The sequence below is a fragment of the Micromonospora sp. MH33 genome, assembly GCF_003013775.1.
In the GTDB taxonomy this organism is placed as follows: domain Bacteria; phylum Actinomycetota; class Actinomycetes; order Mycobacteriales; family Micromonosporaceae; genus Micromonospora; species Micromonospora fulviviridis.
On the sequence record NZ_MUYZ01000030.1, the window covers coordinates 1 to 40,609 of the forward strand.

At 72.5% G+C, this 40,609-nt stretch carries 37 protein-coding genes, 1 tRNA gene and 2 pseudogenes; 16 read left to right on the forward strand and 24 right to left on the reverse strand.

Features of this window, described 5'->3' with window-relative positions; all coding sequences use genetic code 11:
- The 5 genes from B0E53_RS07765 to B0E53_RS07785 form a co-directional block, all read right to left on the reverse strand.
- On the reverse strand, positions 1-2,139 hold a 2,139-nt coding region (locus tag B0E53_RS07765; RefSeq protein ID WP_146167615.1), incomplete at its 3' end, for an adenylate/guanylate cyclase domain-containing protein.
- The gene (locus tag B0E53_RS07770; RefSeq protein ID WP_107075384.1) at positions 2,136-2,966 is read right to left on the reverse strand and encodes an MBL fold metallo-hydrolase; all 831 of its coding nucleotides are present in this window, start codon (positions 2,964-2,966) and stop codon (positions 2,136-2,138) included. The genes B0E53_RS07770 and B0E53_RS07765, both read right to left, overlap by 4 nt.
- A 118-nt stretch (positions 2,967-3,084) precedes the next feature.
- On the reverse strand, positions 3,085-3,546 hold the full coding sequence (locus tag B0E53_RS07775) for a RidA family protein (RefSeq protein WP_107075385.1): 462 nt from the start codon (positions 3,544-3,546) through the stop codon (positions 3,085-3,087).
- Entirely contained in the window at positions 3,543-3,707 is a 165-nt protein-coding gene (locus B0E53_RS07780) for a DUF4177 domain-containing protein (protein ID WP_091316921.1), read from the reverse strand. Before B0E53_RS07780 ends, B0E53_RS07775 begins: the two co-directional genes overlap by 4 nt.
- A gap of 62 nt (positions 3,708-3,769) precedes the next feature.
- Positions 3,770-4,219 (reverse strand): hypothetical protein, encoded by a 450-nt coding sequence (locus B0E53_RS07785; RefSeq protein ID WP_107075386.1) that lies wholly within the window; start codon positions 4,217-4,219, stop codon positions 3,770-3,772.
- Positions 4,220-4,549: 330 nt separating this feature from the next.
- Between B0E53_RS07785 and B0E53_RS07790 the strand changes: the two genes are divergently transcribed.
- The 3 genes from B0E53_RS07790 to B0E53_RS07800 are packed head-to-tail and all read left to right on the forward strand — an operon-like array spanning position 4,550 to position 7,344.
- Positions 4,550-5,137, forward strand: coding sequence for a hypothetical protein (locus tag B0E53_RS07790; RefSeq protein WP_107075387.1), 588 nt, complete (start codon positions 4,550-4,552; stop codon positions 5,135-5,137).
- Between the two features lie 26 nt (positions 5,138-5,163).
- On the forward strand, positions 5,164-6,138 hold the full coding sequence (locus B0E53_RS07795; RefSeq protein ID WP_107075388.1) for an ArsA-related P-loop ATPase: 975 nt from the start codon (positions 5,164-5,166) through the stop codon (positions 6,136-6,138).
- A 54-nt stretch (positions 6,139-6,192) separates the two neighbouring features.
- Complete coding sequence (locus B0E53_RS07800) at positions 6,193-7,344, forward strand: ArsA-related P-loop ATPase (protein WP_168215267.1); 1,152 nt, start codon at positions 6,193-6,195, stop codon at positions 7,342-7,344.
- Positions 7,345-7,366: 22 nt separating this feature from the next.
- Here B0E53_RS07800 and B0E53_RS07805 read toward each other — a convergent pair whose 3' ends face one another.
- Positions 7,367-7,687 (reverse strand): WhiB family transcriptional regulator, encoded by a 321-nt coding sequence (locus B0E53_RS07805; protein WP_107075389.1) that lies wholly within the window; start codon positions 7,685-7,687, stop codon positions 7,367-7,369.
- 402 nt (positions 7,688-8,089) lie between these two features.
- Between B0E53_RS07805 and B0E53_RS07810 the strand changes: the two genes are divergently transcribed.
- Positions 8,090-10,531 (forward strand): transglycosylase domain-containing protein, encoded by a 2,442-nt coding sequence (locus tag B0E53_RS07810; protein WP_107075390.1) that lies wholly within the window; start codon positions 8,090-8,092, stop codon positions 10,529-10,531.
- Positions 10,532-10,600: 69 nt separating this feature from the next.
- On the opposite strand, the gene B0E53_RS07815 is transcribed toward B0E53_RS07810, so the two are convergent.
- A complete protein-coding gene (locus B0E53_RS07815) occupies positions 10,601-11,056 on the reverse strand; it encodes a GatB/YqeY domain-containing protein (protein WP_107075391.1) in 456 nt (151 codons plus the stop codon).
- 25 nt (positions 11,057-11,081) lie between these two features.
- On the opposite strand from B0E53_RS07815, the gene B0E53_RS07820 reads away from it, so the two are divergent.
- Entirely contained in the window at positions 11,082-11,975 is an 894-nt protein-coding gene (locus B0E53_RS07820; RefSeq protein WP_107075392.1) for a metallophosphoesterase, read from the forward strand.
- A gap of 76 nt (positions 11,976-12,051) precedes the next feature.
- Positions 12,052-12,128 (forward strand) — tRNA-Pro (locus tag B0E53_RS07825).
- A gap of 87 nt (positions 12,129-12,215) precedes the next feature.
- On the opposite strand, the gene B0E53_RS07830 is transcribed toward B0E53_RS07825, so the two are convergent.
- Complete coding sequence (locus B0E53_RS07830; RefSeq protein ID WP_246835291.1) at positions 12,216-12,494, reverse strand: tyrosine-type recombinase/integrase; 279 nt, start codon at positions 12,492-12,494, stop codon at positions 12,216-12,218.
- A gap of 752 nt (positions 12,495-13,246) precedes the next feature.
- Positions 13,247-13,624 (reverse strand): hypothetical protein, encoded by a 378-nt coding sequence (locus B0E53_RS37425; protein WP_168215268.1) that lies wholly within the window; start codon positions 13,622-13,624, stop codon positions 13,247-13,249.
- Between the two features lie 493 nt (positions 13,625-14,117).
- On the opposite strand from B0E53_RS37425, the pseudogene B0E53_RS39150 reads away from it, so the two are divergent.
- Positions 14,118-15,191 (forward strand): annotated as a pseudogene (locus tag B0E53_RS39150) (transposase); the annotation flags it as partial.
- Positions 15,164-16,273, forward strand: a complete 1,110-nt coding sequence (locus B0E53_RS39155) for an ionic transporter y4hA (protein ID WP_107075415.1) — start codon at positions 15,164-15,166, stop codon at positions 16,271-16,273. The pseudogene B0E53_RS39150 and the gene B0E53_RS39155, both read left to right, overlap by 28 nt.
- Positions 16,274-16,289: 16 nt before the next feature.
- On the opposite strand, the gene B0E53_RS07855 is transcribed toward B0E53_RS39155, so the two are convergent.
- A complete protein-coding gene (locus B0E53_RS07855; protein WP_107075395.1) occupies positions 16,290-16,763 on the reverse strand; it encodes a hypothetical protein in 474 nt (157 codons plus the stop codon).
- A gap of 110 nt (positions 16,764-16,873) precedes the next feature.
- Here B0E53_RS07855 and B0E53_RS07860 point away from each other — a divergent pair, with 110 nt between their 5' ends.
- Entirely contained in the window at positions 16,874-18,154 is a 1,281-nt protein-coding gene (locus B0E53_RS07860) for an MFS transporter (RefSeq protein WP_107075396.1), read from the forward strand.
- Positions 18,155-18,225: 71 nt separating this feature from the next.
- Here B0E53_RS07860 and B0E53_RS07865 read toward each other — a convergent pair whose 3' ends face one another.
- Entirely contained in the window at positions 18,226-19,965 is a 1,740-nt protein-coding gene (locus B0E53_RS07865) for a bifunctional metallophosphatase/5'-nucleotidase (RefSeq protein WP_107075397.1), read from the reverse strand.
- A 285-nt stretch (positions 19,966-20,250) separates the two neighbouring features.
- On the opposite strand from B0E53_RS07865, the gene B0E53_RS07870 reads away from it, so the two are divergent.
- Positions 20,251-21,054 carry an alpha/beta hydrolase gene (locus B0E53_RS07870; protein WP_107075398.1) on the forward strand — a complete coding sequence of 268 codons (804 nt, stop codon included), beginning with the start codon at positions 20,251-20,253 and terminating at the stop codon, positions 21,052-21,054.
- 316 nt (positions 21,055-21,370) lie between these two features.
- Here B0E53_RS07870 and B0E53_RS07875 read toward each other — a convergent pair whose 3' ends face one another.
- Positions 21,371-22,150: a phosphodiesterase gene (locus B0E53_RS07875; RefSeq protein WP_107075399.1), complete on the reverse strand. Its 780-nt coding sequence runs from the start codon at positions 22,148-22,150 to the stop codon at positions 21,371-21,373.
- A 174-nt stretch (positions 22,151-22,324) separates the two neighbouring features.
- On the opposite strand from B0E53_RS07875, the gene B0E53_RS07880 reads away from it, so the two are divergent.
- Positions 22,325-23,788, forward strand: a complete 1,464-nt coding sequence (locus B0E53_RS07880; protein ID WP_107075400.1) for a diguanylate cyclase — start codon at positions 22,325-22,327, stop codon at positions 23,786-23,788.
- A gap of 38 nt (positions 23,789-23,826) precedes the next feature.
- Here the strand turns inward: B0E53_RS07880 and B0E53_RS07885 are convergent, their stop codons facing one another.
- Complete coding sequence (locus tag B0E53_RS07885; RefSeq protein WP_107075416.1) at positions 23,827-24,885, reverse strand: aspartate-semialdehyde dehydrogenase; 1,059 nt, start codon at positions 24,883-24,885, stop codon at positions 23,827-23,829.
- Positions 24,886-24,890: 5 nt separating this feature from the next.
- Positions 24,891-26,156: an aspartate kinase gene (locus B0E53_RS07890; protein WP_107075401.1), complete on the reverse strand. Its 1,266-nt coding sequence runs from the start codon at positions 26,154-26,156 to the stop codon at positions 24,891-24,893.
- Positions 26,157-26,397: 241 nt separating this feature from the next.
- Here B0E53_RS07890 and B0E53_RS07895 point away from each other — a divergent pair, with 241 nt between their 5' ends.
- The 3 genes from B0E53_RS07895 (at position 26,398) to leuA (ending at position 29,950) form a co-directional block, all read left to right on the forward strand.
- Entirely contained in the window at positions 26,398-27,180 is a 783-nt protein-coding gene (locus B0E53_RS07895; RefSeq protein ID WP_246835292.1) for a hypothetical protein, read from the forward strand.
- Between the two features lie 86 nt (positions 27,181-27,266).
- Positions 27,267-27,797 carry a nitroreductase family protein gene (locus tag B0E53_RS07900; RefSeq protein WP_107075402.1) on the forward strand — a complete coding sequence of 177 codons (531 nt, stop codon included), beginning with the start codon at positions 27,267-27,269 and terminating at the stop codon, positions 27,795-27,797.
- Between the two features lie 401 nt (positions 27,798-28,198).
- The gene (leuA, locus tag B0E53_RS07905) at positions 28,199-29,950 is read left to right on the forward strand and encodes a 2-isopropylmalate synthase (RefSeq protein WP_107075403.1); all 1,752 of its coding nucleotides are present in this window, start codon (positions 28,199-28,201) and stop codon (positions 29,948-29,950) included.
- Between the two features lie 44 nt (positions 29,951-29,994).
- On the opposite strand, the gene B0E53_RS07910 is transcribed toward leuA, so the two are convergent.
- Positions 29,995-30,207, reverse strand: a complete 213-nt coding sequence (locus tag B0E53_RS07910; protein WP_091316864.1) for a DUF1737 domain-containing protein — start codon at positions 30,205-30,207, stop codon at positions 29,995-29,997.
- Positions 30,208-30,232: 25 nt separating this feature from the next.
- Entirely contained in the window at positions 30,233-31,714 is a 1,482-nt protein-coding gene (locus B0E53_RS07915) for an MFS transporter (protein WP_107075404.1), read from the reverse strand.
- 140 nt (positions 31,715-31,854) lie between these two features.
- Between B0E53_RS07915 and B0E53_RS07920 the strand changes: the two genes are divergently transcribed.
- Complete coding sequence (locus tag B0E53_RS07920; protein WP_210405984.1) at positions 31,855-32,481, forward strand: HNH endonuclease family protein; 627 nt, start codon at positions 31,855-31,857, stop codon at positions 32,479-32,481.
- Positions 32,463-32,939 (forward strand): hypothetical protein, encoded by a 477-nt coding sequence (locus tag B0E53_RS07925; protein WP_107075406.1) that lies wholly within the window; start codon positions 32,463-32,465, stop codon positions 32,937-32,939. Before B0E53_RS07920 ends, B0E53_RS07925 begins: the two co-directional genes overlap by 19 nt.
- A 58-nt stretch (positions 32,940-32,997) precedes the next feature.
- Here the strand turns inward: B0E53_RS07925 and B0E53_RS07930 are convergent, their stop codons facing one another.
- The 8 genes and pseudogenes from B0E53_RS07930 to B0E53_RS07965 form a co-directional block, all read right to left on the reverse strand.
- A complete protein-coding gene (locus tag B0E53_RS07930; protein ID WP_107075407.1) occupies positions 32,998-34,104 on the reverse strand; it encodes an oligopeptide/dipeptide ABC transporter ATP-binding protein in 1,107 nt (368 codons plus the stop codon).
- Positions 34,101-35,087 carry an ABC transporter ATP-binding protein gene (locus tag B0E53_RS07935; protein ID WP_107075408.1) on the reverse strand — a complete coding sequence of 329 codons (987 nt, stop codon included), beginning with the start codon at positions 35,085-35,087 and terminating at the stop codon, positions 34,101-34,103. The genes B0E53_RS07930 and B0E53_RS07935 overlap by 4 nt, the downstream gene beginning before the upstream one ends.
- A 43-nt stretch (positions 35,088-35,130) precedes the next feature.
- A complete protein-coding gene (locus tag B0E53_RS07940) occupies positions 35,131-36,171 on the reverse strand; it encodes an ABC transporter permease (RefSeq protein ID WP_107075409.1) in 1,041 nt (346 codons plus the stop codon).
- Entirely contained in the window at positions 36,168-37,175 is a 1,008-nt protein-coding gene (locus B0E53_RS07945; protein WP_107075410.1) for an ABC transporter permease, read from the reverse strand. The genes B0E53_RS07940 and B0E53_RS07945 overlap by 4 nt, the downstream gene beginning before the upstream one ends.
- A gap of 102 nt (positions 37,176-37,277) precedes the next feature.
- On the reverse strand, positions 37,278-38,948 hold the full coding sequence (locus B0E53_RS07950) for an ABC transporter substrate-binding protein (RefSeq protein WP_107075411.1): 1,671 nt from the start codon (positions 38,946-38,948) through the stop codon (positions 37,278-37,280).
- Positions 38,949-39,271: 323 nt separating this feature from the next.
- The gene (gene recR / locus B0E53_RS07955) at positions 39,272-39,865 is read right to left on the reverse strand and encodes a recombination mediator RecR (RefSeq protein ID WP_107075412.1); all 594 of its coding nucleotides are present in this window, start codon (positions 39,863-39,865) and stop codon (positions 39,272-39,274) included.
- 8 nt (positions 39,866-39,873) lie between these two features.
- Positions 39,874-40,182, reverse strand: a complete 309-nt coding sequence (locus B0E53_RS07960; RefSeq protein WP_233512723.1) for a YbaB/EbfC family nucleoid-associated protein — start codon at positions 40,180-40,182, stop codon at positions 39,874-39,876.
- A 108-nt stretch (positions 40,183-40,290) separates the two neighbouring features.
- Positions 40,291-40,609: pseudogene (locus B0E53_RS07965) on the reverse strand (DNA polymerase III subunit gamma and tau); the annotation flags it as partial.

A 40,609-nucleotide genomic window follows, 5' to 3' on the forward strand; every position in this document is an offset into this window, starting at 1 on the left:
GGCCCGGCCCAGCGCGGCCACGCCCAGCGGGACCACCGTCCGGGCCGGCGCGTCCGGGCGCAGCTTGACGGCGTCGGCGAGTACGGCGGCCCGCTCGACGTGCTCGGCGACGAAGTCGTCCCGGGCGGACTCGGTGAACCCGCCCGGCGGGGTGGCGGCGCCGTCGGCGCTCTCCGGGGCGGCCCAGCGGGCCAGCGCGGCGTGCCGCTCGGCCAGCTCGGCCTTGCTCACCCCGGCGTACGCGGCCTCCCGCATCAGCGGGGTGGCGAAGGCGAACCCGGTGCGGGTGCGGTGCAGCATCCGGCGTTGCAGCAGCTCCTCCACGGCCCGGTCCAGCTCGACCGCCGCCACCGCGGCCGGTCGGCCGTCCCGCCCGACGCGCTGCTCGCGCAGCGCCTCCAGCGCGCCGTCGGGCACCGTGTCACCGACCACCGCGGCGTCCCGCAGCACCGAGCGGGCGTCCGGCGGCAGCGCGTCGATACGCGCGGCGAGCACGGCGGCCAGGTCCCGGGAGAGCAGCCGGCTGCCCAGCGAGCCGGGCGCCAGCCGCCAGCCGACGTTGGCGTCCCGCCCCGGGCCGGCGGTCAGGGCCCCCCGCTCCATCAGCAGGGTGACCAGCTCGGCCAGGTAGAACGGGTTGCCCTGGGCGGTGGCGAGCAGCCGGTCCGCGTCGCCCGGTGACAGCTTGCCGCCGCTCAGATAGCTGGTGAGCAGCCGGGAGGCGTCGGCGCCGCGCAGCGGGGGCAGCGCGTGGACCTCCGCGTCCGCGACCCGGGTCAGCGCGCCGGCGGTCCGCACCAGCTCGGGCCGGCCGAGCAGCAGCACCAGCACCGGGCCGCTGAGCCGGGACAGGGTGAGGCCGAGCGCGTTGATGGTCTCCGCGGTGGCGTCGTGCAGGTCGTCCACGACCACCACCAGCGGCGCCTCGACGGCGAGCGCGCTGAGCAGGTCGGCGACCGCGTTGGGCACCGCCTCGGCGTCCGGCGGCGGGGAGGCGGCGTTCCACTCGCCGTTCTCGGCGGCGGCGGGGAGTTCGGCGTACCCGAGCAGCGCCAGGAGCTGGTCCACGGCGAGCGGGGGCAGGTCGCCGGGGAGCCGGCCGAGGCGCTGCCCGAGCCGGCGCAGCCGCTCCTCGACGGCCGGCCGGGTGAGCGCCGTGGCGGCGTCGTTGGGCAGGCCGACCGCCGCCCGGACCAGGTCGGCGAGGGGGGCGAGCCGGCGCCGCTCGCCGAACGCGGCGCAGCGGACGGAGAGGACCCGGGCGCCGGTGTGCGCGGCGTACCGGCCGGCGCCGACGTCGTAGCCGGCGGCGAGGCGCTCCACCTCGGCGGCGAACCGGGACTTGCCGATCCCCGCCTCGGCGGTCATCAGCAGCACCCGCGGCTCGCCCCGGTCGATCACCTCGGCGAGCCGGCCGGCGACCCGGCCGATCTCGGTCTCCCGGCCCACGAAGGGCGCCTCGTCGCCGAGGCCGGACCGGGTGCCCGGCGCGTCCAGCAGGCCGAGCAGCTCGTACGCCTCGACCGGCTCGCGCTTGCCCTTGAGCCGCAGCGGGCGCAGCGCCCGCCAGGAGGCGACGTGCCGGGTGGCGGCTGAGGTGCGCGCCCCGGCGTAGACCGCGCCCACGGCGGCGGCGTCGGCGAGCCGGGCGGCGGTGTTCACCGTGTCGCCGATGACGGTGTACTCGATGGCGGCCTGGATGCCGGCGATCACGTCGCCGGTGTTCAGCCCGACCCGCAGGCCGAGCGGCGCGCCGCCGCCCCGCTCGTCGTCGAGCACCCGGCGGACCGCCCGCTGCATGGAGAGCGCGGCCCGGACGGCCCGCTCGGCGTCGTCCTCGTGCGCCACCGGCGCGCCGAAGACCGCCATGATCCCGTCGCCGGTGAGCTTGTCGACGTGCCCGCCGAAGGTCTTGACCGCGCCGGCCAGGGCGGCCAGCACCCGGTCGGTGACCGCGCCGACCCGTTCCGGATCGAGGTCCTCGGACCAGGAGGTGAAGTCGGAGAGGTCACCGAAGAGCACGGTGACCACCCGCCGCTCGGCGGCGGGCAGCGTGGCGGCGGCCGGCAGCGCGGCCCCGCAGTTGTGGCAGAACCGCGCGCCGGGTACGGCGACGGTGCCACACACCGGGCAGGTCACTGTTGCTCCAACCCCGGACCCCCGGCGTCGGATTCCCGGGCGGTCACGCCGAGGTACTCCAGCTGGGCCCGGACCGACCATTCGGCGGCCCACCACAGCGACCGGTCGACGTCCGCGTAGACCCGCTCGACCACCTCGGGCGCGGTGGTCGCGCCGGCGGCGACCGCCGCCCGGACCTGGTCGAGCCGGGCCCGCCGGTGGGCCAGGTAGAACTCGGCCGCCGCCCCGCAGTCGGCCAGCGCCGGGCCGTGCCCCGGCAGCGCCGGGATCCCCCGGTACGTGGCGAGCAGCTCCAGGCTCGTCAGGTAGTCGCCGAGGTGCCCGTCCGGGTGGGCGACCACGGTGGTGCCCCGCCCGAGGATGGTGTCGCCGGTGAGCACGACCCGCTCGTCGCCGTGGGCGACCAGGAAGCAGACCGAGTCGGCGGTGTGCCCGGGGGTGGTCAGCGGGCGGATCTCCAGGCCGGCGTCGAGCGCGGTGTCCGGGGTCAGCGGCACGCCGCCCACGGTGTGCGCCGGGTCGACGGCGAGGACCGGCGCGCCGCCGAGCAGCTCGCTCAGCCGCGGTGCGCCCTCGGTGTGGTCGGCGTGCCCGTGGGTGATCAGCACGAACCCGACCGGGCCGTGCGCGGTGAGCGCGGCCAGGTGCTCCTCGTCGGCCGGGCCGGGGTCGACCACCACGGCGTGCGCCGCGCCCGGGGCGCGCAGCACCCAGCTGTTCGTGCCGTCGAGCGTCATCGGCCCCGGGTTGGGGGCACGCACCAGCGTCACCCACTCCGGCAACTCGTCCGCGAGCGCCGCTGCGGCTCCGGTCACACGCCCACCCATGGCAGCGATCGTACGACCCCGCCCGCCACTCCCCGCGATCTTGCGGTTCCGCCAGGTGTTATGTCCCCCCGCGGGCTGTCTGCCCGCCTGGCAACCGCAAGATCGCGGGTACGGAGCGTCAGGCCACCTCGACGATGACCTCGACCTCGACGGGGGCGTCGAGCGGCAGCTCGGCCACGCCCACCGCGCTGCGGGCGTGCCGGCCGGCCTCGCCGAAGACGGCGCCGAACAGCTCGGAGGCGCCGTTGACCACACCGGGCTGGCCGGTGAAGCCGGGCGCGCTGGCCACGAAACCGGTCAGCTTCACGATCTTGACGACGTTCTCCAGGCCGACCAGCGAGTCGATCGCGGCGAGCGCGTTCAGCGCGCACCGCTGCGCCAGGTCCTTCGCCTGCTCGGCGGAGACGCCGTTGCCGACCTTGCCGGTGGCGAGCAGCTTGCCCTCGGCCAGCGGGAGCTGGCCGGAGACGTAGACGTGCTGCCCGGACTGGACGGCCGGCACGTAGCTGGCCAGCGGCGACGCCACCTCGGGCAGGGTCAGGCCGAGTTCCGCGAGCTTCGCGTGCGGTCCGTTGCTCATGCGCCGGCACCCTTCGGGCGCTTCAGGTAGGCGACGAGCTGCTCCGGGTTCGGGCCGGGAACCACGGAGACCAGCTCCCAGCCGTCCTCGCCCCAGTTGTCGAGGATCTGCTTGGTCGCGTGGACCAGCAACGGGACCGTGGCGTATTCCCACTTCTGCATCGGGTAGAGGCTCCCTTGCCTGGCATGGACTTCGGTCAGGCACAGCCTACGGTCCGGCGCTGTTACGAGGACGCGGGACGCTGCTCGGGCGTACCGGAAGGCTCTCCGCAGGGGCCCTCGTGGTCGTACCGCTGCGGGCACCGGGTGCGGTCGGGCAGCAGCAGGTCGCAGAAGACCCGGTGCCGGTTGTTCTGGTCGTCGGCCGTGGAGACGGTCGTCTCGCCGGCGTCGAGTTCGCTGAGGAAGCCCAGCGAGGTGGCCACGGTGCCGGCGAGCGCGGTGGCCGCCACCAGGTCGGGGACCCGGACCGGCAGGTGGATGACGTAGCCGGGCTCGTCCTCGTCCCGGCCCCGCCCGCCCGGCCGGACCAGGGTGCGGAGCACCTCGGCCGGCGGGCGGTAGGACCGCTCGTTGAACGGCGCTCCCGTACCGGGCCCCTCGGCGTCGCCGGGCCGTCCCGCCCGCTCACCGGGGGTGAACTGGGCTCGGGGAATGTTCTCCGCGTCGCGCATCCGCTGCCTCCGGGCCTCGTACCTGTCCACAGTCACCACCATCCGGCTCGGAACCCCTGCCCGGTCCGGCCCCCGCATCGCGACGAACGTAGGACCTGCGCGGAGTCCCGGCAACGGGACGCGCACGGCTGATCACCTTCAGTCACATATGCGACACATCGCTGGTCCGGAATGCGACGGCGGCCTCACGTCCGGTGTGGCGCGGCGCGGCGGACGCGGGGCTGGCAAGCCGCCCGCCGACCGCTACCCTTCCGGTCTGGACGCCCGCCACGCTCGATCACGTGTCCGTCGCCTGGGGCGGCGGCGGCGCGCCGCACTCCGGGGGAGCACATGACCCAACCGCCCATCGGTGGCGCCGCCGGCTCGCCCGGAGGTCCCGCCCACCAGGAGCCGCCCGCCGGCGCCACGCCGGCCCCCGGGGCCCTGCCCCCGCCGGCGCCCGGCTACCCGCCGTACCCGCAACCGGCGGCCCCGAAGAAGCGGCGCGGCCTGTTGATCGCCTCGATCGTGCTGGGCGCGGCGATCCTGCTCTGCGGGGGCGGCGGCACGGCCGCGTTCCTCACCCTGCGCCAGGCCGAGGACGGCCGGGGCGCCAAGGAGCCGACGGTCGCGGTGGACGGCTTCCTCACCGCGGTCTACCAGGACCGGGACGCCCGCAAGGCGGCCACCTTCGTCTGCTCCGCGTCCCGCGACGACGACAAGATCGCCGCCAAGGTCGACGAGGTGCGGAAGTACGCCGGGCAGTACCAGAACCCGCGGTTCCGCTGGACCACCCCGAAGGTGGACAACCAGACCGGGGACCGGGCCACGGTCAGCACGAAGGTCACCATGACCACCGCCGACGAGAAGGTGGCCGACCAGGAGCTGCGCTTCACCGTGGTGCGGAAGACGGGTTGGTGGGTCTGCGAGGTCGGCTGACCCCGGCCGCTGGATAGGCTCGACGGGTGGCAGCGACTGAGCAGCCGGCCGAGTCCGCCGGCAGATGGCCGGCCCGCCTGCACGTGGTGACCGGCAAGGGCGGCACGGGCAAGACCAGCGTGGCGGCGGCGCTGGCCCTCGGGCTGGCCGCCGGCGGCCGGCGCACCCTGCTGGTCGAGGTGGAGGGGCGGCAGGGCATCGCCCAGCTCTTCGGCACCGACCCGCTGCCCTACGAGGAACGGCACCTGGCCGACGCCCCGGGCGGCGGCGAGGTGCGCGCCCTGGCGGTGGACGCCGAGGAGGCGCTCCTCGAGTACCTGGACATGTTCTACAAGCTCGGCGCCGCCGGGCGGGCGCTGCGCAAGCTGGGCGCCATCGACTTCGCCACCACCATCGCCCCGGGCCTGCGGGACGTGCTGCTCACCGGCAAGGTCAAGGAGGCGACCACCCGGACCAGCGGGCAGCGCCGGGTGTACGACGCGGTGGTGCTGGACGCGCCGCCGACCGGGCGGATCGGCCGCTTCCTCAACGTCACCGCGGAGACCGCGCGGCTGGCCAAGGTCGGCCCGATCAAGACCCAGAGCGAGGGCGTCTCCGCGCTGCTCCGTTCGCCGATGACCGCCGTGCACGTGGTCACGCTGCTGGAGGAGATGCCGGTCCAGGAGACCGTCGACGCGATCGCCGAGCTGACCAAGCTCGGCTTCCCGGTCGGCCGGGTGATCGTCAACGGGGCCCGTCCCCCGGTGCCGGCCGGTCGTCCGGTGACCGCCGCCGAACTGAAGCGCGGGCTGGCCGCCGCCGGCCTGCCGACCGACGCCCGGACCGTGGCCGGCCTCGCCGCCGAGGCCCGCGACCAGCACGTACGCCGGGAGCTGGAGGATTCGCTCCGCGCCGACCTGGTGGAGCTGAACCTGCCCCTGACCGAGGTGCCGCTGCTGCCCGCCGGGGTCGACCGGGCCGGGCTCGAGACGCTGGCCGAGACGCTCGTCCGGGCGGATTGACTCACACCTGCGGCCGGCACGGAGCAGAGAGACCCTCGAGACCGATACGCTCGATTGGTGCCTTCCGAAGACGCGGCGCCACCGCTGGACGTCGACCACATCCTCGCCGATCCGGGCGTGCGGATCGTGGTCTGTTGCGGGGCGGGCGGAGTGGGCAAGACGACCACCGCGGCGGCGCTGGCACTGCGGGCGGCCGAGCGGCACGGCCGGCGGACGGTGGTGCTCACCATCGACCCGGCCCGCCGGCTGGCCCAGTCGCTCGGCCTGACCGAGCTGGACAACACCCCGCGCCAGGTCAAGGGGATCGACGTCGACGACAGCGGCGGCCAGTTGCACGCCATGATGCTCGACATGAAGCGCACCTTCGACGACGTGGTGCTCCAGCACACCGATCCGGCGAAGGCAGCGGAGATCTTCTCGAACCCCTTCTACCAGGCCATGAGCTCGACCTTCGCCGGCACCCAGGAATACATGGCGATGGAGAAGCTGGGCCAGCTGCACGCCCGGGGCGAGTGGGACCTCATCGTGGTGGACACCCCGCCGTCCCGCTCGGCGCTGGACTTCCTGGACGCGCCGGCCCGGCTCTCCCGCTTCCTCGACGGCCGGATGCTGCGGCTGCTGCTCGCCCCGGCCCGCAGCGGCGGGCGGAGCATGTTCAGCTTCGTGACGGCCAGCTTCGGGATGTTCTCGAAGGTGGTGCAGAAGGTGCTCGGCGCGCAGCTGCTCACCGACCTGTCCGGCTTCGTCGCCGCGCTGGACTCGATGTTCGGCGGTTTCCGGCAGCGGGCCGAGCAGACGTACCGCATCCTCCAGGCCCGGGAGACGGCGTTTCTGCTGGTCGCGGCGCCGGAGCCGGACGCGGTCCGGGAGGCCGCCTACTTCGCCGGCCGGCTGCGCTCCGAGCGGATGCCGCTGGCCGGCCTGGTGCTCAACCGGGTGCACCGGCCGGCGGTGCCGGAGCTGTCCGCGGCGGACAGCCTGGCCGCCGCGGAGCGGCTTGCCGGCGCGGGCGGGCACGAGAGCACCGCCGAGGTGCTGCGGGCGCACGCCGCGCTGGCCGAGCAGGCGGTACGTGAGCAGCGGGTGGCGGCCCGGTTCACCGAGGCGTTCCCGGAGGTGCCGGCGGTGTCGGTGACGGCGCAGCCCGCCGACGTGCACGACGTCGACGGGCTGCGGACGATCGGCGAGGCGATCAGCCGGCGGTGAGCACCGCCGGCCGGTGCGCCGGTCAGTTGGCCGTGGTCACGAGGACCTTGTCCCGACCGGCCTTCTCCCTGGCGTTCTTCTTCATGGCCGCCTCGAACATCTTGCGCCAGCTGGTGACCTGCGGGTGACGGCGCAGCAACGCCCGGCGCTCGCGTTCGGTCATGCCACCCCACACACCGAACTCGATCCGGTTGTCGAGCGCGTCGGCCAGGCACTCGTACCGAACTGGGCAGCTCCGGCAGATCCTTTTCGCCACGTTCTGTTCGGCGCCTTGTACGAACAACGCGTCCGGGTCCCCGTTCTGACACGCCGCCAGTGACGGCCAGTCAGTGATCATGCCCATCTGTACACGTCCCCCCTTGCAGTACCTACCGACTTCGCGCGACCAGCCGTCGAATTCCCCCCGGTCGTCCGGGCCGGCCTCCCCAGGGCGGCGCGGACGACGTGTGGCTGCTGTCGCCGCCACCATCATGCTGTGTAGTCGCCTGATTACGCAACGTTGTCGGCGAAATCCATCATTCCGGACACTCCCGGCTTCCCGGGCTTTCGCCCGCCGTCTACCCGGCGCGAGTACGTGAAAACGCTGCGCCGCTCCCCCGTTCGGGGGAGACTTCTGCCAGGTTTCACGCAACCACGCACCGGGGTTCGTGCGTTTAGCACAACGAGGTCGGCGCGCGCAGGAAATGGGGAAACTTCCCCGCGCGCCCCTCGTTCCCTACTCGCGTACCCTGTCGAGGTGACCTGGATGCGGAAACGTGACCACAACGTGCTGACCAACGCCGCATCGCTACTCATCTGTGGCCTCTTGGCCGGCGTGGTGGTCGCAGCGGCGGCCTTCCCCGCGGTGGCGATGTCCGGACTTGCCGCAAAGGCGGGAGCCGAGACCTTCGGCGCGCTGCCCAAGGAACTGACGGTGGCCCGGGCCCCGCAGATCACCTACCTGCTGGCCGCCGACGGCAAGACCCCGCTGGCCACAATGTACGACGAGAACCGGCGCGACGTGGAACTCAAGGACATCGCGCCGATCATGCAGAAGGCCATCATCGCGGCCGAGGACCACGACTTCTACAAGCACAACGGCGTGGACCTCAACGGCGTGGCCCGGGCGTTCGTCAACAACCAGGCCGGGGCCCAGCGGCAGGGCGCGTCGACGCTCACCATGCAGTACGTCCGGCTGGCCATCTCCTACTCGGCCACCCACCCGGCCGACGTGGTCGCCGCGACCGAGGACACCAGCGCCCGCAAGCTGCGCGAGATGCGCTACGCGCTCCAGATCGACAAGGAACTCTCCAAGGACGAGATCCTGCGGCGCTACCTGAACATCGCCGCCTTCGGCAACGGCGCGTACGGCATCTACGCCGCCAGCCAGGTCTACTTCAACAAGCCGCCGAGCAAGCTCGACATCCAGGAGTCGGCCATGCTCGCCGGCATGGTGAAGGCGCCGACCGCGTTCGACCCCACCACCCCGGCCGGCTACCCGGAGGCGGTCGGCCGGCGCGACTACGTCATCGACAACATGGTGCAGATCGGCGCCATCACCCAGGAGCAGGCCGACCAGGCCAAGCAGATCAAGCTCAAGGTGGCGAAGAAGCGCACCCCGAACGGCTGCGTCGCCACCAACACCCGCTCCTGGGGCTTCTTCTGCGACTACTTCTACCGCTGGTGGCTCCAGCAGGAGACCTTCGGCTCCACCTCCTATGACCGGGAGCGGCGGCTGAAGAGCGGTGGCTACACCATCACCACCTCCCTTGACGTGCAGGCGCAGAACGGCGCCGACAAGGCGGTCCGAAACCATCTGAGCGAGGACAGCACGGCCGCCCGCATGGTGGCCGTCGTCGAGCCGGGCAGCGGACGGGTCCGCGCCATCGCGGTCAACCGGAACTTCAAGCTCGACGATCCGGAGCACCCGCAGAACAAGATCTCCAGCGACCCGAAGAAGGCCAAGAAGAACATCCGGGGCAACCGCCCGAACACGGTGAACCCCCTGGTCACCGGCGGCGCCGGCATCACCGGCTACCAGGCCGGCTCGACGTTCAAGATCTTCACGCTGGTGGCGGCCCTGGAGAAGGGCTACCCGCTCAGCTACACCATCAACGCCCAGCACCAGTTCAAGTCGGAATACATCATCGACTCGGGCAACCCGGCAGCCTGCAAGGGCACACACTTCTACTGCCCGGTGAACGCCGGGAAGTCGATGGCGGGCGTGCACAACATGTGGAGCGGCTTCGGCGCCTCGGTCAACACCTTCTTCGTCGAACTCCAGCAGCGGGTCGGCGCGGAGAACGTGGTGAAGGCCGCCGAGAAGCTGGGCATCACCTTCCGCGCCTCCAACGACGCCAGCTTCGCCGCGAACAAGGACGCCGCGCACCAGTGGGGCGCGTTCACCCTGGGCGTCTCGCAGACCACTCCGCTGGAACTGGCCAACGCGTACGCCACCCTGGCTGCGGACGGGAAATACTGCGAGCCCATCCCGGTGCAGGAGATCCGTGGCCCGGACGGCGAGAAGCTGGACATCGCCAACCCGCACTGCGAGCAGCGGATCAGCACCGAGGTGGCCCGGGCCGCCGTGGACGCGGCCCGCTGCCCGGTCGGTGACCGCTCCTCGACCTCCAAGTGCAAGAACGCCACCGCGGGCAACGTCCGCGGCATCGTCAACGCCCCGGTGGCCGGCAAGTCCGGCACCACCGACGGGGACAAGACCTCCGCTCTGGTCGCCATGACCAAGCAGTACGCGGTGGCCGGCATCGAGGCCGACCCGGACTGGCCGCAGACCAACCAGCGGATGAAGCACAACGAGGTGCCGTGGGGCATCAACCCGGCGGTCTACCAGACGTTGCGGGACGCCATGAAGGGCAAGGAGCGGGTCAACTTCACCCCGCCGAGCGGGAAGATCATCGAGGGCGACCAGCGCTCCATCCCGGGGGTGAAGTGCGAGTCCATCGACACCGCCCGGTCGCGGCTGCGCGGCGCCGGCTTCGAGCCGGTGGTCTCCGACAGCAAGGTCCCCTCCGAGTGCCCGGTGGGCACCGCGGCCGGCACCAGTCCGGACGGGCGCACCATCAAGGGCGGCGTGGTGATGATCGAGGTGAGCGCCGGCGGCGGCCAGCCCAAGCCCGGCACCGGCACCGGCGGGCCGGTGGTCCCACCGCCGCCCAACCAGGGCCGCCCGGGCCGACCGCGCGGCTGACCCGAGTAACGCCAGCGGGCGGGCACCCCACCGGGGGTGCCCGCCCGCTTCGTCGTCTGATGAGTGCGGTCAGAGACCGAGCTGGCGGCGTACCTCCGCGGCGACCCGGCCGCCCTCGGCCCGGCCCGCCACGGCGGCCTGGGCCGCCTTCATGGCCGGGCCCATCTGCGCCTTGCCGGTGAAGCCGCCCGCGGCGAGCGCCCCCGAGACCAGCTCGGCCAGCTCGTCGTCGGAGAGCTGCTTCGGCAGGTAGCGCTCCAGCACCTCGCCTTCGGCGGTCTCCTTGCCGGCCTGCTCGGCGCGACCCGCGTCGGCGAAGGCGGTGGCGGCCTCGCGCCGCTTCTTCGCCTCCTTGGTCAGCACCGCGAGCACCTCGTCGTCGCTGAGCTCGCGCTTTTCCCTGCCGGCGACCTCGGCGGTGCCGACGGCCGCGAGGGCCATCCGCAGCGTGGAGGTGGTCAGCTCGTCGCGCGCCTTGAGAGCGGCGCGCATGTCGGCGGTGAGACGGTCCTTCAGCGTGCTCATGGACGGTCAAACTACCCTGAACGCCATGCGAAAGCGCACACTATTCCGGCTCGCGGCCGGGACCGTCGCCGCCGGGGCGGCCACCCTGGCCTACGCGTCGCTCATCGAGCGCAACATGTTCACCCTGCGCCGGTACGACGTACCGGTGCTCCCGACCGACGCCGAGCCGCTGCGCGTACTGCACCTGTCGGACCTGCACATGATGCCCGACCAGCGGCGCAAGCAGGACTGGGTGGCCTCGCTGGCCGCCCTCGACCCCGACCTGGTGGTGGTCACCGGGGACAACATGGCCCACCCGGACGCCGTGCCGGGCGTGCTGCGCGCCCTGCAACCGCTGCTCGACCTGCCCGGCGCCTTCGTCTTCGGCTCCAACGACTACACCGGGCCGGTCCTGAAGAATCCGTTCACCTACTTCCTGCCCGACCGGGAGTACACCGAGGGCGTGCCGCTGCCGTACGAGGAGCTGCGCGACGTCCTCACCGGCGCCGGCTGGGTGGACCTCAACAACGCGCGGACCACCCTCAAGGCCGGCGGCCGGGAGATCGAGCTGGTCGGTGTGGACGACCCGCACATCGAGCGGGACGACTACGCGGCCGTGGCCGGGCCGGTCAGCCCGGACGCGGCGCTCTCCATCGCACTGGCCCACTCCCCGGAGCCGGCCGTGCTGGACCGGATGGCCGCGGACGGCTTCGGGCTGCTGCTCGCCGGCCACACCCACGGTGGGCAGGTCTGCGTGCCCGGGTACGGCGCGCTGGTCACCAACTGCGGGCTGCCCCGGTCGATGGCGCGCGGACTGCACCGCTGGCCCGGCTCCGACTCCTGGCTGCACGTCTCGGCCGGCCTGGGCACCCACCCCACCGCGCCGGTGCGCTTCGCCTGCCCCCCGGAGGCGAGCGTGCTCACCCTGATCCCGCGCTGACCGACCCGCGTCCCGGGGCCGGGGGGTACGGAGTTTGACCATCGGGGCGGGTGGGCTACTATTTGTCGGCACGCCTCGGGGTGTGGCGCAGCTTGGTAGCGCGCTTCGTTCGGGACGAAGAGGTCGTCGGTTCGAATCCGGCCACCCCGACCAGAGGCAGCAGGGCCAGGTGAGAGGGCATCTCACCTGGCCCTTTGTCATTGCGGGCGTGATCTAGCTCATCGAAACGTGGCGGTACGATCAGCCTTTCTGATCTTCCTTCCCGTCGGAAGTCAGCGGAAAGTCAGCGAGTGATCTCCGCGCCTCGTCCGCGCCGACCTCGAACGCGTGGGTGTACCGGTCGAGCGTGGTCGAGATCTGCTCGTGGCCCATGACGCGGGCAACGTCGTTGAGCGGTACGCCGTCGCTGACGAGCCAGGTCGCGTACGAGTGACGCAGGTCATGGAAGCGCAGTCCACCTTGCGCCTGACGGGACACCCGGGCGCGGGCCACCCGCCGGTTCGGAAACTCCCCGGTCACCTCGTTGCCCGCTCGGTCCCGCCAGGTCGCAAGCCAGGTACGCGGGCCGGTCTGGACGACCTTTGCCGAGCAGACCGGCCCGAACGAGCGCGGGCCGCCAGATCCATGCCCGAAACACCGTGCGGCGCATGGACCCGCCCGCCTCGTTCGTGAACACCTCGCCGGACGGCCCTACCGGCACGATCTCCTTGTGCCGCCGGAGCGCTTGGACGACGAACGGCGGCAGCGGCACGGTCCGGCGGCCCGCGCGGGACTTCGGGTAGGGCTGAAGGTCACCGTGCCGGCCACCTCAACGCCGACCCGGCTCACCCTGACGGTCGCCTTATCGAGGTCGATCGCGTCCCACGTCAGCCCGACGCACTCACCGCCTCCCGGACATGTCAGTGCAGCGGAGTTCGCGGCCACCAGGCCCGCTTGCGCCCGCGCGTCGAGGCGCTGGCGCTCCTCGTCGCGTTTGCGTTCGTCCAACACGACTCGCCAGGCCGCACGTCCTGCCCAAACACGACAGCGCGGGGCCCGCGCAGGGTGGCGGGCCGGCATCCGGCGCGGAGCAGGGCGCCGGTATCGAAGGAGGCCGGCGGCGGGCTGCCGGAGGAACTGTCCGAAGGGCTGACCGCCCCCGGGGCAGGTCGGGGGCAGCCCCCAGTTCATGGTGATGTGGGAGAACACTCCTGCTCAGAGCCGCACCGCCCGGCTACGCGATTCGCCCTGGCCCCGCACGCCAGAAGGAGCGCGCGGGGCTTTCACGGCCGTCAGCTGGTGCTATACCAGTAGTAGGCCCCCCAAGCGCCCGAGCCCGAGGTCCGGAACACGTTGTGGTTGGCCGAGTGGATCCACGTCTCGCCCAGCAGGCGCCAGGAGCCGGAAGAGACGGCCCACACCTTGACAGGCTCAGAGCTGCCGGCGGCGAGCGTTTTGCTCCAACATGTGCCCGGCCGTACCCCGAAGCTGGTTATGCCTCGGAAGGGGAACTCCAGGTACGCGTTGTAGCCGGCTCCCTTGTTGCAGATTCCGGTCCGGTTGGTGGTCGCCGCACTTGCCGGCGTAGCGGCTGTGGCCACCCCTGCCAGGACCATGGCGCCGATCAAGACCGGTCGCCACATCTTGCGCATGCGAGTCAAAGCTGTCATCTGGGCCTCCTAGTGCCTTGTAGGGGACAGTGCCGTGGATCAATTGCGCCTGACGCGCGCGTGACGCGTTCGTCTATGACAGAACGGATGCGTCCCGGTGGTTGGTTCACCGAACCTCTACGACGTCGGTCTCCGCGCCTGTCGGAGCGGGCTGGTGAGCCACAGCGATCTGGTGTGACTCCGGAGCAGGTCGAGAAGGCGCGTCCGCGGCTGGTCGAGTTCACCGCGGCGATGTCGGATGGCGCAGTTCGGCGTTCGGATCAGCGGGTCAAGGGCGAGTTGTACATGCGTGGCCTGCTCACCGATGGGGCGCGGAAGTCGATGCAGCCGATGGCGGAACGCCTCGGCGTCGATCATCAGCAGTTGCAGCAGTTCATCACGTCCTCGACCTGGGACTACACGACGGTGCGGGCGAACGTGGCACGGTGGGCGGCCGACGCGATCGACCCGGCCGCGTACGTGATCGGCGACTCGGGCTTCCCGAAGGACCGGCACCGAATCGCCGTGTGTGGCCCGGCAGTACTCGGGCACCTGGGCAAAGACCGGCAACTGTCAGATCGGGGTAAGCGTCCAGGCGGTCACCGACACCGCGTCGGTGGCCGCGAACTGGCGGTTGTTCTGCCCGCGATCGTGGGACGACACCATGGTCACCGATCCCGACCGGGCCGCGGCGGTGCGGGCCCGGCGGGACCGGGCCCGCATGCCCGACGACGTGCGGCACCGGGAGAAATGGCGCCTCGCGTTGGACATGCTCGACGAGATGATCGACCGGTGGGGGCTGCCGAAACTGCCGGTGGCCGCGGACTCCGGCTACGGCGACTGCACCCTGTTCCGGCTCGGCCTGGCCGAACGTGGCCTGCGCTACGTGGTCCAGGTCGACCCGACCGCCACCGCCCACCCCGCCGACGCGGTCCCGGTCACCCCGGCCTACTCCGGCCGAGGCCGCCCACCCCGCCCGGCCTACCCCGACCCGCCGGCCACCCTCAAGGACCTGGTCCTGGCCACAGGCCGCGAGACCGCACGGCAGACCACCTCGCGGCGCGGCAGCCGGCGCAGCAAAACGAACCCGACCGGGGCGATGCGCTCGCACTTCCTACGGCTACGGATCCGCCCCGCGAACCGGGACATCCCCCGCGACGACGACGGCAGCTTGCCCGAATGCTGGCTGATCGCCGAATGGCCGCCCAACACCGACGAACCAGTCAAAGTACTGGCTGTCCAACATGCCGCCACGCACATCACTCAAGACACTGGTCCGAAGATCCGCTGGCCGCGGGCATCTGGTCGCGCTTCCGGTACGTCACCAACGGACGACAACGCCCGCCACGTCGTACGGCCGTTCGGGACGAAGAGGTCGTCGGTTCGAGTCCGGCCACCCCGACCAGAGGTGAGAGGTCGCATCCGGTTCATCGGGTGCGGCCTCTCGGCGTTCCACCGTTCGCCACCGGAGTGTGGCGCGGCTCACGGGGCACCCCGGGGCCGCAATCGCAAGCCTCCGGCCACGGGCGATTGGTCCGCTCGCCTGGCAAGGTTGATGGCATGCCGGCCAAGATCCGATCCCGCCTGACCGACTGGACCACCCTCCTACCCCTGATCGCGGTCCTCGTGCTCGCGGCCACCTGGGGCCGGCACCTGCCCGGCCCGCTGATCGTGGTGGTGGCCACGCTGCTCGCGGGGGCCGTGCTGGCGGCCGTGCACCACGCCGAGGTGGTGGCGCACAAGGTGGGCGAACCGCTCGGCTCGCTGGTGCTCGCGGTGGCGGTCACCGTGATCGAGGTCGGGCTGATCGTCACGCTGATGATCAGCGGCGGCGACAAGACGCAGGCGCTGGCCCGGGACACGGTCTTCGCCGCCGTGATGATCACCTGCAACGGGATACTCGGCCTGTCCCTGCTGCTCGGCGCGCTGCGCCGCCGGGTCGCGGTGTTCAACCCGGAGGGTACGGGTGGGGCGCTGGCCACGGTGGCCACGCTCGCCACCCTCAGCATGGTGGTGCCGACCTTCACCAGCCGGCCCGGCCCACAGTTCTCCTCCGCACAGCTCGCCTTCGCGGCGGTCGCCTCGCTCGCCCTGTACGGCCTGTTCGTGCTGGTGCAGACCGGCCGGCACCGCGATTACTTCCTGCCGGTGACGCAGGAGGGCAGCATCATTCCCGAGGACGCCGACGGCGACGGGCACGCCGACCCGCCGTCCACCCGTACCGCCCTGGCCAGCCTGGCGCTGCTGGTCGTGGCGCTGGTCGCGGTGGTCGGCGACGCGAAGACCATCTCCCCGGCGATCGAGGCCGGCGTCGAGGCGGCGAACCTGCCGCAGGCGTTCGTCGGCGTGGTCATCGCCCTGCTGGTGCTGCTGCCGGAGACCCTCGCCGCCGCCCGGGCGGCCCGCCGGGACCGGGTGCAGATCAGCCTCAACCTGGCGCTCGGTTCGGCCATGGCCAGCATCGGCCTGACCATCCCGGCCATAGCGCTGGCCTCGATCTGGCTGGAGGGCCCGTTGCTGCTGGGCCTCGGCGGCACCCAGATGACGCTGCTCGCGCTGACCGCGGTGACCGGCGTGCTCACCGTGGTGCCGGGTCGCGCCACCGTGCTCCAGGGCGGGGTGCACCTGGTGCTGCTCGCCGCGTTCGTCTTCCTCGCCGCCAGCCCGTGACCCCCTCCGGCGGCGGTCAGTCGTGCAGTTCGGTGCGGGCGACCTCGGCGAACGCCGCCGACAGGTAGTCGGCCAGGGGGCGTCCGGTGGCCGCCAGCAGGTCGGCGACGAGCAGCGGGGCGTGCCGGGCGATCACGGCCGGATCGGGCGGCGCGTCGTCGTCGCCCGGGTCGTAGACGCCGAGCGCGCCCGCCAGCAGCACCAGCAGCACGTGCGGGTCGACGTCGGGTCGCCATGCCGCGGTGGACCGGACGCAGCGCTCCAGCACCTGGCGGATGTCGTCGCCGTCCAGCCCGTCCGGGTGGCCCTCCTCCAGCAGCAACCGGACCACGCCGCCGAGCACCAGCCCGGCCCGGTCCGCGGCGGCGAGCCGCTCGGCGGCGGGCTGGTACGCCCCGGCGTCCCGCGCCTGCGCGGCGCCCACCGCCTCGGTGGCCGCCTGCGCGATCTCGCGGGCCGGGGCGGGCAGGTGGCGCCAGGTGGTGGTCACCGCGCCAGCATGGCAGACGGGGTTAGCTTGCTCACCCGCCGGCTCCGCCGAGCGCGTGGCGGGCGCAAATCCGGTCGCGGGTCGTCGTACCCGGCACCAAGAATGCAGCCATGCTGCGCCGCGCCCTACCCGCCCGTCCCGAAGCCCGTCGGATCCTGATCGGCACCCTGCTGTCGGCCATCGGGCGCGGTCTCACCCTGCCCTTCCTCTTCATCTACCTCACCGACGTGCGCGGGCTGGGCGACGCCCGGGCCGGCCTGGTGATCGGCTGGTTCGGCGCCGTGACGCTGGCGCTGTCGCCGCTGGGCGGCACGCTGATCGACCGGTTCGGCGCGCGTCGGGTGGTGCTGCCCTGCCTGGTCGTCGAGGCGATCGGCACCGGCTCGCTGGCGCTGGTCGACTCGACCGCGACGGCGTTCGGCGTGATGACGCTGGTCGCCATCGGCAGCTCGGCGATCTGGGCCGGTCAGAACACCATCCTCGCCTCGCTCACCGGCGACGGTGAGCGGCAGCGGGTGTTCGGGTTGAACTTCGCCCTGCTCAATCTGGGCATCGGCGTGGGCGGCCTGATCTCCGGCGCGGTGGTCGACGTGGCCCGGCCGGTCACCTTCCAGGCCGTCTACGTGCTGGACGCGGTGAGCTACCTGATGCCGTGCCTGATCCTGCTCACCCTGCCGCACGTCGGACACCGGCTGGCAAAGGACCGGGCGGCGGGCACCGGAGCGGCGCCCGGCGGCTACCTCACCGTGCTGCGGGACCGGCCGTTCCGCAGGCTGGTCCTGTTCGGCCTGGTCCTCACCACCTGCGGCTACGCGCAGATCGAGGTGGGCTTCGCTGCGTACTCGGTGCGGGTGGTGGAGGTATCGCCCCGGGTGGTGGCCTGGGCGCTCGCCGCCAACACCGTGATGATCGTGCTCTCCCAACTGCTGGTGATCCGCCGGATGGAGGGGCGGAGCCGGACCGGCGCGCTCGCCGCGGTGGGCGCGGTCTTCGCGACCGCCTGGCTGGTCCTCGGCGCCGCCGGCGTGGTCGGCACGGGCAACGCGCTGCTCGCGGCGCTCGGCGTGGTGGCCTGCTCGGCGATCTTCGGGTTCGGCGAGACGATGCTGTCGCCGGTGATGCCGGCGCTGACCAACGCGCTCGCCACCGACGAGCTGCGCGGCCGGTACAACGCGATGAGTTCGATGATCTTCGGGATCAGCGGGGTCATCGGCCCGGTCACCGCGGGCCCGCTGATCGGCGCGGCGCACGGCCGGCTCTGGGTGGCGGTCGTGGTGGGCGGCTGCCTGACCGCGTCGGTGCTGGCCCTGTCGCTGCGCCCGCTGCTCACCGCCGCCCAGGACGGCCGCGCCGCCGGCCCCGTCCGGGAGCCGGAGCCCGCGCACGCATAGCGAACGCCGCCGGCGCACGAACGGGCCCCCGGAGCGTCAGCTCCGGGGGCCCGTCGTCGTACGGTCGGCCGTCAGGCGGCGGGGACCTCCGCGGTGGTCTGGATCCGGTCCAGGGCCGGCGCGGAGACCGGCGACTTCTCGGTCAGGTACGCGGTGAAGGCGTCCAGGTCGATCATGCCGGTGACGGCGTTCGTGCCGCCGGTGAGGACGCTGAAGCCGTCACCACCGCCGGAGAGGAAGTTGTTCACCGTGACCCGGTAGGTCGCGGTGTCGGTGACCGGGGTGCCGTTGATGGTGAGGCTGCCCCGGACCACGCGGGTGCCGCTGCACGGCGTGCCGGCCGGCGCCGTGGTGCCGTTCACGTTGACGACGTAGTGCACGGTCGAGGACGCGTACAGCACCTTGGCGGTGGTGAACTGCTGCTCCAGCAGGCAGTAGAGCTGCGCGCCGGTCAGGTCCAGGGTCACCAGGTTGTTGGCGAACGGCTGGACGGTGAACGCCTCGGCGTAGGTGACCGGGCCGGCGTCGAGGTCGGCGCGGACACCACCGGGGTTCATGAACGCGGCGACCGCGTTCTGCTCGTTGTCGGTGGCGGCGAGCTGGGCGTCGGCGATCAGGTTGCCGAGCGGCGACTCACCGGTCTGGTACGTCGGCTTGCCGTTGGCGTCGACCCCGGTCTGGTACAGGTTCTCCTGGGTCTTGTTGATCACGCTGGTGGTCTCGCCGACCACCTTGTCGGCCACCGGGCCGAGGGCGGTCTTGTAGCGGTTGATCAGCTGGGTGCTGGCCGGGTCCTTCGGGACGTCCCGGGTCACCACGACGTTGTTCGCCGAGGCGCTGACGATGTCCTTGGTCCGCCGGTCGATCTTCAGGTCGATGTCGGTGACCAGGCGGCCGAAGGAGCTGGCGCTGGTGACCAGCTTGCCGTTGATGTTGCAGTTGTACGCGGCGTGGGTGTGCCCGCTGACGATCACGTCGATGGACGGGTCCATCCGGTTGGCGATGTCGACGATCGGGCCGCTGAACCCGGTGCAGTCGTTGATCCCGCCGCCGTTCTGCACGCCGCCCTCGTGCAGCAGCACGACGATGGACTGCACGCCCTGGGCCTGCAGGATGCGGGCGTACTTGTTGGCGGTGTCCGCCTCGTCGGCGAAGGAGAGACCGGCGACGCCCTGCTGGCTGACGATCTGCGGGGTGCCCTCCAGGGTCATCCCGATGAAGCCGATCTTGACGCCGTCGATCTTCTTGATGCCGTACGGCGGCAGCAGCGGCTTGCCGGTGGCGGTCTTGAAGGCGTTCGCCGAGAGGTACTGGAACTGGGCGCCCGCGAACGGGGTGCCGTCGGCGCAGCCGTCGACCGGGTGGCAGCCGCCGTTCTGCATCCGGAGCAGCTCGGTGGCGCCCTCGTCGAACTCGTGGTTGCCGACGCTGGTGAACTCGAGCCCGGCGAGGTTCATCTCCTCGACGGTGGGCTCGTCGTGGAACGCGGCGGAGAGCAGCGGCGAGGCGCCGATCAGGTCACCGGCGGCGACCGTGACGGTGCGCTCCCGCTCCTCCTCGGTGCTGCCACGCAGCATGTTCAGCTGGGTGGCCAGGTATTCCGCACCACCCGCGGCCTGCCCGGCGATCGTGCCGCTCGACCCGGTCGGGGGCTCGAGGTTGCCGTGGAAGTCGTTGATGGCGAGCAGCTTGACGTCGACCGGCTTCGGGTCGGCCGCGGCCTGGTTGGGGTTGACGGCGACCGCGGTGAACGCGGTCGCGGCGAGTGCGGCCAGGCCGACGGCGGCCCGGCGCATCCCGGGGACGGACATGGAACTCCTCGTGAGACTCGGCGCGTGGCTGTCCGGGCGATGGTTCGCACCGGTGACCCTGGACGTGCCGTGACAGGGGTCGATCGCGGATGACGGCGGTCGGGGGGACGCCGCCTGCCGAAGCAAGCTTGCCACCCGTCAAGCGATCGGTCGACCGGGGCAGTGCATCTCAACTGTGGATATCGACAGCAACCTGCACCGGTACGCCCGACTAGTCGGACATGACCGGGGGGTGAATTCCTTCACGCCGCGCCGCTGTCGGAGGTATGGGCTAGGAATGTAGCCATGGAGTCGAGCGGCACCAACTGGACGGTGGACTCGGTGCGGTCCGCCGACGGCACCACGATCGCGTACGAGACGGCCGGCGAGGGACCGCCGATCGTCCTGGTCGGCGGGGCCTTCAACGACCGGAGCACCACGCGCCCGCTGGCCGCCGCGTTGACCGCCGACTTCACCGTCTACGGCTACGACCGCCGGGGTCGCGGCGAGAGCGGCGACACCGGCCCGTACGCGGTGCAGCGCGAGATCGAGGACATGGCCGCCCTGATCGACCGTGCGGGCCCCGGCGCCCACCTCTACGGCCTCTCGTCCGGTGCGATCCTCGCGGCGTACGCGGTGGCCGAGGGGGTGCCGGTCAGCGGGCTGGCGCTCTTCGAGCCGCCGTTCCAGGCCGGCCCGCACGGCGGCGCGAAGCCGGGGCTGGCCGAGCGGTTGAGCGAGCTGGTCGCGGCCGGCCGGCGCGACGACGCGGTCGCCCTCTTCCTGACCGACGCGGTCGGCGTGCCCGCCGAGGCGGTCGGCGGGATGCGCGACGCTCCGGAGTGGGCCTGGATGGCGGGGCTGGCACACACCCTGGCCTACGACACCACGGTCACCGGCTACGCCGGACTGCCCGCCGACCGGCTCACAGCGATCGCCGTGCCCACCGTGGTGCTGGACAGCACGGGCAGCCCACCGTGGCTGCGCGACGCGGCTGTGGCGACAGCCGGGGTGATCCCCGGGGCCACCCACCTCAGCCTGGCGGGCGGCTTCCACGAGGTGCCGCCGGAGGTGCTGGCCCCCGCGCTGCGCGACGCCCTGCTCGGCTGATCCGGTCCGGCGCCCACGGCACCGGCCCCCAGGGACCAGGGAGCCGGCGCCGCGCGCCGGGTGGACCAGCAGGAGGGTGCGGCGCCCACTGGTCCACGAACGGGTGCCGAGCGGCACGCCGTCGACGCTGCCAATGTCACCGAGAGACGTTTGCGTGGACAACCTCTGCGCAGGCAAATACAGCCACCGGGTGAGAGATCCCGACCGAACGGCGGCCCGTTCTGCCGGTCCGCCCGGTAGCGCTCCCGCCACAGGGCCGCCAGCCGCGCCGCGTGCAGGTTGGTGCCGTACGCGGCGTACCAGAGGAGCCGCTCGGTCAGAACCAGCAGGTCCGCCCGGCGGCGTGGCTGACCTGGACGGTGTGCGTCACGCAGCCGCCGCCGGAGACCAGGTGCAGCAGGAACGCGGTCGGCTCGGCGACCCACCCGATCTCCGAGTCGTCCGACATGGCCAGGCTGACCTGCATCCAGGTGCTCGGGGCGGTGGTCAGCACCGTACCGGCGAAGGCGCTGGTCACCGGCCGGTGCAGGTGGCCGGCGGCGACACGGGCCACATGGGGGTGGCGCCCGATCACCTCGGCGAGGGCGTCCGCGTCGGTGAGCCCCATGGCGTCCATGGCCGGGACGCCGACCGCGACCGGCGGATGGTGCAGGCACACGACGGCGGGCACGTCTGGGCGGCCGGCGAGCACGCCGTCCAGCCAGCCGAGCTGATCGTCGCCGAGCCGCCCGGCGTCGTCGCCGGGGGCGTGCGAGTCGAGCACCACGAGCGTCCCGTCCGGCTGGTCCACGTGGTAGTGGGCCGAGAAGCCGCCACCCAGGTACGGGGTGCCGCCGAAGGTGTCGAGCAGGGACTCCCGGTCGTCGTGGTTGCCGGCGGCGAGGTGGACGGGCAGCGGGAAGCGCGCGATGACCTCGCGCAGCGCGAGGTACTCGTCCGGGCGGCCGTTGCTCACCAGGTCGCCGGTGATCACCACGCAGTCGGGCCGGGGACGCAGGGCGAGGACCCGGCCGAGCGCCCGGTGCAGCCCCGACGCCTGCTCCGCGGCGAGCGGGCCGGTGGTCACGTGCGGGTCGCTGAGCTGGGCGATGAGCATCGGCGCCTCCTGACGAGCCCGGACCCCCACGCTATCGCCGCCGACCCCCGCCGCGGGCCCCGCCGCACCCACAGGCCCCGTCCACAGCCTGTGGATAGCACATGTGTACGAAGGTCGCCGGCTCCTCCGATGAGTACCCTTGATCGCGCCCCGCCCCCTCCGAGCAGGAACGACGTGGATCACGAGCGAGTCGTCCGAGACGTCACGGTCCGCCTCCCCATGGCGTCGACCGCGCTGGAGGCGTGCCAGTGGACCGTCGCGGCGCTGGCCCGGCACACCCCGGCGACGATCTCGATCCTGCTCCAGGTCCACGACCGGCTCCGCTGCGTCGCGGCCACCGGCGCCTGGCAGGTCTTCTCCACCGTGCCGTTGAAGACCGGGAGCGACAACGCCGACGCGCCGCGCCGCGACCCGGAGCCGTCGATCGTCGCCCGGGTGTACGACTCCGGCGAGCCCGCCACCGTCCCCGACGTGACCGCCGACCCCGACTACCTTCCCGTACGCCCCGACGTCACCGCCGAGATCTGCGTGCCGGTGCGGGACCGGGCGGGCCGGCCGCTCGGCGTGCTGGACCTGCAGTGGAGCGGCCCGGTCGAGACCGACCGGTGGCGGGCGACCACGCAGCGGCTGGCCGACCGGCTCGGCGCCCGGATCGGGGCGCTCGGCGGCCCGCCGGCCGAGAGCCGCAGCGAGAAGCTGCTCCGGCACGCCGCCGCGATGACCACCGCCCCCACCGACTGGGACCTGATGACCGCCGCGATCACCGCGGCCCGGGACGTCTCGGCCCTCTCCGCCGCCGTGCTGATCCTCGCCGACCGGCGCGAGCCCCGGCTGGGCGCGCCGACGGGCACCCCCGGCCCGCTGGAGGCCCGGATCCGGGCCGAGCTGGCCGAGGCCGGGCCGGCGGCGCTCGGCCGGATGATCGCCCGGGCGCACCGGCACGGCTCGGCGTACACGCTGGGCGAGGCGGGGCACCCGCCGACCGAGGACTACCTGCCGCTGACCCGGGCCGGGGCGCGCACCCTGGTGGCGGTGCCGGTCGGCCCGCCGGACGGCGGCGGGGTGCTGCTGGTCGCCGACGAGCGGCTGCTGCGCCCCGACCCGACCACGGTCAACCTGATCGAGCTGCTGGCCGGGCAGGCGTGGACCTGCCTCGACCGGCTGCGTACGCTCGCGCGGCTGCGCGAGCAGGCCAGCTCGGACCCGCTCACCGGGCTGCGCCACACCGGGCCGTTCGGACAGCGGATCGCCAGCGCCACGCCGGGGCGTACCGCCCTGCTGGCGATCGACGTGGACGGCTTCAAGGACGTCAACGACACGTACGGCCACCAGGCCGGCGACCGGCTGCTGGTGGGGCTGGCCCGGGCGCTGGAGGGGGCGCTGCGCCAGGGCGACGAGCTGTACCGGACCGGCGGCGACGAGTTCGTCGCGGTGATCGAGGTGAGCCGCCCCGAGGAGGCCGTCCGGATCGCCGAGCGGCTCACCGAGGCCGCCCGCCGCGCCGGAAGGACGATCAGCGTCGGCGTCGCCCTACCCCGCCCCGGCGAAACCCCGGAGCGAACCCTACGTCGCGCCGACCAGGCCCTCTACGCCGTGAAACAACACGGCCGAGACGGCGTACACCTCTCCGCCGCCTGACCGGCGCGGCGGAGCGGGCGCCGGGCGGCGCGGCCGGATCAGCGGGTCAGCTCCTTCGCCAGGAGTTCGGCGATCTGGGCGGTGTTGAGGGCGGCGCCCTTGCGAAGGTTGTCGCCCGTCACGAAGAGGTCCAGGGCGCGCGGGTCGTCGACCGCGCGGCGGATCCGCCCGACCCAGGACGGGTCGGTGCCCACCGCGTCGATCGGCATCGGGAACTCGCCGGCGGCCGGGTCGTCGACCAGGATCACGCCGGGCGCGTTGCGCAGCACCTCGCGGGCCCCCTCGGCGTCCACCTCGGTGGCGAAGACCGCGTGCACCGCGACCGAGTGGCCGGTCACCACCGGCACCCGGACGCAGGTCGCGGAGACCTTGAGGTCGGGCAGCCCGAGGATCTTGCGCGACTCGTTGCGCATCTTCAGCTCCTCGGACGACCAGCCGCCGTCCGCCAGCGAGCCGGCCCAGGGCACCACGTTGAGCGCCAGCGGCGCCGGGAACGGGCCCAGCTCGTCACCGACCGCCTGCCGCACGTCGCCCGGCCGGGAGCCGAGCACGCGGTCTCCGGCGATCTTGCCGAGCTGGGCGTGCAGCGCGTCCACGCCGGCCTGCCCCGCCCCGGAGACCGCCTGGTACGAGGCGAGCACCAGCTCACGCAGGCCGTACTCGCGGTGCAGCGGGGCGATCGCCACGATCATCGCCAGGGTGGTGCAGTTGGCGTTGGCGATGATCCCCTTCGGCCGGTTCCGGACCTGCTCGGGGTTGATCTCGGGAACGACCAGCGGGACGTCGCGGTCCATCCGGAACGCGCCGGAGTTGTCCACGGCGACCGCGCCACGGCCGACCGCGACCGGCGCCCACTCGGCCGAGACCTCGTCCGGGACGTCGAACATGGCCACGTCCACGCCGTCGAACGCCTCGGGGGTGAGCGCCTGGACGGTCAGCAACTCGCCCCGGCACTGCACCTGGCGGCCGGCCGAGCGCTCGGAGGCGAGCAGCCGGATCTCGCCCCACACGTTGCGGCGGGAGGAGAGGATCTGGCACATCACCGTGCCGACGGCGCCGGTCGCTCCGACCACGGCGAGGGTGGGCAGCGACGACATCCGCACTACCGCCCGGTGCCGGCGTAGACGACGGCTTCGGTGTCACCGCCCAGGTCGAAGGCGTCGTGGATGGCCCGGACCGCCTTGTCGAGGTCGGTGTCCCGGCACACCACGGAGACCCGGATCTCCGAGGTGGAGATCATCTCGATGTTCACGCCGGCCGCGCCGAGGGCGGCGAAGAAGCCGGCCGCGACGCCCGGGTGCGAGCGCATGCCGGCGCCGATCAGGGAGACTTTGCCGACGTGGTCGTCGTAGAGCAGGCCCTTGAACTTGACCGGCTCCTGGATCTTGCTGAGCGCGGCCATCGCGGTCGGGCCGTCGGTCTTGGGCAGCGTGAACGAGATGTCGGTGCGGCCGGTGCCCTCGGTGGACACGTTCTGCACGATCATGTCGATGTTGATCTCGGCGCCGGCCACGGTGTCGAAGATCCGCGCGGCGGCGCCCGGCTCGTCGGGCACCCCGACGATGGTGATCTTCGCCTCGCTGCGGTCGTGGGCGACCCCGGTGATCAGTGCCTGTTCCACAGGAAGGTCCTCCATCGATCCGGTGACCATCGTGCCGGTGTTGGTCGAGTATGACGAACGGACGTGGATCGGCAACCCCGCGCGCCGGGCGTACTCGACGCTGCGCAGGTGCAGCACCTTGGCGCCGCAGGCGGCCAGCTCCAGCATCTCCTCGTAGGTGATGTGCCTGATGTGCCGGGCGTTCGGCACGATCCGCGGGTCGGCGGTGAAGACCCCGTCCACGTCGGTGTAGATCTCGCAGACATCCGCGTCGAGCGCGGCCGCGAGGGCCACCGCGGTGGTGTCCGACCCGCCCCGGCCCAGCGTGGTGACGTCCTTGGTGTCCTGGGAGACGCCCTGGAAGCCGGCCACGATGACCACCGCGCCCTCGTCGAGCGCGCCCTTGAGGCGACCCGGGGTGACGTCGATGATCCGGGCCCTGCCGTGCACCGAGGTGGTGAGCACGCCGGCCTGCGAGCCGGTGAACGAGCGGGCCTCGTACCCCAGGTTGTGGATGGCCATGGCGAGCAGCGCCATGGAGATCCGCTCCCCGGCGGTGAGCAGCATGTCCAGCTCGCGGCCGGGCGGCAGCGGGCTGACCTGGTTGGCCAGGTCGAGCAGCTCATCGGTGGTGTCCCCCATGGCGGAGACCACCACGACCACGTCGTCGCCGGCCTTGCGCGCGGCCACGATGCGCTCGGCCACCCGCTTGATCCGCTCGGCGTTGGCGACGGAGGACCCGCCGTACTTCTGCACCACGAGTGCCACGACGGTGCACTCCCTCCCAGCGACGACCCTGAGCGTGCCGGCGCCGCCGGTTTCTTCGGTCCGGCGGCGCGTGTCAGACCTCCTCAGGGTATCGGGCGGCGCACGGCGCCGGGTCAGGTGATCCCACCATCCGGCCCGGCGTGGGGCGGCTCACCGGGGCCGACCCGGCCGCGCGACACGCCGACCGGAACACCCGTACGGCGGGCTCCCCGCACCCGGGCCGGCACCGCAGAATGACCCGGTGCACGCACACCGACGCGCGGCCCGGCGACTGACCGGCGCCCTGGCGCTCACCCTGCCGGCGCTCCTGGCCGCCTGCACCGCCGACCCGCCGAGCCCGGCCCCGACCAGCACCGCCGATCCGGTCCCGGCCGAGGCGGACGCGGCCCGCGACGAGCTGGCCGCGCTGGCCGCCGCCGCGCAGGACCGGCACCTCACCGCCACGTACACCTTCGAGCCGGCCGGAGGCGCGGCCCGGACGGTCGCGGTGACCAGCGCGAACGACGGCACCTGGCGGGTGGACGTGCCCGGTTGGGGGCGGGGCGGCACCGTCGACGTCTCGCTCGCCGCGAACGCGGACGGGCTCTTCCAGTGCGCCCTGCCCTCGGCCGGATGGGCGCAGCCGGCGGGCTGCGTACGCCTCGGTGACGCCGACGACGCCGTGCCCCGGAAGCTGGACCCGCGGGTGCAGCACCCGTTCACGGACTGGCTGGAGGTGCTCACCGACCGGCGCGCCCCGCTCGCGGTCTCGCCGGCCGCCCCGCTGCCCGGGGTGAGCGGCGAGTGCTACTCGGTCGAGTCGACGTCGGCCTCGCTGAACGCCCCGCTGGACGTGGGCATCTACTGCTACCGGCCCGACGGCACCCCGGCGGCGGTCCGGGCGGCCTTCGGCACCCTGAGGCTGGCCGGCGAGCCGGGCGCGGCGCCGGCCACCGTGCAGTTGGCCGGCCCGGTCACCGAGGGCGACCCGGTGAGCCGGGAGGCGCCGTCGCCGACCGACAGCCCGAGCACGGGAACGCCCTGACCCCGATGTCCGTTACGGGTGCTCTTGGACACATCTGACCGGGGGCGGTCGAGGGTGCAAAACACCCATGAGGGATGCTTCTCCGCATGCTCGACCTCACCCCGCTGCTCGCCTTCCGCTGGAGCCCACGCGCCTTCGACCCGACCGCCGAGCTCAGCGGCGACGAGGCCACCTCGCTGCTGGAGGCCGCCCGCTGGGCCCCCTCGGCCGGCAACGCCCAGCCGTGGCGGTTCGCGTTCGGGCACCGGGAGGACGACACCTGGAAACGGCTGCTGGTCAGCCTCCCCGACGGCGACCAACGCTGGGCCCGGCACGCCGCGGCGCTGCTGCTCGGCGCGCACACCGGCGGCGACCCCGAGCGGGCCGCGTACGACCTGGGTCAGGCCGTCGCCCACCTGACCGTGCAGGCCACCGCGCTCGGCCTGCACGCGCACCAGCTCACCCGCTTCGACCGGGCCGGCCTCGTCACCGAACTGGACCTGCCGGTCGGCATCCGGCCCACCGTGGTGGTCGCGATCGGCCGGCTCGGCGACCCGTTCGCGCTCCCCGATGACCTGCGGGACCGGGAGACCGAGCTGCGCCGCCGCCGCCCGCTCGCCGACCTGCTCCTGGCCTGATCCGCCCGGCCGGGGTCAGGCGCCGCCGCTGGCCCGGAGCAACACCGTCGCCGCGTCGGTGGCGCTGGTCGGGCTGGCGATCGCACCCGTGGTGGCCTGGGCCGGGCAGGCGCCGCGGTTGGGCGCCGCGACGCCGGACGAGGCCGTGACACCGGTCCCATAGTCCGGACCTGGCTTCCCACCGCCGGTCTCACCACGTAGGGTGACCTTGTCATGTGGCGCGCGTACCTTCTCCTTGGCTGCCGCGACGAGGCCTGACCGGCCGGCACCTCGTCGCGGAGTTGAACCGCGCCGTCCAGCACATCCGAACTTCCTCTCGGCACCGCCGCGCACCGTCGCCCGGCAACTCGCCGACACCTTCCGATCTGCTGACGCCACATGTTCCCAGGGAGCACTCCGAGATGGCTCAACCTGTCACCGACGCTGAGACCGATCCGATCGCCCGGCAGCGCCCCAGCCGGATGCCGTTCCAGCGTTACCTGCCCTACCACCAGCAGTTCCGGTTCGACCTGCCGGACCGCGCCTGGCCCACCCGCCGCGTCGAGACCGCGCCCCGCTGGTGCGCGGTGGACCTCCGCGACGGCAACCAGGCCCTGATCGACCCGATGTCCCCGGAGCGCAAGCGCCGGATGTTCCAGCTGCTGGTGCAGATGGGCTACAAGGAGATCGAGGTCGGCTTCCCCTCGGCCAGCCAGACCGACTACGAGTTCGTCCGCCAGCTGATCGAGCAGGACCTCATCCCGGAGGACGTCACCATCCAGGTGCTGACCCAGTGCCGGGAGCACCTGATCGACCGGACCTTCGAGTCGCTGCGCGGCGCCCGCCGGGCCATCGTGCACTTCTACAACTCCACCTCGACGCTCCAGCGCCGGGTGGTCTTCGGCCTGGACCGGGACGGCATCACCGACATCGCCACCACCGGCGCCCGGCTCTGCCAGAAGTACGCGGAGATCCACACCCCGGACACCGACATCCACTACGAGTACTCGCCCGAGTCGTACACGGGCACCGAGCTGGAGTACGCGCTGGAGGTCTGCGCCAAGGTCATCGAGGTGGTCGACCCCACCCCGGACCGGAAGCTGATCGTCAACCTGCCGGCCACCGTCGAGATGGCCATGCCGAACGTCTACGCCGACTCGATCGAGTGGATGCACCGGCACCTGCCCCGCCGGGACAGCCTGGTGCTGAGCCTGCACCCGCACAACGACCGGGGCACCGGGGTGGCCGCCGCCGAGCTGGGCCTGCTGGCCGGCGCCGACCGCATCGAGGGGTGCCTGTTCGGCAACGGCGAGCGCACCGGCAACGTCGACCTGGTGACCCTGGGACTGAACCTGTTCTCCCAGGGCATCGACCCGATGATCGACTTCTCGAACATCGACGAGATCAAGCGCGCCGTCGAATACTGCAACCAGCTGCCGGTGCACGAGCGCCACCCGTACGCGGGCGACCTGGTCTACACCGCCTTCTCCGGCTCGCACCAGGACGCGATCAAGAAGGGCTTCGACGCGCTGCACGCCGACGCGGCGGCGGCCGGGGTGCCGGTCGACGAGTTCACCTGGGCCGTGCCCTACCTGCCGATCGACCCGAAGGACCTGGGCCGCACCTACGAGGCGGTCATCCGGGTCAACTCGCAGTCCGGCAAGGGCGGCGTCGCGTACATCATGAAGTCCGAGCACCAGCTCGACCTGCCGCGCCGCCTCCAGATCGAGTTCTCCGGCGTGGTCCAGCAGGTCACCGACCACGACGGCGGCGAGGTCGAGCCGGGCACCATGTGGGAGATCTTCGCCCGCAACTACCTGGCCGACCACCAGGTCGACCCGGCGGTCACGCTGGCCGGCTACGCCATCGGCACCGCCGAGGGCAAGGTCGAGATCGAGGCCCGGGTCGGCCACGACGGCGAGGTCCGCCCGCTCACCGCGGTCGGCAACGGCCCGATCGACGCGTACGTCAACGCGCTCCAGTCGGTGGGCGTGGCCGTACGGGTGCTCGACTACCACGAGCACGCCCTCTCCTCCGGCGGGGACGCGCAGGCCGCCGCGTACGTGGAGTGCGAGGTCGACGGCCGGACCGTCTGGGGCGTCGGGGTGGACGCCAACATCGTGACCGCCTCGATCAAGGCGGTCACCAGCGCGGTCAACCGCGCCCGGAGCTGAGCAACGGGTGGCCGGGCCCCGCACGCCGGGGCCCGGCCACCCGGTCAGACCGGTACGACGACGGGGTTGCCGTCGTCGAGGACGACCGCCTGCGCCACGATGACCCGCTGCCCGTCGAAGGTGGCCGCCGGCGAGCCGTGCAGCCGGTAGCCGTCGGCCAGCAGGTCGCTGACCCGCCGGCAGAAGTCGGCGTCGTCCGGCCCGGTCAGCAGCCGGTACCGCAGCCGGGCCGGCGTCCCACTCTCCTGATCACCCATGGCCCGACGCTAACAGCACCACCGGTCACCGCCGGTCCGGCGGCGTCGAGGCGGGCAGGGAGGGGCAGGGCTGGGCGCCGGGTGCGGTCCGCGCCGGCCGGTGGATCAGCAGGCCGGCCAGCACCGCCCCGGCCAGCAGCAGGCCGGCGCACCAGAGCATCGCCCCGCGGAACGCGTCGGCCAGCGCGCTCTTCTGCTCGTACCCGGTGCCGGAGAGGCCGACCAGCAGCGGCAGCGCCGCCACCGCGAGCAGGCCGCCGGCCCGGGACGCGGCGTTGTTGAAGCCGCTCGCCACCCCGGCGAACCGGTCCGCCACGGCGGCCAGCACGGACGCGGTCAGCGGGGCGACCACCAGGGTGAGCCCCGCGCCGAACAGCGCCACCCCGGGCAACACGTCCACCCAGTACGAGGCCCCGGGGCCGACCCGGCGCAGCAGCAGCAGGCCGGCTGCGGCGACCACCGGGCCGACGGTGAGCGGCAGCCGGGGGCCGATCCGGGCGGCGAGCGCCCCGGCGCGGGCCGAGCCGACCAGCAGCAGCAGCGTCATCGGCACGGTGGCCAGGCCGGTGAGCAGCGCCGACCAGCCGACCACGTTCTGCAGGTAGACGGCGAGGAAGAAGGTGAAGCCGCCGAGGGCCGCGTACACCACCACGGTGAAGACGTTCAGCACGGAGAAGAGCCGGCTGCCGAACAGCCCGGTGGGCAGCATGGCGGCGTCGCCGCGGCGCCGCTCGACCAGCACGAAGACGACCGCGCCGAGCACCCCGAGCACCGCCGCGACCAGCACCGTCGGGGAGCCGGCGCCGCGCGCCGGGGCGTCGATCAGGGCGTACGTGACGCCGCCGAGGCCCAGCGCGCCGAGCAACGCGCCGGCCACGTCGAAACGCCGGCCGGCCCCGGTACGCGAGGCGGCCTCGTCCCGGCTCTCCGGCACCCAGCGCAGCGCGGCGAGCACCACCCCGACGGCCAGCGGCAGGTTCACGAAGAAGATCCACCGCCAGGAGAACGCGTCGATCAGCCAGCCGCCGAGGAGCGGGCCGAGCGCGGTGGACACCCCGGAGAGCCCCGACCAGGTGCCGATCGCCCTGGCCCGGTCGTCCGGGTCGAAGCTGGCCTGGAGCACGGAGAGCGAGCCGGGGGTGAGCAGCGCCCCGCCGGCACCCTGGAGGAACCGGGCCGCGATCAGCCAGCCGGTCCCCTGAGCCAGCCCGCAGAGCACCGACGCCGCGGCGAACCACACCACCCCGACCAGGAAGACCCGCCGCCGCCCGAACCGGTCGCCGAGCGCGCCGCCGAGCAGCACGAAGGCGGCCAGCATCAGCAGGTAGCCGTTGACGGTCCACTGGAGACCGGCGACGGTGGCCCCCAGCTCGGCGCCGAGCCGGGGCAGCGCCACGTTGACCACGGTGCTGTCCAGGAAGACCATGCCGGAGGCGAGGATCGCGGCGAGCAGGGTGCCGCGTCCGGCGGCGGAGCCGATGCGCAGCGCGGGGGCGGGTGCGGTCATGGGTAACCACTCTGCCGGGCCCTCCACTTCCGACGCCACGATTCACGGAAACCGTCGCCCGGGTACTGTGCGGGATCGCCCGGAGCACGCAAGCTGGAGGGGTGTCGTCTGTGCGTACGAGATCAGGAGCCGGTGCCGGGATGGCCGCCGCGCTCACCGCGGTGCTCGCCCTCGGCGTGGCCGGTTGCGTGCCGGTCGACGAGCCGGACACGCCGCCCAGCAGCGCCGGCAACGTCAACCAGCAGCTCGGTGAGCTGACCGTCGCCGCCGCCGGGTCGATGAAGGGCTACAGCCGGACCCGCTTCCCGCACTGGCGGGACACCGGCAAGAACTGCGACGTGCGGGACAGTGTGCTGCAACGGGACGGAGAGGGCATCAAGCTCTCCGGCTGCAACGTGGTCGACGGCCGCTGGGAGAGCCCGTACGACGGGCTGACGCTGACCGATCCGGCCGACGTGGACATCGACCACATGGTGCCGCTGGCCAACGCCTGGCGCTCCGGCGCCGACGAGTGGGACGACGCGAAGCGCGGCGACTTCGCCAACGACCTGACCCGGCCGCAGCTGATCGCGGTTTCCCTCCGCTCCAACCGGGCAAAGGGTGACCAGGACCCGTCCCAGTGGAAGCCGGCGAACCGCTCGTTCTGGTGCCAGTACGCCGCGGACTGGGTGACGGTCAAGCACTACTGGCGGCTGACGGTGACCAGTGCCGAGAAGGCCGCCCTCACCGACATGTTGGAGGGCTGCACATGGGCGAACAAGCCGTGACCGGGGCCGGTGGCACACCGGCGCCGGAGAGGACGCCGGACGCCACCGGGGTGGACGCCGCGGCGGCCGGCGGTGCGACCGTGCCGGGCCCGACCTCGGCCGGGATGACGGCCGACGGCATACCGGCCGCTCCCGCCGACGTCTCCGGGGCCGGGATGTCCGCCGACGCCACCCCGCCCGCGCCCGCCGGCGCCCCGCCTGCGCCCGGACCGCAGGAGCGGACCAGCGACATCACCGCCGGCCCGGGCGGGGTGATGACCGACGAGGCCGGTGTGGTGACCGGCGACCTGACGCTGCGCACCGAGTACGCCGACGGCCAGGTCACCCTGCGGGTGCAGTACAAGGACGCCGACGAGTGGTACGCGGTGACCGGCGGCCGGGTGCCGCTTGCCGATCCGGCCGCGCTGGACGCTGTGCACACCGTCGCGGTGGCCCTGCTCAACCGCCCCGAGGGCTGACCCGCTCCGAACGCGACGAGGCCCCTTCCCCGATGGGGAAGGGGCCTCGCGTCGTGCGTCACGGCGTCGGGATCAGCTCGCCGGTGTCGCCCGGCGCCGCGCCGTCGTCCGGCCGGACCAGCTCCGGCTCCACCTCGTGCGGCCGGATCCGACCGGCCGCGATGTCCTCCGCGTAGTGGCAGGCCACCCGGTGCCCGCCGAGCACCTCGCGCAGCGCCGGCCGCTCCTGGGCGCAGCGGGTCGGCTGGGCCCACGGGCAGCGGGTGTGGAACCGGCAGCCGGCCGGCGGGTTCGTCGGCGAGGGCAGGTCGCCGGCGAGCAGGATCCGCTCCCGGCGGTCCTCTACCTGCGGGTCCGGCACCGGGACCGCCGACATGAGCGCCCTGGTGTACGGGTGCATCGGCTCCCGGTAGAGGTCGTCGCTGGACGCCTCCTCCACCAGTCCGCCGAGGTACATCACCCCGACCGTGTCGGCGATGTGCCGGACCACCGCCAAGTCGTGGGCGATGATCAGGTACGTCAGCCCGTGCTCGTTCTGCAGTTCCTCCAGCAGGTTGATCACCTGCGCCTGGATCGACACGTCCAGCGCGGAGACCGGCTCGTCGGCGACGATCAGGTCCGGGTCGAGCACCAGCGCGCGGGCGATGCCGATGCGCTGGCGCTGGCCGCCGGAGAACTCGTGCGGGTACTTGCTCAGCGCCGAGGCGGGCAGGCCGACCGCGGCGAGCGTCTCCCGGAGCCGCCTGTCGGTGGCCGCCTTGTCCTTGGCCAGGCCGTGTGCCTTGAGCCCCTCGACCAGCAGTGACTCCACCGACTGCCGGGGGTCCAGGCTGGACAGCGGGTCCTGGAAGATCATCTGGATCCGGCGACGCATCCGGCGCATCGACTCGCCCTTGAGCGCGCGGATGTCGGTGCCGTCGAAGACGATCTCCCCGTCGGTCGGCTCGACCAGCCGCAGCAGGCCCCGGCCGAGGGTGGACTTGCCACACCCCGACTCGCCTACCAGCCCGTACGTCTCGCCCTTGTTGATGGAGAGCGAGACGCCGTCGACGGCGTACACGTAACCGACGGTGCGGTCGAAGAGCACACCGCTCTTGATCGGGAAGTGGACCTTGACGTCGCGCAGTTCGACAAGTGGTCCGGTCCGCTCGGTCGACTCGGTCACGGCACCGCCACCTCCTCGGAAACGGGGTTGTTGCAGCGCAGGTCGCCGCCGGTCGCGGTGGGTTCGAGCGGGGGCGCGCCCTCCAGGCAGGCGTCCACCACGTTGTCGCAGCGGGGGGCGAACGCGCACCCCTCGGCCCACGGGATGTTGTCGGCCACCGAGCCGCGGATGGCGTGCAGCCGCTCGCCCCGTGGCGAGTCCAGCCGCGGCACCGAGCTGAGCAGCCCGTGCGTGTACGGGTGCCGGGGCCGGGCGAACAGCTCGTGCCGGGCGGCCCGCTCGACCACCTTGCCGCCGTAGAGCACGTTGACCGTGTCGCAGAGGCCGGCCACCACGCCCAGGTCGTGCGTGATCATGATCAGCGCGGTGCCGGTCTCGTCGACGAGCTGCTTGAGCAGGGTGAGGATCTGCGCCTGGATGGTCACGTCCAGCGCGGTGGTCGGCTCGTCCGCGATGAGCAGCCGCGGCTTGCAGGCCAGGGCGATGGCGATCAGCGCGCGCTGCCGCATGCCGCCGGAGATCTGGTGCGGGTATTCCTTGAGGCGCCGCATCGGGTCCGGGATGCCGACCGCGTCCAGCAGTTCGCGGGCCTCCTTCGTGGCCGCCTTGCGGTCCATCCCGCGGTGCCGCTCCAGCACCTCGGCCACCTGGACGCCGATCGGCACGACCGGGTTCAGCGAGGACAGCGGGTCCTGGAAGATCATGCCGATGTCCCGGCCGCGCCGGTCCCGCATGTCGTCCGGGCGCAGCTTGAGCAGGTCGGCGCCGTCGAAGTTGACCTCACCGGTGACCTTGTTGCCCCGCCGGGGCAGCAGGCCCATGATCGCCAGGCTGGTCACGCTCTTGCCGCAGCCGGACTCGCCGACCAGGCCCACGGTCTGCCCCGGCTCCACGCTGAAGCTGACCTTGTCGACCGCGGTGAACGGCCGCTCACCGCGACGCTGGAACACCACGCTCAGATCGCGTACGTCGAGCAGGCTCATCGGGTCACTTCCTCACGGTGCTGGTCCTTGGTCCGCATCGCCGTCACCGCCGGCTCTTCGGGTCGATCGCCTCGCGCATGCCCTCACCCAGCAGGGTGAAGCCGAGCGCGACCACGATGATCGCGACCGCCGGGTAGTAGGCCAGCTCCGGCCGCACCTCGAAGTAGCGCTGGCCGTCCACACCGAGCATCAGGCCCCACTCGGCGCGGTTGATGTCGGGGTCACCGAGACCGAGGAAGGAGAGCGACGCCGCCTCCAGGATCGCGGTGGAGAGGGTCAGCGTCGCCTGCACGATCACCGCGGTCATCGCGTTGGGCAGCATGTGCCGGAGCACGATCGACCCCTGCTTGACGCCGAGCGCCCGGGCGGCCAGCACGTGGTCGCTCTCCCGCTGGGCGAGCATCGAACCGCGCAACAGCCGGGCGAAGATCGGCACGTTGACGATGGCCACCGCGATGATGACCGTCCACTGGCTGGACCGGCTGGCCATGGCCACCAGGCTGATCGCCAGCAGCAGGGCCGGCAGCGCCAGCATCACGTCGGTGAAGCGCATCAGGATGTTGTCGACCCAGCCGCCGAACGCGCCGGCGATCGCGCCGATCAGCACGCCCAGGGCCAACCCGATGAGCGTGGCCAGCACGCCGACGAAAAGGGTCTGCCGGCTGCCGTGGATCATGCGGGACAGGAAGTCCCGGCCGAGCGGGTCGGAGCCGAGCGGGAACTCGCTGCTGGCGCCGGGGATGTTGTCGACGGTGAGGTTCTTCGTCAGCTCGTCGAAGCGCTGCGCGGGGTCGTGCGGCGCGAGCAGCGGCGCGAAGATCGCGACCAGGACGAAGAGCGCCACGATGGACGCGCCGACGATCGCCGTCGGGTTGCGCCGCAGCCGGCGGAACGCGTCCCGGACCAGGCTCACGCCGCCCTTGTCGGCGGTGGCCTGGGCCAGCTGCTCCAGCCGGGCGCGCTTGCGCTCGCCGAGCCGCTCGATGCCACGCGGCAGGGTGCCCTCGGGCTTCTCCTCGACGGCGGCGGGGTCCACGCTCTCCCGCGGGGCGCCCACGGTGGGCCGGGTGATCGGGTCACTCATCGCACACGCACCCTCGGGTCGATGAAGGCGTAGGAGAGGTCGACCAGGAGGTTAACCAGCACGAAGACCAGCGCGGCCAGCAGGATCAGCGCCTGGAGCACCGGGTAGTCGCGGCCGCCGCTGATCGAGTTGTAGATCAGCGTGCCGAGCCCGCCCCAGTTGTACACCCGCTCGGTGAGCACCGCGCCGGAGAGCAGCGCGCCGGTCTGCAGGCCGATGGTGGTGACCACCGGCAGCAGGGCGTTGCGCAGGATGTGCCGGCCCCGGATGGTCTTGTGGCGCAGGCCCTTCGCCTCGGCGGTGCGGACGTAGTCCTCGTTGAGCACGTCGAGCACGCTGGCCCGGGTGATCCGGACGATCACCGCCAGCGGGATGGTGGCCAGGGTGAGCGCCGGCAGGATCAGGTGCCACAGCGCGTCGGCGGTGGCGTCGAACTCCCGTGTGAGCAGGCCGTCGAGGACGAAGAAGCCGGTGATTTCCGTGTTGTCCACGCCGGTGCTCATCCGGCCCGAGGGCGGGAACCAGTGCATGTTCTGGGTGAAGACGTCCTTGAGCAGGTAGCCCAGGAAGAAGATCGGGATCGAGATGCCGAGCAGGGTGCCGGCGATGCTCAGGTTGTCGAGCAGCCGGGCGCGGTGCCGGGCGGCGATGTAGCCGAGCGGCACGCCGAGCCCGATAGCGATGATCATGGCGGCCGCGGCCAGCTCGATGGTGGCCGGGAAGGCGCGGCCGATCACCTCGGTGACCGGATCGCCGCTCCGGATCGAGTTGCCGAAGTCGCCGGTCAGCAGCCGCTGCATGAACTTGCCGTACTGCACCAGGATCGGCTGGTCGTAGCCGAGGGCCTTCACCAGCAGGGCGCGCCGCTCCGGCGTGGCCCGCTCACCGAGCAGCGCCTCGATCGGGCCGCCGGGGAGGTTCCGCAGCCAGACGAAGACCAGCGCGGACAGCCCTATCAGGGTCACCACCAGCTGCAGCAGGCGGCGGACTATGACTCGCAACATCTCTCACACACCAGATTCTCGGTAACAGCGGGTCGGCCCGGGCCGGGAGAGAGAGCCCGGCCCGGGCCGATTCCGCGTACGGCGTCAGCGGTCAGTAGCGCTTCAGCCGACGCTGACGGTGTTGAACCGCTCGTCGGTCAGGGGGCTGGCGACCAGACCCTTGACGTCCTTGGTGACCACGATGGCCGGCGGGGCGTGCCAGACCGGCACGGCCGGCAGCCACTTGGCGGCGATGTCGCGGTTGACCTGCTCCCACGCGGCCTTCTTGCCGGCCTCGTCGACCGTGGCGTCGGCCTTGGTGATGGCGTCGAACATCTCGGTCATCGACTGGTCGCCGAACTCGACCTTGGCGCGGCCGAAGAAGGTGCCGACGAAGTTGCCCGGGTCGTTGTAGTCACCGGTCCAGCCGAGAATGTGCAGGTCCTGCTTGCCGAACTGCTGCACGTCGTCCTTGTAGCCACCGTTCCACGGACGGGCCACACCGTTGACCTTGATGCCGACGGCCTGCAGGTCGTTGGCCAGGACGGTGAAGATCTCCTGCGGGTTCGGCATGTACGGCCGGGAGACGTCGGTCGGGTAGTAGAAGTTGAGCGTCAGGTTCTCGGCGCCCGCCTCCTTGAGCAGCTGCTTGGCCTTGTCCGGGTTGTACTCGTACTTCTGCACGTCCTGTGCGTAGCCGAGCACGGTGTCCGGCATGAACTCGTCGGCGACCTTGGTGCCACCCGGGCCCTTGGTCTGGACGAGCTGCTGGCGGTTGAGGGCGTAGGCGATGGCCTGGCGCACCCGCAGGTCCTTCAGCTTCGGGTTCTTCTGGTTGAAGCCGAGGTAGAGGATGTTGAACGCCGGGCGGTCGAGGACCTGGAAGCCCTCGCCCGAGAGCGCCTTCCGGTCGGCCGGGGCCGGGAAGTCGATGCCCTGGACGGTGCCCGCCCGCAGCTCCTGCTTGCGGGTGTTCTCGTCCTCGATGATCTTGATGACGAGCTTGTCGACCTTGGCCTTCTCGCCCCAGTAGTCGGGGTTCCGGTTCAGGGTGATCTCACCCTTGGCCTTGTCCCAGCCACCGAAGGTGAAGGGGCCGGTGCCGACCGGGTGCTCGTTGGCGAACGCGCTGTACTCGAACGAGTCGCCGTTCTGCTTCACCGTGTCGGCGTCGTACTTCTTCAGCGCCTCGGGGCTGGCGATCGAGAGCGCGGTCAGCGCGAAGGCGCCGGGGAAGGCACCCTTGTACCGGTTCATCGTGACGACGGCGGTGCCGTCGTCCTTGGCCTCGCACTTGTTGTAGACCGGCTCGCCGACACCCTCGGCCTCGTTCTTGGCGAAGCCGCCGAAGACGTCCGAGTAGTAGATCATCTGGGACTGCGCGGCGGCGCCCTTCATGTTGAACCAGCGGTCGAAGTTGAAGCAGACCGCGGCGGCGTTGAACGGGGTGCCGTCGTGGAACTTCACGTTCTTGCGCAGGTGGAAGGTCCAGACCTTGCCCTCGGGGTCGTGCTCCCAGCTCTCCGCCAGGGCGCCCTGCAGATCGGCCGTACCCGGCTTGTTCTGCACGAGGGTGTCGTACATCTGCCGGATCGGCCGGAACGACTCGCCGTCGTCGTTGAAGATCGGGTCGAAGTTCTTCGGATTACCGGCGCCCGCGAAGACGAAGGTGCCGCCGGTCTTGGCCCCACCGCTGTCCTCGTCGCGCTCGCTCTTCGCGCAGCCGGACGCTCCGACCGCCAGAGCGGCGGCGGCCGCGAGGGCCACGGCCGCTTTAAGCCTGCTCGCCTGCATCTCTCACCTCTGTCATGCGCATGTGTCCACGCCGAGCTGTGACTCAGTCCGTGTGCGGGAGGCTATGACACGACACACAGAATGCGGAACGCCCGTTAGGCAATCGCTACCAAGCCGACACCAAGCGCCGGGTCTGACAGCGGCGGATCTCCCGACAAACAGGACTGTCACAGCCGGGAGCAGATAGTGGGATCGGATGAATCGGGGCGAAGCAGGTGCGGGTGGTGAGCCGGTGGCGAATCGCGCTCGTCTCACATTCCGGATGGGCCAACGACGCCGGCCGGCCCCCGAACGGGACCGGCCGGCATGGTCGTGGCAGCGGATCAGATCGCCCGGCGGCCCTCGAACGCGCGGCCCAGGGTGATCTCGTCGGCGTACTCCAGGTCGCCGCCGACCGGCAGGCCGCTGGCCAGCCGGGTCACCGCGATGCCCATCGGCTTCACCATCAGCGCCAGATAGGTCGCGGTCGCCTCACCCTCGGTGTTCGGGTCGGTGGCGAGGATCAGCTCGCGGACCGCGCCGCCGCCCAGCCGGGTCATCAGCTCCCGGATCCGCAGGTTGTCCGGGCCGATGCCCTCCAGCGGGTTGATCGCGCCGCCGAGCACGTGGTAGCGGCCGCGAAACTCACCGGTCCGCTCGATCGCCACGACGTCCTTCGGCTCCTCGACCACGCAGAGCACCTCGTCCGTACGCCGCGGGTCGCGGCAGATCCGGCACTGCTCCGACTCGGCCACGTTGTAGCAGCTGGTGCAGAACCGCACCAGCTCCTTGACCTTGCGCAGCGCACCGGCCAACCGGTTCACGTCGGCGGGATCCGCCGAGAGGACGTGGAACGCGATCCGCTGGGCGCTCTTCGGGCCCACGCCCGGCAGCCGGCCCAGCTCGTCGATCAGGTCCTGGATGGCACCCTCGTACATCTGCCGGCTCAGAACCCGGGCAGGCCGAGGCCGCCCATACCGCCCGCGACCGGGCCCATCTTCTTCTCGGTCAGCTCCCGGGCGGCCTCGGCGGCGTTGTGCACGGCGGCGACGACCAGGTCCTCCAGCGTCTCCACGTCCTCCGGGTCGACCGCCTTCGGGTCGATCTTGACCGACTTCAGCTCACCGGTGCCGGCGACGGTGGCGGTGACCAGGCCCCCACCGGCGGTGCCGGTCAGCTCCGCCTCGGCCAGCTCCGCCTGGGCCTTGGCGATCTGCTGCTGCATCTTCTGCGCCTGCTTCAGCATCTGCTGCATGTTCGGCTGTCCACCTGGGCGCACGGATGGCTCCTTCTCGCACTCGTCTGATCGGCCGCGCCCAGCCTAGTCGGGCGGCGGCACTGCTCCTCGGCGGTCGACGCGCGCTCAGCGCGCGTCCACCTCGTCGATCTTCTCGGCCCCGAACGCCTCGCGCAGCAGCTGCACGGCCTGCTCCTCGCTGGACTGCCGGGCGGTCCGCTCGTCGATCACGTCGTCCAGCGGCTCGTCGCCCGGATCGAAGCCCTCGTACGCGGGCGCCGCCGGGGCCGCGCCCGCCGACCGTCCGCTGACGGGCCCGTCGTAGTCCGGATCGTAGGGCGGCTCCCCGGCCCAGTCGGCGTCCGCGGTCTTCCGGGTCGCCTGCGCCGCCCGCGGACCCTTGCTCGGCCCGCCACCGGCGGCCGCCGCCGCGGCGGCCGCGCGG

Bases quoted from the DNA above. Each gene is read 5' to 3' on its own strand.
- recR (WP_107075412.1), bottom strand. From the start codon at position 39,865: ATGTACGAGGGTGCCATCCAGGACCTGATCGACGAGCTGGGCCGGCTG.
- B0E53_RS07900 (WP_107075402.1), top strand. From the start codon at position 27,267: ATGCTCGACCTCACCCCGCTGCTCGCCTTCCGCTGGAGCCCACGCGCC.
- B0E53_RS07780 (WP_091316921.1), bottom strand. From the start codon at position 3,707: ATGCAGAAGTGGGAATACGCCACGGTCCCGTTGCTGGTCCACGCGACC.
- B0E53_RS07960 (WP_233512723.1), bottom strand. From the start codon at position 40,182: ATGCAGCAGATGCTGAAGCAGGCGCAGAAGATGCAGCAGCAGATCGCC.
- leuA (WP_107075403.1), top strand. From the start codon at position 28,199: ATGGCTCAACCTGTCACCGACGCTGAGACCGATCCGATCGCCCGGCAG.
- B0E53_RS07920 (WP_210405984.1), top strand. From the start codon at position 31,855: ATGGCCGCCGCGCTCACCGCGGTGCTCGCCCTCGGCGTGGCCGGTTGC.
- B0E53_RS07940 (WP_107075409.1), bottom strand. From the start codon at position 36,171: ATGAGTGACCCGATCACCCGGCCCACCGTGGGCGCCCCGCGGGAGAGC.
- B0E53_RS07910 (WP_091316864.1), bottom strand. From the start codon at position 30,207: ATGGGTGATCAGGAGAGTGGGACGCCGGCCCGGCTGCGGTACCGGCTG.
- B0E53_RS07805 (WP_107075389.1), bottom strand. From the start codon at position 7,687: ATGGGCATGATCACTGACTGGCCGTCACTGGCGGCGTGTCAGAACGGG.
- B0E53_RS07770 (WP_107075384.1), bottom strand. From the start codon at position 2,966: ATGGGTGGGCGTGTGACCGGAGCCGCAGCGGCGCTCGCGGACGAGTTG.
- B0E53_RS07820 (WP_107075392.1), top strand. From the start codon at position 11,082: ATGCGAAAGCGCACACTATTCCGGCTCGCGGCCGGGACCGTCGCCGCC.
- B0E53_RS07790 (WP_107075387.1), top strand. From the start codon at position 4,550: ATGACCCAACCGCCCATCGGTGGCGCCGCCGGCTCGCCCGGAGGTCCC.
- B0E53_RS39155 (WP_107075415.1), top strand. From the start codon at position 15,164: ATGCCGGCCAAGATCCGATCCCGCCTGACCGACTGGACCACCCTCCTA.
- B0E53_RS37425 (WP_168215268.1), bottom strand. From the start codon at position 13,624: ATGACAGCTTTGACTCGCATGCGCAAGATGTGGCGACCGGTCTTGATC.
- B0E53_RS07945 (WP_107075410.1), bottom strand. From the start codon at position 37,175: ATGTTGCGAGTCATAGTCCGCCGCCTGCTGCAGCTGGTGGTGACCCTG.
- B0E53_RS07885 (WP_107075416.1), bottom strand. From the start codon at position 24,885: ATGTCGTCGCTGCCCACCCTCGCCGTGGTCGGAGCGACCGGCGCCGTC.
- B0E53_RS07915 (WP_107075404.1), bottom strand. From the start codon at position 31,714: ATGACCGCACCCGCCCCCGCGCTGCGCATCGGCTCCGCCGCCGGACGC.
- B0E53_RS07860 (WP_107075396.1), top strand. From the start codon at position 16,874: ATGCTGCGCCGCGCCCTACCCGCCCGTCCCGAAGCCCGTCGGATCCTG.
- B0E53_RS07815 (WP_107075391.1), bottom strand. From the start codon at position 11,056: ATGAGCACGCTGAAGGACCGTCTCACCGCCGACATGCGCGCCGCTCTC.
- B0E53_RS07950 (WP_107075411.1), bottom strand. From the start codon at position 38,948: ATGCAGGCGAGCAGGCTTAAAGCGGCCGTGGCCCTCGCGGCCGCCGCC.
- B0E53_RS07810 (WP_107075390.1), top strand. From the start codon at position 8,090: ATGCGGAAACGTGACCACAACGTGCTGACCAACGCCGCATCGCTACTC.
- B0E53_RS07785 (WP_107075386.1), bottom strand. From the start codon at position 4,219: ATGCGCGACGCGGAGAACATTCCCCGAGCCCAGTTCACCCCCGGTGAG.
- B0E53_RS07870 (WP_107075398.1), top strand. From the start codon at position 20,251: ATGGAGTCGAGCGGCACCAACTGGACGGTGGACTCGGTGCGGTCCGCC.
- B0E53_RS07875 (WP_107075399.1), bottom strand. From the start codon at position 22,150: ATGCTCATCGCCCAGCTCAGCGACCCGCACGTGACCACCGGCCCGCTC.
- B0E53_RS07925 (WP_107075406.1), top strand. From the start codon at position 32,463: ATGGGCGAACAAGCCGTGACCGGGGCCGGTGGCACACCGGCGCCGGAG.
- B0E53_RS07865 (WP_107075397.1), bottom strand. From the start codon at position 19,965: ATGTCCGTCCCCGGGATGCGCCGGGCCGCCGTCGGCCTGGCCGCACTC.
- B0E53_RS07775 (WP_107075385.1), bottom strand. From the start codon at position 3,546: ATGAGCAACGGACCGCACGCGAAGCTCGCGGAACTCGGCCTGACCCTG.
- B0E53_RS07935 (WP_107075408.1), bottom strand. From the start codon at position 35,087: ATGAGCCTGCTCGACGTACGCGATCTGAGCGTGGTGTTCCAGCGTCGC.